The organism is Paenibacillus sp. GCM10027626 (genome assembly GCF_042676285.1).
Classification (GTDB): Bacteria; Bacillota; Bacilli; order Paenibacillales; family Paenibacillaceae; genus Paenibacillus_Z.
This window is the reverse complement of sequence record NZ_JBHTHC010000012.1, coordinates 1-57671: the sequence shown is the minus strand read 5'-3', so window position 1 is coordinate 57671 and position 57671 is coordinate 1. Positions and strand designations below refer to the sequence as shown.

The window sequence follows — 57671 nt, the reverse complement described above, 5'->3', positions numbered from 1 at the left end:
ATATCCGAAGAAGGGCCTGTTCACTACGATATTTTGGTGTGGTGGGCGCTGCCTTATACTTTAGCGGGGACGATATTGCTGCTGTTGCGCAAGCGGGGAAGCACCCCGATGCAGCGCCGCTCCAATTTCATTGTGATTGCCGCGGTGCTGCCGGCCGTGCTCATTGCCACTACGATGAATCATGTGATGCCATTATTTGGTCTGTTTGGATTGTGGCGTTATAATGTATGGCCAATCACATTCGCCTTTATAATATTTGTGATTGCGCTGTTTAATTATGGATTTCTTGGTGTCCGTTTGTTTATTGAGCGTCAACGTATGGATTACTCGCTGCGTGCGATTACAAGCGGGACGGCCATGCTGAATCATGCGATCAAAAACGATATCGGCAAGATAAAGCTTTTTAGCGACAAGATCGAGCAAGAAGCCGTTGGAGAGCATGGCAGTGAGCTTAAGCAGGATGTGCAGGTCATTTCGGAGGCTGCCAGGCGGATAGAGGCGATGATCCGCAGCGTCCATGATCGGACGCAGGAGCTGCCGCTGCAGCGAGCCCCGGTTCGGCTGGCCGAGCTTGTCCGCGCCCAGGTGGCGCTCTTTGAACGCAGCACTGCCGGCGACGTCCGGATCATCGCCGCGTATGACGAGCAAAGTGAAGCATTGATCGACGAAGTGCAAACCGCGGAGGCGATTCGCAATGTGCTTCATAATGCATGGGAGGCCATGACAGCAGCGATGAAGCATAAGGAAACCAGTGTAGTGGTGAAAAGCGGGAAAAGGGGAAGCTATGTCGAAATAAAGGATAACGGAGCAGGAATCGAGAAGCGCCACTTGCGAAAGGTGACAGAGCCCTTCTTTACGACAAAGAGCGGCAAAGAGATGAATTTTGGGCTAGGTCTGGCCTACTGCTATCAGCTAATGCGAAGGCAGGGCGGGGAGCTGCGCATCCAGAGCGAGCCCGGGCAGGGCACGACGGTGACCTTTTATTTTCCTGCTGTAAAGGCGAAAGGAAGGATATGATGGACGGCGATGCAATTAAGGTCATCATCGTAGAGGATGATGCGGAATGGCGCCGCGGCTTGAAGGCTTATTTAAATCGGGAAGCCGATATTTGTGTCGCGGCGGAGACGGATCGGCCGGACGAGGCGTTGGCGCTCATAGAAAAGGTAGATCCCGACGTCGTTTTGCTTGATATTATGCTGGCTGATGAGCCGGGCGGGCTGAAGCTGACGGCAGAACTGCCGGCATTGACCGGCGCCAAAATTGTGATGTTAACCTCGATGGAGGACCGCGAGTTTGTGGTCGAAGCGTTTCGTGCCGGTGCGGCTAATTATATTGTAAAATCGGATTTTGCGGCAATTCCGGAGGCCGTGCGCACCGCGGCGGCCGAACGGTCGCAGATTGACGGCTCGGCGGCGCGTTTGATGCTGGAGGAATTCCGGCGGCTGAAGGCGGTAGAGCGCGAATATGAGAAGGATAAGTTTAAGCGTATGGTTACGCCGTCAGAGGTGAAGCTGCTGGAGATGATTCACGAGGGCTACAGCCAGAGCGAGATTGCCGAGAAATCTTTTTTGTCTCTGCGGACGGTCAAAAATCATGTCAGCAATATTTTGCGCAAGCTGGGCGGCAAAAGCAGTAAGGAAGCGGCGAAGCAAGCGAAGGACATGGGCTTGTTTTAAGCAGTTATATGCGCTGCCTATAAAAATCATAGCTTTTATATCTTTTACTTGCGGGCGCAAATATGGTAAAACTGATAATAGTGAGAATTATAATCAACATAGTTTGATGATAACAGAAGGAGTGTCGCAACGTAATGTCAGAAGTGAAAAAGATTGCCGTCATCGCAGGCGATGGTATCGGCCCAGAGGTAGTAGGAGAAGCGCTGAAAGTATTGAAGAAAACCGAAGAATTGTTCGGTTATCAATTCGAAATCGAGCATGGCCTGTTCGGCGGGATCGCAATTGATGAGAAGGGCACTCCGCTGCCGCAAGAAACGCTGGATATTTGTAAAAAAGCCGATGCTGTGCTGCTTGGCGCTGTAGGCGGTCCAAAATGGGATAACAACCCGAAAGAACTGCGCCCGGAAACCGGTCTGCTCGGCATTCGTAAAGCGCTTGGTTTGTTCTCAAACATTCGTCCGGCTAACGTATTCGATTGCTTGAAGGAAGCGTCGACGCTGAAACCGGAAGTGCTTGAAGGAACAGATCTTATTGTTGTGCGCGAATTGACTGGCGGCATCTATTTTGGCGAGAAATTCCGCCGCGAAGGTGCTAGCGGTCAGGAAGCTGTCGATACTTGCGTATACAACGTAACCGAAGTTGAGCGCATTGTGCGTCAAGCGTTCGAAATTGCGCGCACACGCCGCAAAAAGCTGGCTTCCGTCGACAAAGCAAACGTTCTGGAAACTTCTCGTCTGTGGCGTGAAGTCGTTAATCGGATTGCTCCGGAATATCCGGATGTTGAGCTGGAGCATGTGCTCGTAGATAACTGCGCAATGCAATTGCTGCGCCGTCCGTCGAGCTTCGACGTTATCGTAACGGAAAATATGTTTGGCGATATTTTGAGCGATGAAGCCGCGATGCTGACAGGTTCTATCGGCATGCTGTCCTCCGCATCGCTTGGTGAAGGAAGCTTCGGCTTGTATGAGCCGGTACACGGCTCAGCGCCTGACATTGCCGGTCAAGGCATCTCTAACCCGATCGCAACGATTTTGTCGGTTGCACTGATGTTCCGCCTGACATTCGGCTATCATGAAGCAGCTCAATTAATCGAGGATGCAGTGAAAAACGTTCTGGATGCAGGACACCGCACTGGCGATATCGCTGTCGACAAGAGCAAAGCGATTGGTACAGTCGAGATGGGCGATCTGATCATTGCAGCTATGAAAAAATAATCAGATCTTATTTATAATTATTCTTAAAAAGAAATAATTTTAATCTTGACTTTATTCTAAATAGATGTTAGGATGTAAAGCGTAGTCACAATACGTGACATTAGCTTACAAATATACGCGAAAGCGTCAAGGAGGTACTTTCAATATGGCAGAACGTTTGGTAGGTCGTCCAGCACCAGCATTTAACATGGAAACAGCAACTGGTAACGGTCAAGATTTCGGCACTGCAGCTCTTTCGGATTACAAAGGCAAGTGGCTTGTATTTTTCTTCTACCCGCTTGACTTTACATTTGTTTGCCCGACTGAAATTACTGCGCTTAGCGAAGCAGCTGAAGAATTCCGCAAGCTGAACACAGAAATTCTTGGCGTCAGCGTAGACAGCAAACATAGCCACCGCGCATGGATCAACACTCCGGTGAACGATAATGGCCTTGGCAAATTGAACTTCCCGCTTGCAGCAGACATTACTAAAAATGTCGCTCGCGACTACGGCGTCCTGATCGAAGAAGAAGGTATCGCATTGCGCGGCCTGTTCATCATCGATCCGGAAGGCGAAATTAAATATCAAGTGGTTAACCATAACGATGTTGGCCGCAGCGTAGAAGAAACATTGCGTGTCCTGCAGGCGCTGCAATCCGGCGGTCTGTGCCCAATCAACTGGAAACCAGGGGACAAGCATCTGCAAGCAAAATAAGAAACATATAATGAACCGGCACCCTGATAAGGGCTGCCGGTTTTTTGCGTTGTTTTAAGCCTGCTGAAGCCGTGCAGTGCTGATTCACGCGTTGAAGAACATTGCTGGTGGATAATTCCAGCAGGAATTTGAGTATGTTATCGCGAATAAAGTAGGTATCATATACTTTTTTTTATAAGCGCCAGATGGATGGCTCAGGCCGTGCCGACGAAAGCCGATACCGTTTTCATCATTAAGTCTGCTCGAGAATAAGCAGAAGCCTAGTGCTGGGTGCACGAAATTCATCGCCAGACTGTTATATGAACTTACGCCCTGACCGGGCTAGGAGGGTGACGGACATGAGTTTTTGCTGTGGAGCCAGTATGATCGGTACGAATGGTACGTTGAGGCATTACCGGACACATATTCATAATGTTCCGATCTTGTTTTGTCCAGTGTGCCAGCGGGTAGAGATTCATCATGTCATTGAGAACGAATATGAAATCTTGGCGGAATATGCGAATGGCGATGGCGCGGCGGAAGTCGATTTTTTGGAATATGTCGGTCAGGACGATTCGACATTGTTTGAGAATTGTGTTAATAATGAAAAGGAAGACCCGGTGGAGATCGTCACCAGCCAGATTGATATGGCGCTTGATTTGCTGCAATTTGCCAAACAGATCGGTGATATTTCCTGGGAGGAAGAGCTGAAACGACGGTTGGGCGTTCTCGGCAAGAGACATATAAAGCTTAGGCAGCGCAGAACTTCAGAAGGATACTGTCAATGATGGTATAATTGGGTGTACAGTGTAGGGCCGCCAGGGCGTTCTGTCCTGGCGGCCTTCTTGATTAGTAATTTACGTCCCTGGACCTACCCGCAATGGAAGTCAGGAAGACGAAAAATATAGATGAGAGGTGGAGCGGTTGCTGCTTGTACTGTTTAAGCGCATGTTCGGTAAGAACGATCCGGAAGCGGCTCAAAGGGATTCGCCGGAAGAAATCGTTGCGCGAATACGTGAAGGAACAGCCTCGCGGGATGCATTTATCGCCGCGTACCAGCCATACATCGTTAAGGTAACGAGCCGCTTTTGCAAACGATACGTTGATCCGACATGTGACGACGAGTTTAGTATTGCATTAAGTGCATTTGACGAAGCGATCGAACAATATGCCTGCGATGCTGGCAAATCGTTTCTCGGTTTCGCAGAGACGGTGATCAGGCGGAGGCTGATTGACTATGTGCGCAAAGAGCAGCGTCATGCTTGCAGTGTGCCTTACAGCGTGTTCGAGACAATTGACGACGAAGAGCTGCCGGTCAATCCGGTTGAGACGAAAGAGGCGATTTCACGCTATAGTCTGCATTTGGAGGCGGAGACCAGAAGGTTGGAAATTGAAGAATATAACGAGATTTTGACTAGTTATGGCATAACGTTCGCCGAGCTGCCTGAGTTTTCGCCAAAGCATGCCGATAGCAGGCTTTTGCTTGCTTCCATTAGCTGTACATTTGCCACGACAGGTACGATGTATGAAAGCTTTGAAGCGTCCAAAAAATTGCCTGTCAAGGAATTATGCCAAAGGTCCGGAGTATCGCGCAAAACGATCGAACGGAATCGAAAGTATATTATTGCACTCGCCGTCTTGTATCATGGGGATTTTCCGTATTTGAAAACTTATTTGGAGCCATTGCTGCAGCAGAGAGACGATCAAGTGAAAGGAGTGAGAGCGTGAACCGCGGGGTTGTCGTAGAGATAAAAAAACGTCATCAAATTGTGCTAACACCGACTGGCGAGTTTAAACGTGTTCCTTTGAAGACGTCGGCAGCGATTGGCGAAGAAATCCGCTTTGACTCTGCTGCGCGGATTGCGAGATCTCCCTTCCGGATTCGCTGGGGAATCGGGGCTGCTGCAATATTGCTGCTGCTGTTGTTTATTCCTGTTTTTGTACATATGACGGATAGACAAGCTGCAGTCGCTGCTTATTTGACGATGGATATTAATCCAAGCTTGGAAATTGGCGTAGATCACAAAGAAAGGGTCATTGAGCTGCAGGCGCTTAATAAGTCGGCTTCGGATGTGATTGCCGGTATAAAGTTTGAGGGACAGCCGCTTGAGCAAGTTGCCGAGACGATTATGGATCGGGTCAATGAGGGACTTTATTTTAAAAATGGCGGCGGAGATGTTTTTATTACGAGTGTGCTTGTTGGAGACAACAGCGACACCGATTTCGAGCGGATATTGACAAGCCAGGTTACCGAGGCAATCAACAAGGCGCTAACCAAACTGGATACAGCTGTTGCTAGCAATGTAGAGGTTAATACGATGTCCGTTCCGCAGGAAGTCCGGGATGAGGCCATAGAAGTAGGGCTTTCTACAGGGAAAATGGCCTTTTACCTTGTTGCCAGAAGTTTAGGCCACGAGATTGGCATTCAGGAGCTGCAGCAGGGATCAATTCATAAGGCGGCCCAGTCCTGGGGCGGTGTCAGCACGATTTTGAATGAAGAAGAGCTGTTTGGCCAAAAGCAGCAGCAGGATAAAAGAAAAGACCAGAAGGCCAGATTGAAAACTTTGCTGGAAGAGGCAAAAAATAACGACCGCAAAGAACTGCCTGAAGCATCTGTCAATGAGAAAAAAGAGACAAAAGCCGAGCAGTCATCAAAAACGGAATCGCCGAAGCAGGATGGGAGCGGGAAGAACCCGGCTGCATCAAAACCGGCGCAGCAGACGGAAAGCAAATCGCAGCAGCAGGCAGCAAAGCCTGCAAAGCAGACGACAAGCAAGCCGCAAGCAGCGAAGCCGGTGAAGCAGACGGAGAAGAAGCCGCAGCCGCATAAATCAGAGCATAAGCACAAAGAAAAAGATAAAGAAAAAGATAAAGAAGAGCACAAAGAAAAAGAAAAAGAGAAGTACAAGGAAAAAGATAAGGAAAAAAAGAACAAAGAGAAGGAAAAGAAGGTGAGAGAAAAGGAAAAGAAGCGACAGAAGCAGATGAAGGAGAAGGAAAAGGAGAAAAAGGAGAAAAAAGTCGAGAAGGGTGAGAAGCCGGGAAAGAGACATAAAAAAATGTCGAAAGGAGAGAAGGAATACGCGAAATGGAGAGGAGCCCATCAAAAGGAATGCGATAAAAAAATAAATATATAGTCGCATCCTGTAGTTATAAATAGAGCGTTTAACCGCATGCCTGCAACAATGACCAAAGTTGTGTTTATGCGGTTTTTTGTTATCTCTGCATGATTCGACAAGATCTCCTGTTGACAAAAATTAGGAGCAATTACTATTATGGATGTAAGCGTATCCTTGTCCGGAGAGAGGTTTTAGAAAATTATTTCGGAGTGGAGGCGGGTAAATCATGGAGATTTTTCATATCCAAGAGACATCTGATGCTATTGCTGCACGTCAAAGAGGAAGAGAAGCTGCAAGAGCGATCGGACTTGGTCTTGTAGATCAAACGTATATCGCGTACATGATTTCAGAGCTGGCACTCACATTGATTCAGTTGCCTGACAAAGGACATATGGTCATACGTATTATTCAAAAGAGCAAAGGGGAATCGAAATTAGGTATTGAAGTCAGGGCATTTGATCATTGCAAAGGAAGATTGCGGGAGCCCGCCTTTTTGAAGAAGCTGGCTGATGAATTGTATGTTTCAAATGAGGATCCACGAGGAATGGTCACTATATTTCGCAAGTGGCTGCCGGTACCGGCACGATTCAATACGCCGATCTATGCCGCAGGAGAGGAGTAGGAGATGCAAGCGATTCGAAGGCGCTATTTTCCGGCGCTTGCTGCTTACATACGGAGTGGAGGCGAAGCTTCGCTCTATGAGGCGACGGAAATTGGCAAATTGATTCAGGGTGTTCATCCGGAAGATATTATCGCGATTCATGAAGAATCGATGGAGCTGTTGGTCGCTAATGTCGAGTCTGAGGAAGCGCTCAAGCTGTACAGCCGCTCATTTATTTTTTTAATCGAATTGATGGTAGCCTTTCGTTTTCGGGAACTGCCGGAGCAGACGCCCGAAGAACGATTCAGCGAAATGCGGGATATGCTGCTCAATTCACATCGTTCCTTCCGCATGGTGAAAAATAAATATGAAAATGTGCTTCAGCATATGGACAGCGGCATAGCCATTTTCGATAGTGACGGTATTTTATCTTTTCTTAATCTGCAAATGGCCAGGCTGTTCGATATACCGCGGAAAACGCTCATTGGCTGCAGCCTGCAAGAATTGTTGACGCATTCCCAGCTGCGGACAGGAACGAAGCGCATTCTTTTAAGACTTTATAAAGAAATGTTTTTAAGAAGAAGCCGTTATATGGAGTTCCAAGAAAACGGGAAGCATCTGCTTGTCACGGTGACCTATGGTGACCAGCTTGACGGAGATTACTTGTTCAGTGTGAAGGATGTATCGGAATACAAACAAATAGAGCAGACCGCCTATCAGAATGATAAGCTTGTCATGCTCGGTAAGATTGCCGCCGCGATTGCCCATGAAATCCGTAATCCACTTACTTCAATTCGAGGATTTATCCAACTACTCCGCCCGCATTTGTTGCATCTTGGCAAAGAAGAATACGCCCGCATAATTTTAGCCGAAATTGATCGTGCTAACGACATCATTTATGAATTTTTAAATTCGTCCAAGCCTTCGGCCCCAATGAAGAAGACGGTGCCAGTAACCTCATTGCTGAAGGAAGTTACTTTGTTGTACGAAAGCGAAGCGCTGCTTAAGAGCTGTCAGCTGAATAGTGAGCATCATGATGAATGGTTAACGATTTCGATTGATGTGAAGCAGATTAAGCAAGTTATTTTAAACGTTATCCGCAATGCGATGGACGCTATTGAGGAGCATCGTACGGAAAAACAGGGGCGCATAGATGTGACCTCCCGGCGTGACGGCGGATTTGCTGAAATTGCCATTCGCGATAATGGCAATGGGATGGATGATACAACGAAAGCGAAGCTGTTTGATCCGTTCTATACGACGAAGGCTTCCGGGACGGGGCTTGGATTATCGGTCAGCTATCGGATTGTCCGCAATCATGGCGGGACTATTCGTGTGTCCAGCAAGCTGGGAGAAGGGACGGAGTTCAAGATTTATTTGCCATTGACAGAGTAAAGGATTAGAATCGGGTTATGCCGAATGTTCAGATGGCCGATGCTCTCGAGCGGGGTTGGATGGCCATCATGATGCGGCTAACCTGTTTTTATTTGAGTCGGTTGAATATCACGAGGAGAGGGGCGCATTCAATGAGCGGAGTAATGTTTACATATGCTGCTAACGGCGTCGCGGGGAAGGATGCCGAAGCGGTAATTGCTTTAGTGAGCAAAGCGCAGCTGCAGCAAGAGCAATCTGAGGAAGCGTGGATTCATCCTCAATTGGATGAGGCGCTTCGCGCCAGATTTGCCAAGCAGCTTTTTAAAGCGGAGGATAATGAAGTGTATGTTATGCCTACGCTGGGTTTAATAGCGTCTGAGCATGTTATTTTCGTCGGGATCAATGCGTGGACAGCAGGCAGCCTGCGGGATGCAGCTACAGCTGCCGCAAAAGCGGCCAAGCGGGTCAAGGCTGGATCGGCAGCGCTGCGGTTGCCGGCCGGGCTGTGCGAGGACCGCCCGGATTGTTCGGTGGAGCAGACGGCGCAAGCTTTGACGGAAGGCTTCTCACTAGGCTTATATAAACGTAAGACGGAGAAAACCAAGTCTTCGGCGGAAGAAGCTAATGTCCAGTCCGTGTTTTATGAAGCGGGTAATGATGCGCAAGCTGCGAGCGGTCAATGGGAAGCGGGCATTAAGCGCGGATCGGTCTTTGCCGATTCGGTGGTGTTCGCCCGCAATCTGGTGAATTTGCCGGGCAATCGCCTGACACCGGAATTGCTTGCTTTGGAAGCGGAAGCATTGGCGACTGCATATGGCATAGATATTGAAGTGATCGACGAATGGACGGCGGCAGAGCAGGGGATGGGCGGCCTGCTCGGCGTAGGACAAGGCAGTGCAAATCCGCCCCGGATGATCGTGTTTCATTATGAAGGCGATCCGGGCAGCCAGGAAGTATGGGGCATGATCGGCAAAGGCATCACCTTTGATACCGGCGGTATATCGCTCAAGCCCGGTGCCGGTATGGAGACGATGATCTGCGATATGGGCGGCGCTGCTTCCATTCTGGGGATGATGCGCATCGTAGGCGAACTGAAGCCGAAGGTCAATATTGTCGCTGTCATCCCATCCGCGGAAAATATGCCGTCTGACCGCGCCTACAAGCCTGGCGATGTATTGAACATGATGAACGGCATGACCGTTGAGGTGGTCAATACGGATGCGGAAGGACGGCTAGTGCTTGCTGACGGCCTGACAACGGCAATCCGCCGCGGCGCAACCAAGCTTGTAGATGTTGCAACGCTTACAGGGGCCGTAGGCGTGGCGCTCGGCAATCTGGCTACTGGCGCGGTTACAAATAACGAAGCGCTGCTGGAAGAGATTATGACGGCTTCAGAGCGTGCCGGAGAGCGAATCTGGCAGCTTCCTGCTTATCCGGAATACCGCAAGCAGCTGGACAGCGATGCGGCCGATTTGAAAAATGCGGGCGGCCGTCAGGCCGGCACGATTACCGGCGGGCTCTTTATTGGAGCATTCGCCGAAGAACGGCCATGGGTGCATCTTGATATTGCCGCCACTGCCTGGCTGGACAGCGAGCGTTCCTGGGAGCCTAAGGGCGGTACAGGAGTAATGGTGCGCACGCTGGGCGAGCTGCTGCTGAAAGCATAAAACGAAAGCCGCTGCTGAGAAAATGAACTCAGCAGCGGCTTTTTTAAAAATATTGTTGCTAAAAAACATCTGCTCAAATGAACGTTTTACAGACTCCTAAGTACCATGGTAGCATACAGACAAAAACTTGCTTCTATCCCATGCGGATTCAGCGGCATGAGGCTAACGGAAGTCACGGCCGCTATTTTCGAAAATTCGATTGATCTGAAATTGTAACGGAACTGTGCGCCGTTATTTGCTGATCAATAGCACGATTTCGCAAGAAAAAGTCCAATTAAGGTCGCTCCAATCCGTTAGATTTCAAAAAGAGGTTCTATTAGCGAAATAGCGTCGGTAGCTTCCGTTAGATCAAACAACTCTGCAGCTTGCCCCTTCGGGACTAGAACTTGAACGCACCGAACGAGCTGGTAAATATGGCCCACAACAGCATCTATGCGGATAAACGTGCCGAACTGCTGGCCAAGCTTAGCGGATGGGTGGAGCGGACCGGCGATTCTTTTGTGCTGCCTGTACAATAAAAAAAGGCAACCTAAGTGGAGTGATACTTAGGTTGCCTTTTTTTTCGGGCTGTCGAAGGCAGGCGGACATATGATCCGTTATTTTGTCCAAAACAGGCTCATTCGAAGGTTTCGCGGACAGACGATCGGTTATTTGCGAATTTTACCGGGTTTTCGCAGCGATTTGAGCGAGCCTGCCATTTTAGCTGTTTTGTTGACAGATAACGGATCTACGCTACGGTCCGCTTCGACCCGCCCAGTAGCCGATGCTGCCAAAATCGTTTGCTCACAGCCGGTTACAACCACTCCGCACACTCGTCGGCGAGCGTTTGCATTTCCTCATACAGCAGGCCGGCGTGGTAGCCGTCGCATACAGCATGATGGAGCAGCAGTGATAGCGGAAGCTGGATGCGGCCGCCTTGGCTGGCATATTTGCCGTACGTGAAGATCGGCGTCAAATAACTGCCGTCAGAATAAATATTCAGATTAAAGCTGGTGAAGTTCACCCACGGTATACATGAAATCGGGAATGTATTCGGCGGTTCATCAGGCTTTGCCAGCAGCTGCTTGATCCCGCCATACTGCTCCAGGTCAATAATGAAATCGTGATAAAACTGCGAGAAGGAAGGGCTGTAAGCCGTCCAAATGCTCGAAAAGCTGCGATCATCCGCATGAAACGTCGTAAAGCTGGGCGACATGGCATCCCAATATCCCAATTGGCCATTAGGATCGAAGCAAGTGCGAAATTCGCGATGACGATTGACGATTGTCGCCAGCATATAAATAAGAGCGGGATAAAGCTTCTGCTTGCGCTGGCCCAGCTCATTTTTCAATAAAGTAATATCGACCGTAGCAGTCATACTGAATGTGCATCTTGCTTGCTGCAAGTAATGCTCGAAATACGGCTTTCTGTCCCAATGTTCCAAATCGATTCGCGTGAAGTTCATTCTATATATGCCTCCTAAAATGATGAATGATCGTTTCAGGAGGCTGAATCAACTGCTTTTACCATCATTGAACACTCGTTTCTGTTGTTGGATTTTATGTTCATTATAGCAGAAAAGGGCTATAGCGGATACGCATATTCAACTTATGCATAGCACAACTGTTATATAACAATAATAAAATATAAAAACAGTATTGTAACAGAAATAATTCTGATATATAATGCTAACAATATAAATAAACTGTTATATAACAAAAGGAGAGGTAAAACATGTCCGATATGGAACGCGAGCGGAATGGACTGGAGGAACAACGGCAAGTGTGCTTTCAATGCGGTGAAAGTTTAGGGCTGCCAAAAGGAGAGGGGCATACAAGCAGTTCAACGATATTGTGCAGCGATTGCGAGGCGGCAAGCGAGAAGCCGATTTCTCATCATTATTTGAACGAATATTATTACCGCTTTGCTGATTAACTGTGCAGTACAATTTCTATTTGTCCGCAGCTGTTATATAATAGATAAGCAAATCTAAACAATAGCTGCTGCGAAAGAGGTAGAGGTGCAGGTGGAGTCTCCGGAATTTGCGACAAAGCATGAGCAAATTATTCAATATATTAAAGGGCTTGCTGTCGGTACGCGCATTTCCGTTCGTAAAATTGCCCAAACGCTTGATGTTAGCGAAGGGACTGCTTACCGTGCGATCAAGGATGCCGAGAATCGCGGTGTCGTCAGCACGAAGGAGCGGACCGGGACGGTTCGGGTGGAGCAGCAGGAGCGCCGGCATATCGACAAGCTGACGTTTGCCGAAATTGTTCATATGGTTGACGGCGAAGTGCTTGGCGGGGCGGCCGGGCTCGATAAGTCGCTCAGCAAGTTTGTGATTGGCGCAATGCAGTTGGAAGCGATGATTCGATATATTGAGCCAGGCAATTTGCTAATTGTAGGCAACAGAGAGAAGGCTCACCGGACTGCCCTTACTTTAGGGGCCGGCGTGCTGATTACGGGCGGGTTTGATACGACAGCTGATGTCAAGGAACTTGCGGATGAACTCAGCTTGCCGATTATTAGGAGCGGCTATGATACGTTTACTGTGGCCGCGCTCATTAACCGCGCCATCTATGATCGGCTGATTAAAAAGCAAATTGTGCTCGTAGAGGATGTCATTGATCCGGATGCGACGCCGATCTGCATGCATGTCGAAGATACGGTGCAGGATGTACTGCTGCGGATTGATGAGACGCATCATAATCGTTTTCCGGTCATTGATGATAAAGGGAAGCCCGTCGGTATGATTACGGCCAAGGAAATGATCGGGGTTTCGGTGGAGCAGACGATTGACGCCATCATGACGCGCAAGCCGTTGACTGTGACGATGCGGACATCGGTTGCGACTGCCGGACATATGATGGTGTGGGATGCGATAGAGCTGCTGCCGGTAGTGGATCAGGAGGGAAAGATTGCCGGTGTCATCAGCCGCAAGGACGTCCTGAAGGCGATGCAAAATATTCAACTGCAGCCGCAGAGCGGAGCGACAATTGAGGACCAGATTTGGTCTGCCTTTGAGGAAGTGCGCACCGGCGAGGGGCAGCTGCACTTCCGGGGCACCATTGCGGCTCATATGAGCAATCAGGTCGGCAATTTGTCGGAAGGAATTTTGGCCAGCATTATTAACCGTTCTGTGACGCGCACAATGAAGGACCAGCGCAAAGGCGATCTGCATATCGACAGCTCATCTGTTTATTATCTGGGCGCTGTGGAGATCGAAGACCAAATCGAGCTGATCCCTACTATTATTGAAGCGAGCAGAAGATTTTGCAAAGTTGAAGTTGAGGTCCGCTCAGGCGGCAGGAGGGTCGCCCAGGCGATGATTACGGCCAGACTGTTTGATCAGGCAACCACATAATCAACATAAATACCCTGCAGCTCTTTCAAAAAGAGGGCTGCAGGGTATTTGCTGTTCGCACCTGAGCTATATGTCCCGATGTCCCGCCTATTGCAGTGCCTTGCGGAGCTGCTCGGTCAAGAGCGGAACGACCTCGAACAGATCGCCGACGATGCCGTAGTCGGCAATTTTGAAGATCGGCGCCTCCGGGTCCTTGTTGATGGCAACGATGATCCTTGAGCCGCTCATCCCTGCTACATGCTGGATCGCGCCGCTAATGCCGCAGGCGATATAGATTTCCGGTGTGACGACTTTGCCGGTTTGCCCGATTTGCAGCGCATAATCGCAGTAACCGGCGTCGCATGCGCCGCGCGAAGCGCCCACCGCACCGCCCAGCACCTCCGCCAGCTCTTCCAGCGGCTTGAAGCCGTCCGCGCTTTTCACCCCGCGGCCGCCGGAGACGATAATTTTCGCTTCGGACAAATCGGCTTGCCCCGATAATTTATGAACGACTTCCTTAATAACCGTCTTTAGATCGGCAGCGGCGGCTCCCGCCGCCGGAATAATGCGGGGCGGCTGTTCGCCTGCCTCTGCTGCAGGCTGCGCGGCCGGAATATTGTTAGGCCGGACGGTGACAACCCAGGGGCTGGCAACAAATTTTTTTTGTTCAATGATTTTTCCGGCATAGATCGGGCGGGTGCAGACGATGGATTGATCTGTTGTGTCGCGGGCTATGGCGGTCACATCCGATATTTGACCGGCGCCCAGCCTGGAGGCAATGACAGGAGCCAGATCGCGCCCTATGGCAGTATGACCGAGCAGCACCGCATCAGGACGAATTTGCTCTAGCAGCGGTGTTAAAGCTGCCGCATAAGCCTCCGGATTGTAGCAGTGAAACTGTTCATCGTCAACGACATGGATCGCAGATAAAGGATAGCGCGATAAAGCCGCGACGAGCGGATCGAGCTTGCTGCCGATGAGGACAGCCTCAACGCTGTCGCTGTCTCCGGCAATCGTTATGGCGGCATTAAGAGCTTCGAGTGAAACCTGGCGGATGGCACCGCTCCGCTGCTCAGCTACAATTAGCAATCGTTTACTCATTGGCGCACCTCCTGCTTTAGTTTTGCTGCGCGCGCAGCAGCTCCGCAAGCTCGGCCACTTGCGCGGATAGTTGTCCCTGCAAAAGGCGGCCTGCTGCGCGGGCGGGAGGCATTGCAAGGCCGACACGGCACGTTTTGGCCTGAAGCTGCTCGGCGGATAGCTGCAGATTATCCGGAGTGATGACATGCAGCGGTTTTTTCTTTGCTTTCATAATGCCGGGCAATGAAGGATAGCGCGGCTCATTCAAGCCTTGCTGGGCGGTGAAGACAGCGGGCAGCTGCACTTCGATCCGCTCCAGATCGCCTTCGGCATCGCGTTCTGCGATCGCGGAGGAGGCGCCGGTCAGTTCCAGCTTCGTGATCGCGCTGACGTGAGGAAGCTGCAGCAGCTCGGCTACGCGCACAGCGATTTGGCCGGCGCCGTTGTCGACGGAGAAGTTGCCGCCGAGGATAAGGTCGGCCTGCTGACCGGCCAAGTAAGCGGCCAGCGCCTGGGCGACAACATGCTCGTCGCCGGGAAGCTGTTCGCCGTCAATCAATACGGCCTCGTCCCCTCCCATGGCAAGCGCTGTGCGAAGCGCTTCGGCGGCGCGCGGAGGGCCGGCGGAGATGACGATAATATGGGCGCCAAGCTGCTCTTTGATCCGGATTGCTTCCTCCACTGCATATTCGTCATAAGGATTAATGACAAACTTCACGCCGTCCTCCACAATTTCCCCGTTCTGCAGCAGCACCTTTTCTTCCGTATCGAAGGTCTGTTTTAGAAGAACTGCGATTTTCATAGCCGATGCTCCTCTCTGACAATATCAGTAATCCAATGAATGATTGCTTCATCCGATTCATACATCTATCTTATGAACGGATTCTGCGATTCATAACGCGGGAGGGACAGGAGCAGCTTAAGCGGGGGGAGGGGGAAGCATGCTTTGGACATATGTGAATGCAGGAATGTTTCTGCTCGTTGTCCTGTGTGCGGCCGGCTTGTTCGGGCAAGTCGTCTACCGGCGCTACAAGTATGTGCAGCTTGGACAGCCCGAGGCCGTGCTGCCGGAGTGGGCGGCGCGCGTGCGAGAGCTCGCAAGACATGTCCTGCAGCATCGAAAGCTGCTGCAGGACCGGAAAAGCGGCCTTATGCATCTGGTCATTTTTTACGGCTTTATTGTGCTGCAATTTGGAGCGATTGATCTTATTGTGACCGGGCTGGCGAATGGAAAAGAGGTATTGTTTTCGCAATTTCCGCTATTTACATTGCTGCAGGAGGCTACGGTCGCGGTTGTTTTGCTGGCGACAGGATATGCGGCTTACCGGCGGTATTGGGAACGTCTGGCCAGACTGAACAAAGGATGGAAACCAAGCATCGTTCTGTATTTTATCGCCGCTTTGATGCTGACCGTGCTGCTGTCCCTGGCTTTTCACCGGCTTTGGCAGGAAGAAGCGGCAGCGTTGTCGGCTCCGCTCTCATCCTTGATCGCGTCATGTTTCAGCGGTATTCCCGCAAAGGCGGCCGGTGCATTATTTTATGTCTGCTGGTGGGCGCATTTGCTCATCCTGCTTGCGTTTTTGGTCTACATCCCCCAATCGAAGCATTTTCATCTCCTCACTGCGCCGCTTAATCTGTTTCTGGCCCGAAAAGTGCCGCTTGGCAGGCTTACAGCACTCGACCTGGAGGATGAAGAGGCCGAAACGTTCGGCGCCGGGCAGATCGAACATTTTTCCCGCAAGCAAATGCTGGATTTGTACGCTTGTGTAGAATGCGGCCGCTGTACCAATGTATGTCCGGCGTCGAACACGGGCAAGGCTTTGTCGCCCATGCATTTGATCGTCAAGCTGCGCGATCATTTGACGGAGAAGGGGGCGGCCGTCACTTCACGCTCGCCCTGGGTTCCGGCCGCTCTGTTTGCGGCGCAGGCCGGGAGGGCGCATGCCATGCCGAGCCAAGGCGGCCTGCCGAATTGGCACCAGCGCTTTTCCAAGCAGCTTACGGACATCGCGCCGACGATGGCTTGGCAAAAATCGCAATGGCAGCTGTCGGGTAAGTCGCCGCTAGATATAGAGCTGATTGGCGATGTGATGACAGAGGATGAGCTTTGGTCCTGTACGACCTGCCGCAACTGCGAGGATCAATGCCCGGTCGGCAATGAGCATGTGGACAAAATTATCGATATGCGCCGTCATCTTGTGCTGATGCGCGGCGAGCTGCCGGCCGAAGGACAGCGGGCGCTGCAAAATATTGAACGGCAGAGCAATCCGTGGGGGATGAGCCGGCAGGACCGGGCGGCCTGGACAGCGGAGCTTGAGGGAGTAACGGCGCCGACAGTGAAGGAAAACCCGCAGTTTGAGTGGCTGTTCTTCGTCGGGTCGATGGGCTCTTACGATCTGCGTGCGCGCAGAGTGACAAAAGCGCTTGTGCGGCTGCTGCATGAGGCAGGGGTAAGCTTTGCGATTTTGGGCAATGAGGAGCGCAACTCGGGCGACACTCCGCGCCGGATGGGCAACGAGCTGTTGTTCCAGCAGCTGTGCGCCGACAATATTGCGCTTTTTCGCAAATATGGTGTAAAGCGGATTGTGACAGCCTGCCCGCATACATTCCATTCGCTCAGCAAGGAATATCCGGCCTTCGGCATGGAAGGCATTGAGGTTGTGCATCATACCCAACTGCTTGAGGAGCTTGTACAGGCCGGAAGGCTCAAGGCTGTCCATCCCGTGGAGGAGCGTATTGTGTATCATGATTCCTGCTACTTGGGCCGCTACAACGGCGTCTACGATGCCCCGCGCAATGTGCTGAAGGCGATGCCGGGGGCGCAGCTGGTCGAGATGGAGCGCTCGCGCGAGAACGGGATGTGCTGCGGCGCCGGGGGCGGCATGATGTGGCTGGAGGAGAAGGCCGGGGCCAGGGTCAATCTTGCGCGTACGGAACAGGCGCTGGCGCAGCGGCCGACGGTAATCGGCAGCGCCTGCCCGTATTGCCTGACGATGATGGACGACGGGACAAAACAGCTGAATGCGGCTGAAGCCGTGCAGGTATGCGATGTTGCAGAGCTGCTGGAGCGGGCTGTATTCGGCGGCCCGGCATGACATACATTCCATTGATTGAAGGAGGAGAGGCGGCAATGACAGCATCAGCGCCAGCAGCAATTACGAAAGCGGCGGTTATCGGTTCAGGCGTCATGGGCGCTGCGATTGCAGCGCATTTGGCCAATGCCGGAATTGCAACACTTCTGCTAGATATTGTTCCGCAGGATGCGGCAGCAAACGGAGAGACGGGCGCCGGCCCGGCGGCGAGAAGCCGTCTGGCCATCCAAGCCAAGGAAAGATTGCTGCGTACTTCGCCGGCGCCATTATATGACGAGCGCCTGATTGGCCGGATCACAGCCGGCAATGTGGAGGACGATATCGGGCGTTTGGCCGAAGCGGACTGGATTATTGAAGCTGTGACCGAAGATTTGGCAATCAAGCACCAAGTGCTGGCGCTGATTGAGAAGCACCGGCGTGCGGAGGCTGTTGTCAGCTCCAATACGTCGGGCATCTCCATTCAGTCGATGGCCGGGGAGCGTACGGAAGCTTTTCGCCGCCATTTTCTCGGCATTCATTTTTTTAATCCGCCGCGGTATATGAAGCTGGTGGAAATGATTCCGGGCCGGGATACGGCGCCGGAGGTTGTGCAGCGGATGAAGCAGTTTTGCGAGCGCAGGCTGGGAAAAGGTGTCGTTATCGCCAAGGATACGCCCAATTTTATTGCGAACCGGATCGGGACCTTTGGCCTGCTCGCGACATTGCAGGTAATGGAGGAGCAGGGCTGTACAGTGGAAGAGATCGATGCGGTGACGGGGCCGGCGCTCGGACGGCCGAAAAGCGCAACGTTCCGCACGCTGGATCTCGTAGGGCTGGATACGTTTGTCCATGTTGTGCGCAATGTAAGCGAGCCGGCGTTTGAGCCGTCCAAGGCACTGCTTGCCATGGTAGCAAGCGGCTGGATCGGGGAAAAGGCGGGGCAGGGCTTCTATAAAAAAATAAAAGGCGAGCGCGGCAGTGAAATTTTGGCGTTGAATCTGCAGACGATGACGTACAGCAAGGCCCAGAAGCCGGCGTCGGCGTCGCTTACGGCGGCGAAAAGCGCCAAAGGCTCCAGAGCGAAGGTGAAGGCGCTGATCGGGGCCGGCGACCGATATTCGGATTTGGCATGGCAGCTGATCAAGCGGACGGTCGTCTACGCTGCTGAAAAAGTAGATGAAATTGCCGGTTCGATTGAGGAAGTCGACGCGGCGATGCGCTGGGGCTTCAATTGGGAGCTTGGTCCCTTTGAATTATGGGATGCGATTGGCCTCGCCCAGTCGGTCAAACGAATGGAGGCAGAGGGGCAGCGGGTGCCGGAATGGGTTGCGGCATGGATTTCCGCAGGCAACAGCTCTTTCTACAAACAGGAGGAGGGCAGGCGCTTTTACGTCTATGAAGGGCGGTACAAAGCGGCTCAAAGCGATCCGCAGCTTATCTCTCTGCCTGCGCTCAAGGAACAGAAGCGGATCGTCCGCTCCAACAGCGGAGCCAGTCTGATCGATATCGGGGACGGGGTGGCCTGTCTGGAGTTTCATTCGCCAAACAATGCGATTGGCGCCGATATCTTGGCGATGATCGAGCAAAGCACGGAGGAAGTGCGCCGCCATTATGATGCGCTCGTGATCGCCAATAACGGCAAGCATTTTTGCGTGGGCGCCAATTTGCTGCTGCTGCTGGCCGAGGCGCAGGATGAGGAATGGGATGAAGTGGACGGCATCATTCGCCTGTTCCAAAATACGATGCTGCGGCTCAAATATTTTGAGAAGCCGGTCGTGGCGGCTCCCCATCAGATGACGCTTGGCGGCGGAGTCGAGGTGTGCATGCCGGCTGACCTGGTCTGCGCTTCGGCAGAAACCTACTATGGTTTAGTGGAAGCGGGGGTCGGACTTATTCCGGCAGGGGGAGGCTGCAAAGAAATTGTGATGCGGATGAGCCAGGAGCATCCGCATGCCGAGACGGATTTGCAGCCGCAGCTGAACCGGATGTTTCAGCAGGTAGGCATGGCCAAAGTGTCGGGAAGCGCCCATGAGGCAAAGAGGCTCGGATATTTGCGGGAGCGCGACCGCATCATCGTCAATGCCGACTATCGCATCTATGAGGCTAAGCAGGCGGCGCTGCATCTCGTGCATCACGGTTATGAGCCACAGCGTTCCGAGCCGATCCGCGTGGTTGGCGCCGCGGGGAAAGCGGTGCTCAAGCTTGGCGCGCTGCATATGCATCAGAGCGGCTATATTAGCGACCACGACTTGCTTATTGCGGGCAAGCTCGCTCATGTCATGGCCGGCGGCGATGTGCCGGCCGGCACGATGGTGACAGAGCAATATATGCTTGATCTGGAACGTGAGGCCTTTCTCAGCTTGTGCGGAGAGGTGAAAACACAGCAGCGGATGCAGCATATGCTTGCGACCGGCAAGCCGCTGCGCAATTGATACGCGGGGAGGGAGCGGCTCATGAGAGAAGCGGTAATTGTGTCGGCAGTGCGTACCCCGGTCGCTAAAGCGAATAAAGGCAGCTTTATTCATACGCGGGCGGAGGATTTGGGAAAAGCGGCGTTGCAAGCGGTCATGGCTAGAGTGCCGGCTGTCGCATACGGGGAAATAGACGATATTATTTTAGGCTGCGCGATGCCGGAGGGAGAGCAGGGATTGAATGTGGCGCGCATCATCTCGCTCTATGCCGGCTTTCCTTCATCGGTGCCGGCGATGACCGTGAACCGGTTTTGCGCTTCCGGCCTGCAATCGATCGCCTTTGCTGCCGAACGGATTATGACCGGCGGAGCGGAGGCGGTCATCGCTGGCGGCGTGGAAAGCATGAGCCATGTGCCGATGGCCGGCTTCAAGCCGGCTCCGCATCCGCAGTTGGTCGAAACGATGCCGCAAATTTATATGGCTATGGGACATACGGCAGAAAATATAGCCGAACGTTTCCAAATTTCGCGCGAGGAGCAGGACCGGTTTGCCATGGCCAGCCATCGCAAGGCAGCCGCAGCTATGCGGGAGGGGAAATTCGATGATGAACTGACTAAGGTGGCGACATCGCTCAAAGGCATGAATGAAGCGGGAGAGCTGTGGGAGAAGCCGCTGCTGGCGGAGCGCGATGAGGGGGTGCGGGCGGATACGACGATGGAGGCGCTGGCGAAATTAAAGCCGTCCTTTAAAGCCGGAGGTACAGTGACGGCAGGCAATGCTTCGCAGATGAGCGACGGCGCGGCGGCGGTGCTGCTTATGAGCCGGGAGCGGGCGGAGCAGCTGGGCCTTAAGCCCCTGGCTGCTTTTCGCTCGTATGCGCTCGCCGGCGTTGATCCGGAAATTATGGGGGCAGGGCCGGTCGAGGCGATTCCGCGGGCGCTCCGCCAGGCGGGCATTAGCGCCCAGGATGTCAAGCTCTATGAAATTAATGAAGCATTCGCTTCGCAATGCTTGCATATCATTCGGGAGCTCGGTCTTGATGAGCAAAAGGTGAATGTAAATGGCGGCGCGATTGCGCTTGGCCATCCGCTTGGCTGTACAGGAACGAAGCTGACTGTCAGCCTGCTGCACGAGCTGCGCCGCAGGGGCGGCGGCAATGGGGTTGTATCGATGTGCATCGGCGGCGGAATGGGAGCGGCCGGACTGTTTGAGGTGTATGCTCCGCATACGGATCAGAAAGGGGGAAGTGTATGAAAGCCCGGATAATTGGCGGCAGCTTTGTATTAGGCGAGCTGGATTGCAACGATGTCCTGACACCGGAGGATTTGACGGAAGAGCAGCGGATGATTGCGTTTGCGACAGAGGAATTTGTCAATCAGGAGGTTCGCCCCCATGACGAGCAGCTGGAGAAGCTTGATTATGAACTGACGGTCAAATTGATGCGCAAGGCCGGCGAGCTTGGGCTGCTTGGCGCAGACGTACCCGAAGCGTTCGGCGGGCTTGGGCTGGATAAGGTGAGCTCAACCTTGATCGGTGAAAAGCTGGCAGGCGCCTCTTCGTTCGCGCTGTCGATCGGCGCCCATGTAGGGATCGGAACGCTGCCGATCGTCTATTTTGGCACAGTGGAGCAGAAACGGCGCTATTTGCCGGAGCTGGCGAGCGGGAACAAAATTGCCGCTTACTGCCTGACGGAGCCGGCTTCCGGCTCGGATGCGCTTGGGGCAAAAGCGACCGCACGGCTGTCGGAGGACGGCAGACATTACGTGCTGAACGGCACGAAGCAATTTATTACGAATGCGGGGTTTGCCGATCTGTTTATCGTCTATGCGAAGGTAGACGGCGAGCGCTTCAGCACATTTATTGTGGAGCGCGCGATGGCTGGGGTGAGCGTCGGTCCGGAGGAGAAAAAGATGGGCATTAAAGGCTCCTCCACCCGGCCGCTTATTCTTGAAGATGTGCAGGTGCCGAAGGAGAATCTGCTGTGGGAGGAAGGCAAGGGGCATCTGATCGCCTTCAATATTTTAAACATCGGCCGCTACAAGCTTGCCGCCGGCTGTCTTGGCGGTGCAAAGGAAGCGATCGCGATCAGCGCCAAATATGCGAAAGAGCGGACGCAGTTCGGCAAGCCGATTGCCGATTTTCCGCTGATCGGAAAGAAGCTGGCGGAAATGAACATACGCACGTATGTGCTGGAAAGTATGGTTTACCGTACAGCCGGGCTGATTGACAGCGCCCTGCAGGAGATTGACTACAGCAGCCCCGAGGCAGGCGTCCAGTCTGCGAAGGCGATCGCCGAATATGCGCTGGAATGCTCGATCAACAAAGTTTTCGGGTCGGAGACGCTTGATTTTGTCGCCGATGAAGGCGTGCAGCTGCATGGCGGGTATGGCTATATTCAAGAATATAAAATAGAACGAATCTATCGCGATTCGCGAATTAACCGCATTTTCGAAGGAACGAATGAAATTAATCGCCTGCTTATTCCAGGCACATTGCTGAAGCGGGCGCTCAAGGGCGAGCTGCCGCTGCTGGAAAAGGCGCAGGCATTGCAGGAAGAACTGCTGCAAATTGTACCTGGCCGGCAGTTTGACGGGACGCTGGAGGAAGAACGGCATCTGATACAAATGGCGAAAAAGATCTTTCTGATGGCCGGCGGGAGCGCTGTTCAAAAGTATCAGCTCAAGCTGGAGCAGGAGCAGGAGGTGCTGGCAGCGCTGGCTGATATGATGATCCAAATTTATGCGATGGAAAGCGCCCTGCTGCGGACGAACAAGCAAATCGCCAGCCGCGGCGAGGAGAAGGCGGCTCAGGCGATTGCGATGACGCAGGTATTTGTACACGAGACATTTGCGGTCATTGAGGGCTTGGCCCGGGAGGCGCTGTCAGCTATGGAAGCCGGCGATACGCTGCGCACACAGCTGTCGGTTTTGAAAAAACTGACGCGCAGATCGCCGCTGAATACAGTGCACGCCAAGCGGGGAATTGCCGCGCGTGTATTGGCCGCGGAAGCCTTTTGCCGCTAAGGAGGTATGAGGATGGCGGCGCATAATTGGTTGGAGGAGCTGGAGCGCCTGGCCCGCCAGGCAGAAAATAGCTATTGGGGCTTTTTGGGCTGCAAGCTGGTTCATGCCGGAGAGGATGAAGTGATCGTTGCGCTGGATATTAAGCCGCATCATTTGAATTTGCTCGGGATTTTGCATGGCGGCGTTCATGCCGCTTTATTGGATTCAGCAATGGGGCTTGCAGCTATGACTGCGCGGCGCAATGCGAATCTGGTCACATCCGCCATGCATATTCATTATACTGCCCCGGTTACCGCGCAAAGGGTGACGGCTACAGCGAAGGTGCTGCATCAATCCGGCCGTACCGTAACGACCGAAGGGCGGCTATGGTCGGGCGAAGCCGGGAGCGGAGCTGACGATGGGGTGCTGTGCGCGATAACGACGGCATCATACCGGGTTGCAGCGCCGTAGTCGAATACATGCAGGAGGTAGGATTATGGCTGTAAAGCCGCCAATATTAAGACAAGGCGCGACGATAGGGGTTGTTACACTCGGCAGCCCGCTGAGTCCCAGTACTATTAATGCAAGAGTGGATACGCTCCGGGCACTCGGATTTGAAGTTGTGCTGGGACAATATGTCTATGCAGCCGACGGTTTTTTGGCAGGCACAGATCAGCAGCGTGCCGAGGATTTTATGGCGATGATCGAAAACCCCCAGGTGGATATGATTCTCCCCTCGCGCGGAGGTGTAGGCGTAGCCGGCATTTTGCCATATCTGGACTACGCCTCCATAGCCCGCAATCCGAAAATTGTTACAGGCTACAGCGATATTACCGTCTTGCTGAACGTATTGTATCTGTACAGCGATCTGGTTACCTTTCACAGCCTGCTGCTGATGAACTTTAATGTAAGGGAGCCGGCTTACAATTTTAATCAGTTTTTTGCCGCGACTTCCAGCGGGGCGCCGACCCGGCAAATTTTGAATCCGCCGGATATGACCTTGATCGGCAGAGTGCCGGGCAATGTGACCGGGCCGATCGTCGGCGGCAATTTGACCTCATTCATGGATACGCTGGGCACTCCTTATGAGATAAATACGGCCGGAAAAATATTGTTGATTGAAGATACCCATGAACCGGTCAACAAAATCTACCGCCTTCTGAATCAATTAAAGCTGGCGGGCAAATTTGCTGATTGCATCGGCATCGTCATGGGCGAATGCACCGGCTGTCAGCTAGCTTACGGGAAGTCCTATGAGGACTTGATCGAGCAATTTATAGTACCGCTCGGCAAGCCGCTGCTGACGAATCTGGCTTCCGGCCATGGCAGGTACAAAGCGGCGATCCCGATTGGCGCAATTGTAAATCTCGATGCTACAAATGCGACACTAACGGTGATGGAAAGCGAAGTGAGCGTTTAGAAGGCGCGGCTCCCCCGGACGGGTTGCACGGCTGTCGATTTTCTGCGGGAGGGCGATTTTTGCCGCAGAAGCGGGCAACTGTGAGCCATGCGGACATACGATCCGTTATTCTACCGAAAACGAGCCCATTCGGAGCTCCAGCGGACATACGATCCGTTATTCGTGGATTTTACCGGGTTATTGGGGCAATTTGAGGCATATAACGGATCTACAGTCCGCGAACCAGTCGTTTGGGCACATTTGTTCACAGATAACGGATCTACGGTCCGCTACGGTCCGCTTCGCCCGTGCTTACACATGTCCACAATTAATCACGGCCTCCTATGGTGCGTTCGCCTGAGTCGGAGGTTGTAAGCGTACAAGCCGTTTTTTCTTAGGAAGGGATGTGATAGAATAGACCCCAGTTAGCAAGCGCTTGCAAAGGGGGATAGCGATGAGCTTTCGTTTAGTAATGGGAGGGCAAAGCCTCGCGATCGATCATGTGACAACGGATTTGCGTACAGGAAGACAGGGCGTTCTCACCCCGCTGCATCAGCACCCAGTCTTTCATTTGATGTATATCACTTCCGGCCTCGGAACATTTACTGTCAATGAATGTACAAGCGAGGCAGCTCCAGGGCTGCTCTATATTATTAGCCCGAACGAGAGACATCAATTTTGCGGCAATGAAAGCAATCCCCTTACGAATGTAGAGTGCACGTTTCTATTGCGGGATGAACTGGGCGAGCCGGCGGTTGTCAATTTTTTTAACTGGATAGAGGCAAAGCGGGGGCGGAGCGTGCCGCGGGCGGTACGAACGGAGCCGCTGCTTGTCCCCGCTCATTTGCGCCCTTTTCTTATGGAAGGCTTCCAACGGCTGCTTGACCCTGCGGGTCGTTATGTGACTGGCGAGCATCTTGCCCTGATGGTTGCCGATTTAATGCTGAGGGTCGAAGAAACGGTGTGGCAGTGTATACAGGGGCAGGAGGATGACGATTCTGCGGGAGGGGCCGAGGAGGTGGCGCGGCTCAAGCAATATATGAAAACGCATATCGGGGACAACATTAAGCTGGAAGATCTGGCTCAGCTCGTACATTGGACGCCGAATTACTTGTGCCGGGTGTTCAAAATGCATACCAGCGAGGCCCCGATCGCCTATTTGCAGCGACTGCGGATGACGGAGGCCGAGAAGCTGCTGCTGTACACGGATTTTCCTGTATTCACCATTTCACAAATGCTGGGGTACGAGGACCCGTCCTATTTTGCCCGTCTCTTCCGCCGCAGCTATGGACGGGCCCCTTCGGCATATCGGATAAGATAGTCCGTATGAAGGGCTGTTTTCTACCTTCTTCAGGAAGCTGGCTTGCTGTTAAGATGAAAGTGCATTTACATAGCAGTTACCTGGGAGGCTGGTCACAATGAGACTGACGATGGATCAAGTGATACGTTATCAGACAGAAGGGTGCTTGATCGTGGATGAGGTGCTCAGCGCGGCGGATTTGCAGCCGGTGATTGAGGAGCTGAATGAAGTTATCGACCAGCGCGCGCGCCAAATGTTGGCGGAAGGGAGGCTGAAGGAGCTTCACGAGACTGAGCCGTTTGAGCGAAGATTGGCCTTGCTGCAGGAGCAATGCCCTGATATTGGCAAAGGTATGGATATTGCTGATTATTTGGGGGATGCCATATTCGCGCTGCTGGGCCACGATAAGCTGCTCGATGTGGTGGAATGTCTGCTTGGCAGTGAAATTAGCTGCAATCCGATTCAGCATGTGCGCGCTAAGCTTCCTTGGAAGTCCAAGACAGGCGATCCGCAGCCAAGCTATTTCGAAAATGTGCCGTGGCATCAGGATTGTGCGGTGACGACGGAGGATTCCGAGGCGTCGGAAATTATTACGTTCTGGATGCCGCTCGTCGACGCAAGGGCAGAGACGGGCTGTATGGAGATCATGCCGGAAGTATTCAAGCGGGGCTATATGACGCATCAAGCTTCGGGCGGCACGACGATCGTACCGGAGCAGCTGCCGGATGTGCAGCCGGTGCTGGCGGAATGCCGCAAAGGCAGTCTTGTGATTATGAATAAATATACACCGCACCGCGGAATATCGAATGTGTCGGACATTATTCGCTGGTCGATTGACCTGCGCTATCATAAAACGGGCGCCAACTCCGGACGTTCTTATCAGCCGTCGTTCGTCGTCCGCAGCGCCAAAAATCCGGACTTGGTATTGCGCAACAGCAGCGAATGGCGGAAGCTGTGGCAGGAATCGCGCAATGCGCCGCAGCCGTCAAAGGTTCATCGCGTATAAACGGATTCCAGAGGAGCTGTCTCCAGCATCAATTCATGACATTGATCGCTGGGACAGCTCTTTAATTAATCTTTAAGCTTCGTACAGGGGAGGTAACTTGAAAAGTGTATGAAAATCATGTAAAGTTTTTTATAGAACGAACGTTCAGTTAGGATGAGGGGCGAAAATATGGACATAAAAGGATGGTTAAATAACCAGACTGTGCGGCGGTTTGCTATTTTGGTCTTGTTTTGTCTGTTGTTATACAGCGCAAAAAGTATGATGAACCTGGTGCTTTTGACCTTCATCTTTACATTTTTGATGGGCAGAATTCATGAAATCACTCACCGTCAGTTGAACCGGTTTCTGCACATTTCTCCGAAAGTCATACTTCCTTTTTTGTATTTATTGCTGATTTTCATTATGGTGTTCGGCATTTTAAAGCTGTTTCCGGTAGTCAGGGACCAAATTATTCAATTAATCAAGTTCATCGTATCCGCGTACGATCAGCCGAAGGATAATGAATATTCCTCTTATATTGTCAGCATTTTGAATTCGCTGGATTTGAAAAGCTATATCAAGCCCAGCATCGATCTTGTTATGCGCCTGAGCAATATTGGTCTGAATCTGTTTCTGGCCGTCATACTAAGTCTGTTCTTTCTGCTGGAAAAGACGAAGGTAACGCGGTTTTCGGAGCAATTCCGGACAAGCAAAATATCGTGGTTTACGAACGAAATCGAGTATTTTGGCAAAAAATTCGTCCAGACCTTCGGCAAAGTGATTGAAACGCAGCTGATGATCGCTTTAATCAACTGCATTTTGACGACACTGGGCTTATGGATTATGGGCTTTCCGCAAATTATCGGTTTGGCGCTTATTATTTTCGTGCTTGGCCTTATTCCGGTTGCCGGAGCCTTTATCTCGTTAATTCCGCTTTGTCTGATTGGGCTTAACATCGGTGGATTGCCATATGTGATCTACGTCATTATTATGATCGCGGTCATCCATGCGATTGAGGCATACTTCCTGAATCCGAAGCTGATGTCCTCTAAAATCCATCTGCCGATCTTTTTCACCTTTTTGATCTTGCTTTTCTCCGAACATTATCTGGGTGTATGGGGACTTATTATCGGGATCCCGATTGTCATCTTTTTGCTTGATATTCTCGGGGTCCAGACACAGGTTGACCCTGATCGTTCTAATAAGTCTTAGGTCGTCTACCTTTATCACGCGATGACGGAGTTGAAGCCGGTGAACAAAAGACAATTGCAGAGCGAACAAACGAAACGCCGCATTGCTGAACTGACCAGGCCGTTATTTGTCCAAAAGGGCTTTGCCGGCACTTCAATTGAGGATATTGTGGCGGCGACGGGCAGCAGCAAAGGCAATATTTATTATCACTTTGAAAATAAAGAAGGGCTGTTTCTCTATTTATTCGATGAATGGGACCGGGAATGGGAGGAGCAGTGGGAAATTCAGGAACGGCAGTACGGTTCGACAGCAGATAAAATGTATGGCTTCGTCCACCATTTGATCGAGAACGAATTGAATCATCCGCTCATTCAGGCGGCGGACGAATTTTTTGGCCAGGAATGGGTGCGCAGCGATATTCAGGAGCGAATATTGCAAATGATCGAGAAGCGGGTGCGTTTCAATCAGGGGCTGCTGCAGCAGGGGATGGATCAAGGCGAATTTAAGCCAGACGATGCCGGGCTGCTGGGCATCATTTTTGAAAGCTTGCTTATTGGCCTGAGCGAAATGTCGCGCAAATGCAGTCTTGAGGACACCATCCGCTTGTATAGTAAATCGATCTCGGTTTTTCTGCACGGCATTATGGTAAAAACGCAATAAGGGTCATCGTTAATACCCGGGATTGGAGTGGCACCGAGAATGAATCAAATTGAAGAAATCATTTCACAATACGGGTATTATGCGATTTTTTCATTGCTTGCGCTGGGTATAGTCGGTTTGCCGGTACCGGATGAATTTTTGTTGACCTTTGTCGGCTACTTGGTGTCTACGAAAGTGCTGCAATTTGTCGGAGCGGTCGCAGTCTCTTTCTGCGGGACAATGTCCGGGATGATGGTCAGCTACTGGCTGGGGCGCAAGGTTGGGAAGCCGTTAATATGGAAATATGGCAGATGGATTAAACTGACCCCTGCACGGATGGAAAAGGTTGAGAGCTGGTTTGACAAGTATGGGCCGTGGACCATCGTGTTCGGCTACTATATTCCGGGCATTCGCCATCTTACCTGCTACATGTCCGGAGTTAGCGGCATCAGTCTGCGCAAATATCTGCTCTTTGCCAGCGGCGGCGCGCTGATCTGGTGCGTTGCGTTCATTACGATCGGTTATTTTATCGGTTATCATGTATAAAAGGCTGCGTCAGCGCTCCCGCGCGTGAATTGACGCAGCCTTTTGTGTTGTGCATATGTGCCTTGCGCGCATCAGTCGTTGCTTACTTCACCTTGATCTCAACCGATGCGCTTGAACTGGCTTGTATACAGCTCGTAGTAGAAGCCGCGCTGCTCCAGCAGTTCCTCATGACTGCCCCGTTCGGTTATCTCTCCGCCGTTAATGACGAGAATTTGATCGGCTTCGCGAATTGTACTCAGGCGATGGGCAACGACAAAGCTGGTGCGTCCCCGCATCAGCGACTTTAACGCTTCCTGAATATGCATCTCGGTTCGTGTATCGATACTGCTCGTCGCTTCATCCAGTATGAGAATGGCGGGATTGGCGAGAATGGCTCTTGCGATTGTGAGCAGCTGGCGCTGGCCGTGGCTGAGATTGCTGCCGTCAGCTGTAAGCGGCGTATCGTACCCGAGCGGCAATTTGCGGATAAAAGCGTCGGCGTTAGCCAGCTTGGCCGCAGCTTCGATCTGCTCGTCGGTCGCGGAAAGATTACCGTATCGAATGTTCTCGCGAACGGTATCCGAGAAAAGATAAGCATCCTGCAGCACAATTCCCAGCTGCTGCCGCAGCGCTTGTTTATCCCACTTATGCAAAGGTATGCCGTCGACAGTGACCGTGCCCTGTTCAATATCATAAAATCTGGTCAGCAAATTGACGATTGTCGTTTTTCCGGCGCCGGTCGGCCCGACCAAAGCGATCGTATCGCCCGGCCTCGCATGAAGCGACACTTGCTTCAATACCGGTACGTCTTGCTTGTAGCTGAACGTCACATTGTCAAAGATGACCTCGCCTTGAACCGATTGCACGATTGACCCGTTGCCGCTGCCGTTGGTGGTGCTGGTACCATCGCTTGTGGCGGCGCGCTCAAATTCAGTCCTTTCATCCAGCACTTCGAAGACGCGCTCGGCTCCGGCAATCGCGGACTGGATCATATTGAATTGTGTCGCCAGGTCATTGATCGGCCGGCTGAATTGCCGGGAATAGTTGAGAAAACTGACGACGATGCCGATCGTAGTATAGGAGCTGATCGCCATCCACCCGCCAACGGCTGCAATTAAGGCAAAGCTGGAATTGTTAATGACATTGTTTACCGGCCCCATTAATCCAGACATAATTTGTGCACGTATCCCGACATCTCGCAGCTGCTCATTATGCACCTGAAACTCCTGCAATGTTTTTTGCTCGCGATGGAAGGCTTTCACCACTTTTATGCCGGATATATGCTCTTCGATATAGCCGTTCAACTCCCCCAGATGCCGCTGCTGTGCCGAAAATTGCTTGCGGGTCCGTTTGGCGATTTGCCCGGTTACGAACATAGTAAGCGGGATCGTGATGAGGCTGACGATTGTCAGCCACAGATTGAGCCCGAGCATGAAAGCGAGAGAACCGATGATAGTAAGCAGGCTGGTAATGAATTGCGATACGCTTTGATTGAGCGAATTGGACACATTCTCAATATCGTTTGTCGTGCGGCTCATCAACTCACCATGCGTTCGCGTGTCGAAATAGTGCAGGGGGAGCTTTTGCAGATGAGCGAAAAGATCATGCCGCAGCTCGCGGACAGTATGCTGCGACACGCCTGCCATCACATACGCCTGCAGCCAGTTGGCAACGGTGCTGAACGCATAGACCGCAAGCAGGATAAGGCAAAGCTGCACCAGCCCGCTATAATCGTGCGGGATAATATAATGGTCGATTGCCCGCCCGAGCAAATAAGGGCCTACGAGCGTGAGGCCGGTGGCGAGCGCTGTTAATAGGACGACAGCAACAAGTCCCGCCCGCTGACGGCCAAGATAGCTCCATAAGCGCAGCAAGGTGGGCCAGAGCCGCTTGGGGCGCACCTTTGGGACCATGCCGCGCGCCCCGGGGCCGCCGCCGGGCCCGCCGAAGCCAGGCGGCGCTTGCTGATGTTTCTGTTTAGGCGATCCCGTCATGAGTCAGTTCCTCCTTGCCCAGCTGTGAGTGATAAATATCCTGATAAACGGCGCAGCTCCGCATCAGCTCATCATGCTTGCCGATGCCAACGATCCGGCCCTCGTCCATGACGATTATGTTGTCCGCATCGAGTACCGAGGAGATGCGCTGAGCGATGAGGATCGTGGTGCTTCTGCCGGTCTGTTCCTTCAGCGATTGCCGGATGCGCGCTTCGGTAGCGAGATCAACCGCGCTCGTGCTGTCATCCAAAATAAGAATCGGCGCGCGTGTCAGGAGGGCGCGTGCTATCGAGATCCGCTGCTTTTGCCCGCCGGACAAATTAACGCCGCGCTGTCCGATAATGGTATCGTAGCCTTCGGGCATGCGGGATATAAATTCATCGGCCTGCGCCGCCCGCGCGGCAGCGATGACGTCTTCTTCGGATGCGTCAGGCTTTCCGAAGCGGATATTATCGCGGATCGAACCGCTGAAGAGGATCGCCTGCTGCAGCACCGTACCGACATGGGTGCGCAGATGTTCGAGCCGGATGTGCCGGATGTCAACGCCATCGATCAAAATTTTGCCCGAGGCAGGCTCGTAGAGCCTGGATATAAGGCCCACCAGCGTAGATTTTCCCGAACCGGTCGAGCCGAGGATGGCGACCGTCTGCCCCGGTTCGGCAGTAAAGGAGATATCCTTCAGTTCATAATCGCGCTGCTTCTCAGAGGATTCGGCCGATGCATGGGAATTGTAGCCAAAGGATACGCGGTCAAATTCAATCCGCCCGGCCCTAATGACGCCGGTTTTTGCCGCCTCCGAATCGGCAATTTCCGCTTCCGTCTGCAGCACTTCGCGAATCCGGTCCCCGGAAGCCTTCGCCCGCGAGACGGAAACCATCATCATGCCTACCATCAGCAGGGAAGAGAGGAGCTGCGTGACATAGTTAATGAAGGCGATCAAATCCCCGATCGCCAGCTTGCCGCTCCAGTTAAGATCAGCTCCGAACCAAAGAACGGCGACAATGCTGGCATTCATAATAAACATCATGATTGGCATATTGATGGCGACAATGCGCGCGGCTTTCACGGCGATGCCGGTAAAATCGGCATTGGCCCTGGCGAAGCGGCTGTTTTCGAAGACGGAGCGGACAAACGCTTTGACGACCCGAATGCCGGACAAATTCTCCTGCAGGACGGTGTTGACTTGATCCAGCTTGTTCTGCACTTGGGAAAACAGCGGAAACGAAGTGCGGATCAAATAGGACTGCGTCGCGAATAAGAGCGGTACGGCGATGACGAGAATGATTCCGAGCCGCGGGCTAATAATGAATGCCATGATGCAGCTGCCGATTGCCAGGAAGGGGGCGCGCACGAGGACGCGAAGAGTCATTTGCACCAGGGTCTGCATCTGTACAACATCATTGGTCAGTCTGGTAACGAGCGAGCCGGCATGGAAGCGGTCAAGATGGCGGAAGGAGAGCGATTGCACTTTGGCAAACAAATCTCTGCGCAAATCGGCGCCAAAATGCTGCGAGGCGATACTGGAGTAAACGGTACAGCCTACGCCGCCGATCAGTCCGATAATGGCAACGCCCAGCATCAGCAGACCAGTGTCACGGATGTAGCTGGTATCTTTGTTCATCACCCCTTCATTGACAATGTTCGCCATCAGCAGCGGCTGCAGCAGATCCATCGCCACCTCAAGCAGCATAAGCAGCGGCGCGAGCAATACAGGCAGCCAGTACGGCTTTAAATAGTCAGTCCAGCGTATCTTCCGCATGCTGCGGCAACACCTCCTTTTCATGCACATTATGGTACATATGGAGAAGAAGACGGCGCAGCAGACGCTTCTCTTCCTCGGTTATGCCTCTGAGCGCATTGGTCTCGCTGGCATGCAAGGCCGCGCGGACTTCTTCGACCGCCGCGCGGCCCTTGTCGGTAAGAAAGACGCGCGAGACGCGGTTATCTTTCGGATCGGGCCGCCGCTGCACATGCCCGTTCTTCACCATTCGGTTGAGCATCACCGTAACGGTGGCGGGCTTGACACGAATTTTAGCGGCCAGCTCGCTTTGGCTGATGCCGTCGTTGCGGGAAAGCTCAAACAGGACCGGAGGCTGCCCAGGATGGACAGCCTGATCCTTGAGTGAAAGATGTGAATTGTAATGATGCTGACGCATAAGACGAGCCATCAGGCCCATTAATGGAAATTCCGGGTCGGTTGGTTGCAAGGCCAGTCGCCTCCATTTTGGATTGTAATTTAATTAGTCGGCTAAATATAAAGTAAAAGGATTATAACAAATTGTCAAGATATGCGGGTCGAATAGGGTTTGGCGGAGGCTTTCCCCACAACTAACTGGATTTTATGCAGGTAGAATACCCGGAACAGACGATTTTTGCGGTCTAACTGGAAATCATCCAATTAGTTCGGGCCAAATCGAGTCTATCCTTCTCTATCTCCCATTCTAACTGTAGGTTTTCCGTCTAGTCCGACTATCTAACGAACAAAACAAAAAACGAACTGTAGAAAATCCATTTAGTCGCCAATATGAATTAATCCCCGCTCAAGGTCCGTTGCACCCAAGATCCCGAAGAACCGCCACAGCCGTCGATGCTTAAGTCTTAAATGGCTATATCCTTTTGGGAATTGTCATGGTAAAATATTACACAGAAAATTGCGCTGGAGAGGGAATATAGCATTTTCTGCAGGAAGCTGCAAGATTGAAAGCGTGAAGCAACGCTGGAATCAGCAATTCCAAATGGCATGGCAAATTAAGATGGAGCAGGATTGGGGTGTTTGGCGACGATGACGGAACGGAAGATTGCAGCAGATTGCCATTATGTTGACTATGCGGAGAAGGTTTGGGAACAAATTGAAGGAACGCCGCTTGTAGATGTGGTCGATGGCGGCGCTGTCCGGGAAGCAACCAGCTTCAAGACATGCTGGGACGATGAAAATTTGTATGTGCGCTTCGATTGCCAGGATCATTACACGGTGGCGAATTATACGAAACGCGATGATCCGTTGTATGACGAGGATGTCGTTGAGCTGTTTATTGATGAAGAAGGCAACGGTACGCGGTATATGGAGTTTGAAATCAGCCCGGCGAATGTCATCTTCGATGCTTTAATCGAAAATCACGGCAATGGCAAAATTACAGTGAATCTAGACTGGAATGCAGATGGACTGGAAACGCAAGTACATACTGCCGGGAATGAACGCACCTATTTAATCCGGCTGCCGCTTAGCCATTTCCGGCAAAAGCCTGAGCATGGCACGGAGTGGCGGGTTAATTTTTACCGGATCGATGCCCAGCCGGACGGAACACGGGAGTTTCAGGCGTGGTCGCCGACAGGAGCCGTCGATTATCATATTCCGTCCCGTTTTGGCACACTGCGTTTTGTTCGCAGCTGATTGATCAATGCAGCATTATACGGGGAGAAGGAGTGTTAATCTGATGGAAGCGACTAGTGTGAAGCTGACAGCCGAGCATGTGTTTACCGGCGGCATTGAAGGGCCGGCCTGCGACCGCAAGGGCAATTTGTATGTGGTTAATTACGGCAGGCAAGGGACGATCGGCAAAGTGACGCCTGCAGGTGATGGGGAATGCTGGCTGGAGCTGCCGGCAGGGAGCACCGGCAACGGCATCCGCTTTAATCGGGCGGGAGATATGTTCATCGCCGACTATACCGGCCACAATATATTGCGAGTGGATATGGCCAGTAAAGCCATTTCAGTGTTTGCGCATGAGCCGAAGATGAATCAGCCGAATGATATTGCGATCATGCGCGACGGTACGATCTTTGCCAGTGATCCGAACTGGGACGAGAGCACAGGGAATTTGTGGATGATCGATTCTGCTGGTGTCGTCAAGCTGCTGGAGCAGGATATGGGGACGACGAACGGCGTCGAAGTCGGGCCGCGCGAGGATGTGCTTTATGTCAATGAATCGGCGCAGCGGCGGATTTGGGCATATGATCTGAATGCGCGCAAAGAACTATCCAATAAGCGGCTGCTGATTGAATTTGACGATTTTTCACTGGACGGGATGCGCTGCGATATGGCAGGCAATCTCTATGTCACCAGACATGGCAAAGGTGTCGTGGCAAAGCTTTCGCCGGCGGGAGAGCTGCTGGCGGAGATCCGGCTTGACGGAACGGATTGCACGAATCTGTGCTTTGGCGGGCCTGACGGCAAGCAATGTTACGTCACAGTGGCAGATAAAGGTGCGGTGCAGACGTTTCGCGTCGATACGCCGGGTCGCTGCTGGGGAATGTGGATGGATTGAAATGTAGACAAAAGCCTTTTGCCGGCCCCAGCGGTCAGGCAGAAGGCTTTTGTCTAATAGCGATGAGCTGAACGGCGGGGCTTGCGCGGACCGCAGATCCGTTATCTGTGAACAAAACAGCTAATTGGTGTGCTTGCGGACCGTGGTTCCGTTATTTGCCTCAAAACGGCACGGAAACCCGGAAAAATCGGCAAATAACGGATCGTGTGTCCGGAAAACTCTGAATGAGCCGGGTTTTGACAAAATAAAGGATCGTATGTCCGCGAAACCTCCGAATGAGCCAGTTTTCGTACAAATAACGGAATCCTGTGTCCCGCATGCCTCCCAATCATTACTCCTTGACCGCCCCCGCGCTTAACCCGTTCTCTACTTTCTCCTGAAAAAGGAGATAGACGATGACGGTCGGCACGATGGTGATCATAATACTGGCGAAGGTCGGTCCCATTTGCACTGCACCGTACTGGCCAACGAAGGAGAAGAGCGCCATCGAGATGTTATACATATTCTTATCGGAGATAAGCAGAACGTTCCAGATCAGGTCATTGTAGATGCTGAAGAAAGCGAGAATGCCTGCGGTCGATACAGCCGGCATCGTCAGCGGCAGCAAGATGCGGAACAGCAGCGTCCTCGGCTTGCAGCCGTCGATTACAGCGGATTCGTCGATTTCCTTGCTGATGCCCCGCATGAAGCCTGTCATCAGAAAGATCGCAAAGGGCAGCTCGATCACTGCGTACAGGACAATAAGCGCGAAATAATTGTTGAAGCCGTTGACCGTCCCGATCATCCGTGAAATTGGAATCATGAGGGAAAAAACGGGAATCATCAGACCGGTAATAAAATAAACATAGACGATTTCCCGGAATTTGAATGAAATGCGCGATAGCACGAATGAAGCCATCAGTGCCAGCAATAAAGCGAGCAGTGTGCCGGCAGCAGCATAGAAGAACGAATTGAGTACTGCCCAGAGCATGTTGCCGTCGACGATAGCCTGCTTGTAATTGGACCATAGCCAGCCGGCGGGTAGCGAGAATACCGCATCGCCGTATATTTCCGTGTTATCTTTTAAAGAATTTTGGAACGAGAACAGCAGCGGATACAGAAATACGGCAGAACAAAACGCTGCGAAAATATAAACCGGAATGCGAAAAGGGGATTTGGTCATGACTGGATTCACCTGCCTTCTCTAATTTAGCGGCCGTCTTTGGAGCTCATCAGCTTGTTGAGCAGGATGGTGAGCAAGAAGCCGGTTACAATAATAAAGGTGCCGATGCTGTTGCCCATGCCGAAATTGTTATATTTGAACGATTCGTTATACAGCATGGTGGTTGGGACATCCGTCGCGCCGTTCGGTCCGCCGCCGGTCATGACGAAGATTTGCCCGAATACCCGGAGTGATTGGGTGACGGCCAGCACCGAGAAGATTTTGAACGTTTCTTTCATAAGCGGAACGGTAATGTAGAGGATCTTTTTCCAGCCTACGGCCCCGTCAAGCGCGGCAGCTTCGTATATTTCATCAGAAATCGAGACAATGCCGCTGGCAAAAATAATCATGTTCAAGCCGGAGTATATCCAGGCGTTGACGACGACGACGACGTAAATCGCGATCGCTGGTTGACCGAGCCAGTCCTGCTGCAGCACGCCGAGTCCGAACAACTCGAGCAGCTTGTTGACGAAGCCGCCTTCGCCCTTGAGCAGAAATTGCCACATCAAGCCGACGGAAGTAAGCGGAAGAATGGCGGGCATGAAGTAAGCGACCTTGAAAAAGCGGCGTCCGCGCATTTTGCTTGTAATGATCAAGGCAAGTGAAAAGCCGATCGGCAAAATCAGGACAAATGAAGCGGCGATAAAAACGCCAACGTTTTTAAGCGAGCGGTAAAATTCCGGCTTGTGGAACATTTCGGTATAATTGCTCCAGCCAACATATTCCAGCGGGACGCTCTTAATGCCGTTCCAGCTGAAAAAGGACATATAGGCCGTTTGAAACACCGGGACAATAAAAATGAGCGTATACAGTATGAAGACGGGCAACAGAAACAGAACGACAGTTGGATATACTTTGCGTCCGAACATTCCGGGGCCTCCTTGCTTTTTGGAATCAATGAAAAACGCCGCCCCGCCATCACTAGTCCGCGCCAGCGGGCGGGATGATGCGGGACGGACGCGTCAGCTTGCCGGGAATCGCCGCATCGGCTTCCCTTACTTGCGGTTGGACTCTACGAAGCTCTGAATATTATCGGCCGCTTTTTGCGGCGGATTGCCCGCAAACATGCCTTGAATTTCATTCCGTACTTTATCTTGCAGCTGGGCGATTGGATCGTAAGCGTACAGCTCGCCTTTGAATTCGGATGCTGTCGCTTGCGCAGCCATGAACGCTTGTGTAATCGGATCGACAGCAGTCGGGTCGACGGTCATTTTGACCGGATAGACGCCGCCTTTTGTGAATTCCAGGTAATATTTAAATGCATCTACTGAAGTAAGATATTTCGTCAGCTTGATCGCCGCTTCCAACTCCGCGCCTTTCGCTTCCTTCGATACCGAGTAGCCGCCAGCGCCGCCGAACCATACATTTTTCGTATCAGGCGAGTCGGCAAAGCCCGGGAACGGAATGACGCCGATCTTGTCCTTCAATGCGGATTCTGCGAGTTGGCTAATGCCCCAAGAGCCTTCGTACAGCATGGCGCTTTTGCCTGCAATAAAGTTGGCTGTAATGGCATTATTGTCTGTCGTTACGAGGTTGTTGCCCAGAATGCCGGCATCCTGCCAATCTTTCATCAGCTGCAGCAGAGAAACCATATCCGCGTCGTTCCATTTGGCTTGGCCGGATACGAGCGCTTCAGTTTTGGCTTGGCCGAACTTGGTTAAGGATAGATTGGTCAGCATGTGGCCGCCACGGAAGTTTTCCTTGTCGGCAATCGCCATCGGTGTAATGCCGATCGCTTTAAATTTCTCTGCGACCGCTTTCATTTCTTCGACAGTTGCAGGCGGAGCCATGCCGATTTTCTCGAACAGTTCTTTGTTATAATAAATTGCAATACTGTAAAATTCTGAAGGTACGCCGTAAGTGCCTTTCAAATCCTTGTACTGCCAAGTATCGAGCAGCGGGAGGAATGCGCCGGACCACTCCTTGTCCTCGTCCAGGTAAGGCTGAAGATCGAGCGCAATGTTTTTGGCATAATCTTTGAAGGCCTCGCCTCCATAGTTCGTCCAGATATGCGGCACATTGCCGGTTGCCAGGCTTGTCTTCAGCTTGTTATTGAATGCGTTCTCATCATTAAGCGACTCATCAACAACCTTAATATTCGGATTTTCTTCCATAAACTTTTTCAGCAAATTTTGAAATGCGACTGCCGCCGGGCTTGTGCCGGATGCGCGTGACAGAATCGTAATGCTTACTTTCTCGCCTTGCGGCTTGCCGTTATTCGCGCCCGTATCGGCGCCGGCGGATTCGCCCGCGTTCTTCGATGATCCGCATCCTGCAGTAAACGCTGCCAAAATTAATGCGACGGTTAATACAAGGAATGCGCTTCTCTTTTTGTGTACCATTGCCAAAGCCTCCCATGATGTGTAGTTGTGAAATCAATTATATAGACCGGCACGAAGAGGTTGAAGGGAATATCTTTACGCGATCGGTGCGATTTTTACGTTTTGGTAAAACTTCGCGAGACTTTCTTCTGCTGCGCCCGCTCTTCATGGCTCTTTTGCCATAAACCGGGAAGGCGGCAATCCGAACTGTTTTTTGAAGCATTTGCTAAAATATTGCGTATCGGTAAAGCCGATCTGTTCGGCCAGATAAGTTAAATTTTGGCAGCCCTCCTGCAGCAGCTCCTTGGCCTTGTCCATACGAATTCTTGTCAAATAGGTCACGACGGATACCCCGGTTTCTTTCGTAAAGATACGGCTTAAATAGCTGGGGTTAATATGCAGGCTTGCGGCAATCGCATTCAGATCGAGCGAAGGATCGGCATAGCTGGCATCGATAAAACGCTTCGCTTTTTCTACCAGTCTGGCCGGAGTTGAGCGTTTGTGCGTTTCGCTGGCGCCGATCGCTTTCGTATATAGGCCGGCGATCCAGGCCTCGATTTGCTCCAGCGTTTCCAGCTGCCTCACAGTGGCAGGCGGATCGAATGAATCTGCAAGCTCCGCATCGACCGACATGCCCGTTTCGGAAGCGTGCAGCTTGAGCGCGATAACAAGTTCGCTCAGCAGCAAATAAAGGTACTCAAGCGTCGTTTCTTCGCTTCTGAAGCGGGCAAAGATGGTGCCGATCGTCTCCAGCGCTCCGTCAAGACTGCCAAGGCGGAGCTGGATCAGCAAGTCTTCCCGCAATGCAGACAGTTGCGGGGCCGGCTTCGGCGCAGGCAGCTCTTGGAAACGGATGATCCGGTCGCCGCCCTGCAGTGTACGGTATGCTGCCGCTGCAAGAGCTTCCCGAAAGCTTGCTGCAATGCCGTCCCATCCCTCCTTCACTTGCCCGATGCCGATTGTAACAGTAGAAGCGCCTGCGTTTCGTATCTGCTTCATGGCAACTCTGCATGTCTGCATTATGTTGTCCAAGCGGCTGTTCATGTATGACGGATCCGCATCGGCGATTACAGTGAAGCCTTCTTCATCGGCCAGGATTTCCAATCCCGGCAAGGCGGCAAAGCAATCGCTCAAGACGGCATAGACAGAGGCTGGCTTTTCCTCAGGGGAGCCCCCGAATTGATCGGGGCTTGCCGCAAGTACAATAAAGCCGCTGCCGCTCAATGCCGGGCAGTAGAGTGCAAGCTGATCCGGATCGGGAAGAGCAGAACCGCCCGCAAGCAGCTTCCGCAGGAACTGCCTCCGCAAAATGTCGTGACTTTCCTGCAGCTGCTGCTGCATCGAGGCGTTCCTATTCCGCTCGTTTTCCTCATGGCGGATTTGCTCGGACAATGCTGTTATCGCCGCTCCCAGTTCAGCCGTATCGACCGGTTTCAGCAAATAATCGTTGGCACCGGCCTTTAATGCCGTCTTGGCGTATTCGAATGTGCCGTAGCCGGTCAGAATGATAATTTTTATAGGAGGATACAGCTCCCGGGCCTTACTGGCGAAGGCCAGACCGTCCAATATCGGCATATTAATATCCACGACGGCAAGCTGGATCTCGCGTTCGGCAAGCAGCTCCAAGGCGTCTTCTCCATTGTCGGCTTCGGCGGCGATCAAGCAGCCAAGCTCCGGCCAGTTCAGGCCATGCTTTAGCCGCTCGCGCACCAAATATTCATCGTCCACGATCATCACCCGAATCATGCTTCACCCTCCTTTAATTTCTGCATTGGCAGCGTAATGGTAATTTTCGTGCCTTCCCCCGGACTGCTTGCAATCTGGAGCCCATATTCCGGACCGAAGTACAGCTTGATCCGCTCGTTCGCGCTTTTCACGCCGAAGCTCTTCGAGTCGGGGGCTTCATAGGCCGGACGAAGCAAACGCCGAGCTGTCTCGGCTTCCATCCCTGCGCCGTTATCCGTAACTTCGAGAACGATCCGGCCGCCTTGCGGGAAGGCCTTGATGGCGATCTGTCCTTTTCCGCGTTTATGCTTCAGACCGTGATAGACGGAATTTTCGACAAGCGGCTGCAGCAGCAGCTTGACTGTGGCGCAGCTGCGGATCGCAGGATCGGCATCAATTGTATAGTTTAATTTGTCCCCGTAACGAACCTTGAGAATGTCCAAATAATGCTGCGTAATTAACAGTTCCTCGCCAATTGTGATAATCGGGCTGCCTTGGCTGAGAACGCCGCGATAGAAGCGAGCCAGTTGATTGACGACTTTAATAATATCGTCATTGCGTTTCAATTCGGCCAAACCGCAGATGCTCTCCAGCGTATTATACAGAAAGTGCGGATTGATTTGGGCCTGAATCGCCGCAAGCTCGTATTCCTTGCGCCGCTTTTCTTCTTCCACATGGCTTTGCATCAGCGACTTCGTACGGCTGACCATTCGATTGAATTCCAGCGCCAGCTCGCCGATCTCGTCGCGGAATTCCAGATCGAGCGAAACGTTGAGATCGCCTTGCTTTACCCGTTTGACTGTTTCTTTAATGCGCTGCAAAGGTCTGGTAATCGATTTTGTAATGAGCAGTGCAAGGATTACGGCAATGGCGATAAAGCCCAAGCCCACCGTGATCATGCGCTGTGTAAGCAGACTGTTGTCTTCGGTTATTTCGCTGATCGGCACAATACCGACAATTGTCCAGCCCATTCGCTCATATTTGCGGGATATGACGAGGTAATCGACGCCGTTCATCGTGAAGGTTCGGCCTCCCTGCTGCAGCATCTCCGGATAATATGGCATATCGGCAATGGAAGCGGTTAATTGTTCCTGTTTTTTGCCGGAGACAATCTGTCCTTTATCATTGATGATGAATATGTCGCCGGTATGGCCGAGACGAATATTGGCATACTGCTCGCTAATATAGCGTTCATCGATCGATAATTGCAAAATCCCAAGCGAGGCAGCGGTTTCCTGCGAATTAAACCGTTGAAACAACGAAACAATATGAGCCGATTTGGAGTCCTTTAAGTAATTGCTCTGCGCCGTTTCTTTCCACGCCAGCCCGAAGGCGGAAGCTTGGAAACGGTTGAAATATTCGCCGCTGATGTCTTCAATCTTCTGCAAGCCGCCGGAATCATATATATTGTGGTATTTATCGTACATAATGATCGCGTGGACGAACGTTTTGCCGTCGACGATGCTGCTAAGCGCGTTCTGTACCGTAATGTAACGCCGATAGTAAGCGAGCGGTGTATCTGCAGACGGCTCAGCGGCGCCGATCAGCGTTTCTTGTATAATTCGATTCTGAATAGCGATCTTCGCAAAGTTCTCCGCATTGTCGAAAATAAGGTCAAGCTTGTCCGAAACAAGAACCAGATTTTCCGAAGTGTTGTGGATCGCTTTCTGAATCAGAATACGTGATGAAACCTGATAGGTGGATATGGCGAGCGCAACAATAATAAGCGAGAGGGCCGCCGTAAAGAAAAGCATAATCCGTCTGTGTATCGATTGGGCGAATGCCCACTGAAAGAGACGCCTGAACAATGCAGCCAGCATGGGCATAACCTCCTCCGCGGCCAAATTAAATTACCTTATAGTACAAATCATATCGTAAAGCCGTTAGCCCCATTTGTCCAATGGAATAGTAAGCCTTTCAAACTCGCCTTTCAAAATTCGTCCTTGACAGGATGCCGGAAATATTTTAATATCCTAATCATGAAAACTAAAACGTTTAAGGAAAGCATGATCGCAAATGAAAAAAAAGCCGACTCTTTATGACGTAGCAAGAAAAGCGAATGTCTCGATTGCTACAGTGTCGAACGTGCTGAACAACAAAAGAGAGGCCAGCCAGAAAACGATCGATGCCGTTAATGAGGCAATCCGGGAGCTCGGATATTCGCGAAATGAATCAGCCAGAAGCTTGAAGGTAGGCACCAGTAAGCTGGTTGGAATGATCGTTCCGGACAATAACCCGTTTTTCACGGAGATACTGACCGGCATTCATGAGGAATGCCAGAAGTATGATTGGCAGGTGGTCGTTGCAACGTCGGAAGAAAGCGAGGAAAGGCAGAACGAAGTGATCGAGCTGCTGTCTGCCCAGCAAGTAAGCGGTATCATTTTGGCGCCGGTAACGAGCAAGCTGGTCATTCCCCAGCAATTTCAGAAAATGCCGATCGTCCTGATCGACCGCGAAATCGACAACGCCAATCTGCCGGTCGTGAAAGCGAACAATGTCGACGGCAGCTATCAGGCGACGGAGGCATTGATCCGCAACGGGCATAAGCGAATCGGCATTATTTTGGCTTCGCCCGGCATTAGTACGACCTTGCAAAGAAAAGAAGGCTATATGCAGGCATTAAGAAATCACGGCCTGGAAGTGAATGAACGTTTGATGCTCTATGGCGGGGATTACACGGGATCGAGCACCCAGATTAGCGGAGGATACCGGGCGGTCATGAAGATGCTGCAAGCTCCGGAGCCGCCGACCGCGATTTTTGCCACCAACCATTTATTGATGATCGGGGCTATAAAAGCTTTGAAAGAAGCGAATCTCCGCATCCCTGAAGATATTAGTTTTATCGGCTTTGACGATCATCCCTGGCAGGAAATTACGCAGCCGCCATTCTCCATTGTGGCGCAGCCGGCGATCGAGATGGGGAAACAGGCCGTACAAGCTTTGCAAAAATTCAAGGAAAAAAATATTGTAACGACTACAGTACTGCAGCTTGAACTTGTAATCCGGCAATCTTTCAGATCAATAACTTAAAAGTATTGATCTCTTTTTACCCCGATTAACTGAAACGTTTCAGGAAATATATGGGGGGATCTATAAAATCCCAAAATCATTCATTTGATTTGGTAAGTATTATCAATTATTTTTTTTGGATTTCAACTAAATCGTTTAAGCTCGGAGGGGCATAATGGTGGAAACGCAAGCATTAGTCGAATTGCGGGGGATCACGAAGTATTTTAACGGCGTGAAAGCAGTCCGTAATATAAATTTGAAGCTTCGGGGCGGAACTGTTCATGTGCTTATGGGCGAGAACGGCGCCGGCAAGTCCACGACGATGAAAATTTTAACCGGTATTTACAAGCCGGATCAGGGCTCGATTCTGATTAACGGCCAGGAGGTCCATTTTCATTCGCCGAAAGCGGCATTGGAGCATGGCATCTCCATGATTCACCAGGAGCTAAGCCCTGTACTGGAAATGTCGATTGCCGAAAATGTATTTTTGGGCAGAGAACCGGTGTACTCGGGCACCCCATTTATCAATTATGGCCGTATGTACCGGGAAACGAAAAAAATGTTTGAGGATCTGGAGCTCGATATTAATCCTAAACGCAAGATGAAGGAGTTAAGCATCTCGGAAACGCAAATGGTGGAAATCGTGAAAGCCGTTTCGTACAACTCCAACATCATTATTATGGATGAGCCGACCTCTTCACTAGCTGACAAAGAAGTCGAGCAGCTCTTTAAAATCATCCGCAAGCTGCGAAAAGACGGCAAAGGCATTATTTATATTTCGCACAAAATGGATGAAATATTCACGATCTCTGATGATATAACCGTTTTTCGCGATGGAGAATACATTTCTACCCATGCGGCCAATGAGTTGACGCAAGCGGTTCTGATCAAAAATATGGTGGGCAGAGAATTGACTGAGGTCTTTCCGCAGAGAAAGAAAGCGGTTGCCGATGAAACCGTGCTGGAAGTGAACGGCTTTACAGCAAAAGGACTTTTCCAAAATATTAGCTTTCAATTGAAGAAAGGCGAAATCCTCGGGCTGACCGGATTGATGGGAGCCGGGCGTACCGAGCTGGTCAAAGCGCTGTTTGGCATGATTCCATTCAACAGCGGTACGATCAAAGTAAATAACCAGGCGGTAGCAATTAAAGAGCCGAAAGATGCGATCAAGCAGGGAATTGCGCTTGTTACCGAGGACCGCAAGGGTGAGGGGCTGGTCCTGCCGATGTCGGTCAAAGCCAATATAACTTTGCCGACCTTGAACAAAGTCAGCTCCGGTTCTTTCGTCAAGCGCGGCGCGGAAAACAAAGTTGTAGACGAGATGATCACAACTTTGCGGATTAAAACGCACAACAAGCAGCAGTTGACGGAAACGCTCAGCGGAGGCAATCAGCAAAAGATCGTTTTGGCGAAATGGCTGTTAACGAACCCGCAAATTTTAATTTTGGATGAACCTACGCGCGGGATCGATATTGGAGCCAAGAGCGAAATTTACAAGCTAATGGATGATCTTACGCAGCAGGGATATTCCATCATTATGATCTCTTCCGAAATGCCGGAGGTTCTGGGGATGAGCGACAGAATCATCGTTTTATGCGAAGGGCGGATAACGGGAGAGCTGACGGCGGCGGAAGCAACCCAGGAAAAGATCATGCAGTTGGCTACACCGGATAAAATGGAGGCGTCATCATGAACGAGGCAATGGCACAAGAGAGAAGAAGCACGGAGAAGAGCGGCAGCGCGGGCAGGCAGCTCAAGCACTTTTTTTCAGAGTACGGAATTATTGCGGCTATGGCTGTCTTGGTCATCACTCTGACCATTTTAAGTCCTAACTTTTTATCTTCTTCGAATATGTTGAATTTGTTTAAGCAAGTTTCCATTAATGTTATTTTGGCAATGGGCATGACCTTTGTCATCTTGACCAAAGGGATTGATCTTTCCGTCGGTTCTGTGCTGGCTTTTTCCGGCATCGTCGCAGCATCGCTGGCAACCGGAGACGGAAATACGTTTTTGGCTGTGTTGGCGGGACTTGGAGCGGGCCTTGTGCTCGGGGCAATCAATGGCGTAATCGTGGCCAAAGGAAAGGTAGCGCCATTCATTGCGACACTGGGAATGATGGCGGCCGCCAGAGGTTTCACCTATATCTATAGCGACGGCAGGCCGATATCGGACCTTGCGCCCGGTTACTTGTCGATCGCTTCAGGCTCTTTTCTCGGCATTCCGATCCCGGTGTGGATCATTCTGATTGTATTTGCGCTTTGTACGGTGCTTCTGTACAACACGAAGTTCGGGCGGTACGTATTCGCCGTCGGCGGCAATGAGAATGCGGCGAAAACGTCGGGAATCGGCGTAAGCAAAACTTTGATTGCTGTCTATTGCATCAGCGGCTTACTTGCCGGCCTGGCCGGTGTCATCCTCTCCTCCCGCGTCTCGGCAGGACTTCCGCAATCCGGCGTTTCTTACGAGCTTGACGCCATTGCGGCGGTCGTCATCGGCGGCACGAGCCTTGCCGGCGGCCGGGGCCGGCTGTGGGGCACGCTCGTTGGTGCGCTGATCATCGGCATTTTGAACAACGGTTTGGATTTGCTCGGGGTTTCCTCCTATTGGCAGCAGGTTGTCAAGGGAGCCATTATAGTAATTGCCGTTTTGGTTGACCGCAAGCGAAGCTAGAAGGCTGGAAGATTAGAAGGCTGACAGGCGCAGCCGGAACGGAAATTATAAATAATCATACAAGGGGTAATGTTGAAATGAGACATTCGAAGAAAACGGTTCTAGTTTTGCTGATTGCCGCACTGATGGTTGTTTTGGCCGCTTGCGGCTCCAAAGAAAACGGAAATAGCGGCGCAGGCAACTCCGCCTCCGGAGGCAACTCCGGCGACGGCAAGTCGATCACGTTAGGATTTCAGGTTTACGGTCTGCAGGGTGAATATGCTACAAACTTGACGGACGCAATGAAAGCCAAAGCGAAAGAGCTTGGCGTGAAGCTGATCGTTATGGACGGCAACTATGATGTGAGCACCGCAATTTCGCAGCTTCGCAATTTGGAAAGCCAAAAAGTCGATGCAATCATCGTCAATCCGATCGATGAAACCGCGCTGAACGATACGGTTAATCAAATTGTAGACGGCGGCATTCCGGTGCTGGGCGTCAACGCTTTCCTGACTGCCGAAAAGCTCGTTACCTATGTTGGCTCCCCTGACGTTACAGCCGGAGAGACAGAGGCGCAGCAAATTGTCGATAAGATCGGCGGAAAAGGCAATGTTGTCATCCTGGAAGGCCCGATCGGCCAGACTGGCCAGGTCGGAAGGAAAGAAGGCATTTACAACATTTTGAAGAAAAACCCGGATATTAAAGTGCTGGCCGAAAAAACGGCAAACTGGTCCAGAGCGGAAGCGATGACCATTATGGAAAACTGGATTCAGACGCATGGAAAAGATATTACTGCCGTTATCGCTCAAAACGACGAAATGGCGATTGGCGCTTTGAATGCTTTGAATGACCGCGGCATGAACGACGTTCCGGTCGTAGGCGTCGATGGCGTTAATGATGCGCTCAAAGCAGTCAAAGACGGAAAGATGATTGCCACTGTATATCAAAACGCCAAGTCGCAAGGCGAGAAAGTCATTGAGCTGGCGATCCAGGCGGCAAAAGGCGAGCAAATCGACAAAAAATATGAAATTCCGTTCGAGCTGGTAACTTCCGAAAATGTGGATAAGTACTTGGCGCAGTAAGACTGAAAGCTTTATGAAATAGAAATAGAAACAGACACAGGGAGTGGAGAGCGTGGAAGCGACTGTAATGAATGCTGCTGTACTGACAAGTACGAAAAAAATCGAAATGCAACAAACCGCAATTCCAGTTCCAAAAGAGGATGAAGTGCTCATCCGGCTGCGCGCGGTAGGCGTGTGCGGGTCTGACGTCCATTATTACGAGCATGGAAAAATCGGCCGATATGTCGTCGAAAAGCCGATCATCCTGGGGCATGAAGCATCGGGGGAGATCGTAAAGACAGGCGCTAACGTGCCGCCGCATTTGCAGGCAGGGCAGCGGGTAGCGATCGAACCTGGAGCAACATGCGGGAAGTGCGAGTATTGCACTTCAGGCCGTTACAATCTGTGCCCGCATGTAGAATTTTTGGCTACACCGCCTTATGATGGCGTATTCTCGGAATATGCCGTTGTGCGAGCAGACTTGGTCTTTCCGATCCCGGATGATATGAGCTTTGAGACTGCGGCGCTTATTGAACCGTTCTCTGTCGGCCTTCATGCCGTAAGACGCGGAGAACTGCAAGCCGGTGAAACCGTCGTAATTATGGGAATGGGGCCGATCGGGTTGCTGACGGCTGCCAATGCCAAGCTGGCTGGAGCAAAAACCGTCATCGGCGTGGATCTCGAACAAGGCAGGCTGGATGCGGCGCTTAAATTAGGCGCTACCCATGTCGTAAACCTGCGTCAATATGACTTGCAGGAAAAGGTAGCGGAAATAACGGCCGGTCAGGGCGTCGATGTCGCCATTGAAACGGCGGGCAATCCAAAGGCAGTGCAAGGGGCGATAGCCGCTGTCAAGCGCGGCGGCCGCGTTGTAGTCGTGGGCATGTCTCCGCAAGACGAAGTGCCGGTAAATATGTCGCTCATCGTAGATAGCGAACTCGATCTGCGGGGCGTCTTCCGCTATCATGATACTTATCCTGCCGCAATCGAAATTTTATCGCGGAAAACGATCGACATCGAGCAGATCATCACAGGCAAATATGCCTTGAATGAAACGGCTGCGGCGTTTGAAAAAGCGCTCGGGGACAAGACCAACACCCTGAAGCTGATGGTTTATCCTTCTTTATAAAGTGTTCAGACCTGGCGAATGGTTCGTCAGGTCTTTGTTTACAAAACCTCCACATAACAGCATATTTCCGATAACAATTGTTATCTACAATAGCCGTAATCACAATAACTAAAGGAGTGGTTACGGCTTGAAATCGTTATGGAATGGAAAGCGCTGGCTGGCGCTATTGCTATCGGCTGAAATGCTGGTTGGAGCAGCAGCGGCAGGAGCACCGCTGGTACAGGCTGAGGGGATGAGCGTGCCCTATGCGGCACCCGTTGCCGGGATTCCTTATCAGGCAAATGGCCAATATGACGCAGCTGTGCCGCATGTATTTATTAACCAGGTATATGGTGCTGGTTTGAAAGAAGCGTCGGACAGCTATATTTCCCATGGCTTTATCGAGCTGTACAACCCGACAGACAGCGATGTGTCGCTTGAAGGCTGGTCGCTGCAATATGCAGACACAGGTTCAGACAATAACGGCGGGGTGACAGGGGATTGGGAAAAGCTTGATTTGAGCGGTACGATCAAAAAGCATTCTTCATATTTAATTGTAGGGAAAGCGACCGGAGCGGCTGCGCCCAAGCTGGATCTTTCGGGGAAGGGCGATCAGCAGTTCGACCGTTATATAAACAATAAAGGTTTGAAGGTCGCGCTGGTCAGCAATCAGTCGCTGCTAACCGACTCCAACCCATTCGCGGTGGAACCGAAGCCGGAAGGCTATGTCGATTTACTCGGTACGGCAGGCAATGATACTGGCAATTTGATCGATGGGTACGAGACGGATTTTCCGACCGGCAAAAGTGAAGGCAACTCCAAAAAGCTCGCACTGCGCCGCAATCTGCTGCAGGATACGGACAATAACAAGCGTGATTTCGGGCAAGTGGACTACAGTATGGCTGATGAACAAAGCTTGCTGCTTAAAGGCCCACGGAGCAGCGTCGATGGCGAGTGGGGCTTCACTCCTCCTGCGTTTGGGGTAGTGAGCGGCAGCTTGGCTGATGCGTTCGTAGGCGAGTCGTATCATGCGGCGCTTGCCGCTACAGGAGGCACACAGCCATATACGTATTCAGCAAGCGGCTTGCCGGCAGGGCTTGCTATTGATGCTTCCAGCGGCGTCATTTCAGGCATTCCAGAGGCAGGAACGGAAGGCGCTGCGACAGTGGCCGTTACAGTAACGGATAGTGCAACGCCTGCTGCTGTCGCGACGAAAGAATTGACATTGAACGTTCGTCCGGCGAAGCAGCTGGAATATGCCGATCAACTGGCGATTACGAAGGTCGGACAGTATGTGATCGGGACGACGAACGAGGATGGCGGCGTTGCGGAAATCGTCAAGTTTAATAAGGACAATGGCAAAATGTATGTTGTGAACGGGTCGGGCGATCCGCCGAGCCTTGATATCGTGCCTTTGGCGACGAACGGAACGGTATCCAAGGAAAAATCGGTAGCCGTCAAAACGCTTTCCGAGACGGACGGCTTCCAGTTCGGGGACTTGACCAGTGTCGACATCAATACGGTTACGAAGCGGATAGCCGTGGCGGTACAGCATGCCGATCCGGTGCAAAACGGCCGCATCCTGCTGCTCGACTATGACGGCAATTTGCTGAAAAGCTATGAAGCAGGCGTGCAGCCGGATATGATTCTGTTTACTTCAGACGGCCGTTATCTTATGACTGCCGACGAAGGTGAGTTTCGCTCAGGCACCATCGATCCGAAAGGGACGGTAACCATCGTAGATACGACGACTGACGAGGTTACTCATGTGGAATTCGACAACCCTGCTGTCATCGATGATCTTGTTCATATTCGCGGCGCGGTTGATCCGGCGACAGGGCTTATCTCTGGCAAAGGCACAAAGGAAGAGGCTGTGACCGATTTGGAGCCGGAATTTATTGTGCTGTCGGCTGATGAGAGCAAAGCTTATGTAGCTTTGCAAGAAAACAACGCAATTGCCATGATTGACATCGCTTCAAAGTCGGTGCTTTCTGTAAAAGGACTAGGCTACAAAGATTTGAGCGATCCGCGCAATGCGCTCGATCTGGTGAAGGATGGCGTCATCAAGCTGGAAAATGTCCCGTTCTATGGCATGTATATGCCGGACGGCATCGCTTCCCGCAAAATTAACGGCACACAGTATCTGTTCACAGCCAATGAAGGCGACGCAACGGATTGGCCGGGCAGAAAAAATGTGACGACGGTCAAGAAGCTCAAGAGCAGCTTGAATCCGGCCTCGAAAGCGGCGCAGTTTTTGCAGAATACCACTGTATATGATGGTGTTGAAGTGGTCAGCGATATGGGCAATGACGATGTCTATATGTTTGGCGGCCGCTCCTTCTCGATCTGGAATGCGGATACGATGGAGCAGGTATACGATAGCGCCAGTGATTTCGAGCAAATTACAGCTGAGCGCCTGCCGCAATATTTTAATGCAAGTCATACGAATACGACGCTCGACAGCAGAAGCCCGAAGAAGGGACCTGAGCCGGAATATGTTGCACTCGGCGAGGTTGGCAGCAAAGTGTTCGCTTTTACCGGACTTGAGCGGATTGGCGGCGTGATGACTTATGATGTCACAGACCCTGAGCATCCAACGTTCATCAACTATACGAATACCCGCGATTTTACCAAAGGGCTGGAGACGGATACCGGACCGGAAGGGCTGGAATTTATTGCGGCGTCAGACAATCCGACAGGCCGTCCGCTGCTGCTCGTGGCCAATGAAGTCGGCGGAACCGTCATCGCTTTGCAATTGCAAGTGACCAAGGTGACGCTCGACAAGCAAAACGTATCGCTGCGTGTAGGCGGGCAAGGCGTGAAGCTGCATGCGTCGGTCGATGCGGCCAATCCTGCGGGGGGCGCCTTGACCTGGAGCTCCTCCGACCCGGCTGTTGCCAAGGTCGATCAGGGCGGATTCGTAACAGCGGCGGCGGAAGGCAAGGCGACGATTCGGGCGCTTAGCGCCGATGGCCTTGGCATGGCGGAAGCGACCGTAACGGTGTCGGCAGCAGGCGCTGAGGACGGATCATGGCAACTGACTGTCATGCATACCAACGATACCCACGCTCATCTCGCCGATGCAGCAAGACGCGCGACGCTGGTGAAGCAAGTGCGCAATGAAACGGACAATAACCTGCTGCTCGATGCCGGCGATGTGTTCTCGGGCGATTTGTACTTTACCAAATGGTTCGGACAGGCCGATCTGGCCATGATGAATGAAATGGGCTATGATGCGATGACGTTTGGCAATCATGAGTTCGATCAGGGAACGAAGCCGCTGGCAGAGTTTGTGCGCGGCGCCAAATTCCCAATCGTGAGCGCCAACATCGATTTCAGCAAAGACGACAATATGAAAGCACTGCTAAAAGCGCCGCAGTTGATCGACACTGCCGCCCCGAAATCGACGGCTAATGCCGGTGTGTACCCTTATGTCGTGCTTGACGTGAACGGGCATCAGGTGGGTGTGTTCGGGCTTACGACTGAAGATACAGCGGAGACATCAAGTCCGGGGAAAAATGTAGCCTTCAACGAGGCTGCGGCTGCGGCGGAGAAGACGGTTGCCGAGCTGAAGAATGCCGGCATCGACGTTATTATCGCATTATCGCATTTGGGCTACGGACGTGACAAAGAGCTGGCGGGGAAGGTAAAAGGCATTGACCTGATTGTCGGCGGCCATACGCACACGCAATTGAATGCGCCCGAGGTCGTCGATCATGACGGCGAGCCTACCGTGATCGTACAGGCGAATGAATGGGGCAAGTTTCTCGGCCGCGTCGACTTGACGATTGATGAGCATGGGGTAGTTCAGACAGAAGGCGATCAGTTGCAAGGCTCGCTGCTTCCGGTGAATGCGACAGTCGCCGAGGATGAAGCGGCAAGACAACTGCTTGCTCCGTATAATGCCGAGCTGGAAGAGCTGAAAAAGCAAGTGGTCGGCAAGACTGCGGTCGTTTTGAATGGAGAACGCAAGGACGTACGCTCCCGCGAAACGAATTTGGGCAATTTCATCGCAGACGGAATGCTCGCTTGGGGGAAAGAGAAAAAAGGAGCCGATATTGCGCTCATGAATGGCGGCGGCATCCGGGCTTCGATTGACGAAGGCGAAATTACGATGGGCGAGCTGCGGACAGTTATGCCATTTGGCAACACGTTGTTCGTGCTCGACGTAACGGGAGAGGCGCTGAAGGAAGGGCTGGAAAACGGCGTCAGCGGCGCGAAGCTGACTGACCTGCCGGGTAAGTTCCCGCAAGTGGCCGGTATGCGCTTCAAGTGGGATCCGAATGCAGCCGCCGGAAACAAAGTATATGATGTGGAGATTCGCAAAGGCTCGGCCTATGTGCCGCTCGATTTGCAGGCGACGTATCGTCTGGCGACGAACAGTTTTGTAGCAAACGGCGGCGACGGCTACGCTTCGTTTGCCAAGGCGATTGAAGCGGGGGCTTATCACGAAGATCTCGGCGACCCGGATTATGAAATTTTTATCGCGCATATGAAGTCACTTGGCGGCACGATCGAACCGAAGGTTGAAGGGCGAATCGTGGAGCAGGCTAAGGCTGAAACCGGCGGCAATAACGGTGGCGGCAGCGGCTGGATTCCGCCTGTCACTGTGAAGCCCGAAGAAAAGCCTGCACCGCAGCCGGAGACCGGACGGATTGAACTGAGCGGCGATGCATTGCAAGTGGCTGTGGAAAAAGATGCTGCCGGCCAAACGATCAACCTGGTGACCGTGAAGCCGGATGCATTGCAACAAGCGTTGACGAAGGCTGCTGCGGCTGGTAAGCCGGAAATCTTTATCCGCGCTGCAGAATTGCAGGACGGGACGATGTTCCAGCTGCCTGCTGGCGTACTTGCACCTGTCAGCGGCAAAGGAAGCAAGCTGATAATTACAGTGGACACAGCGCTTGGCAGCTATAGCCTTCCATTGCATGTGCTGGAGAAACAATCGTTAACGGACGGTGCACATGTTCAAATCTCGATTAAACCTGCCGCTGATGAGCTGCTGCAGGAGCTGCAAGCAAGGGCAAAGGCGATGGGGGCAACGTTAGCGAGCGATAAGGCGATTGTTTTTGAGGTAGCGATTGTGTCTGGCGGAAAAGAACAGGCGCTCGAAAATTTTGGCCGTACCTATGTTGGCCGAATGATCTATTTGGCTTCCTCAGCTAAACCGGGGCTAGCAACTGCGGTCTTATATGATCAAGCGGACAAATCATTCCGCTTCGTTCCGGGGACTGGCGCGACTTTGAACGGAAAGCCGGCCATCGAGATGAAGCGTCCGGGCAATAGCGTCTATACGGCGCTCTATTATACGAAGGCTTTTGAAGATTTGAACGGACATTGGGCGAAGTCGGAGGTGGAGCTGTTGGCCTCCAAACTGATCGTGAACGGCGTTAATGAGCGGCAATTTGCGCCGGGCCGGGAGATGACCCGAGCGGAGTTTGCGGCATTGCTGGTGCGCGGGCTCGGTTTGAATCCTGACCGGGGCGGAGCGGCGGCATTTGCCGATGTCGCTTCGAACAGCTGGTATGAAGGCGCGATCGGAGCGGCGCTCAAAGCGGGCATCATAACGGGCGTCAAAGCGGATCAATTTGCACCGAACGCTGTCATTACACGGGCAGAAATGGCGGTTATGGCCGTCCGGGCACTGGAATTTGCCACGCAAGGCGGGCAAGCGCGCGTGAACCAGACCGGCGGCAAGTTTGCCGATCAGGCTGCGATTCCGCAGTGGGCGGCCGCGCAAGCTGCGCTGCTTGCCGACAGAGGCATTATGCAGGGCAACGGCAAAGGGCAGTTCGCTCCGGCAGAGCTCGCTACTCGCGCGCAAGCGGCGGCGGTTGTGCTGCGGACGCTGCAGGAACTGCAGTTTGTAGGTAAATAATAAGCATAGCACTGCCATGGCTGACCCGATCCAGTATGAATTGTACTGGATCGGGTCAGTATCATGAGCAGTGCTTTTGGCGTGCTCAGCTGCGCAGCTTCGTCCAAGCCGTACGACGATAGATGGGGTGAGGTGAGGCGAAATATTGCACGTTATACGGCCTGTTGATTATCCAAAAAAAGTAATATATAGAGCTCAACCTTAAAAGCTGATCTCGACTTCCTTTACCCCAAAACTAACTGGATTTTATGTAGGTAAATACGTCAGAACAGACCCGATTTTGCAGTCTAACGGGAAATCATACAGCTAGTTTGGGCCAATTCGAGTCTATCCATCTCTAACTCCCATTCTAACTGTAGTTTTTCCATCTAGGTTCGGCTATCTAACGAACAAAACAAAAAACGAACTGTAGAAAATCCATTTAGTCGGCCGATATGAATAATTTCTTTTATCTTTCACAACCCGTATTGTGGTAAATCAACAGCCTTGCACGTTATGCAACAAATGGGCAGTCAAAGGCGGAGGATCAGCCACCTCATTAGTGGGTGTCCTTCAATGCTTGGTATGATTTTTCTGCGAGACTTTTTTGTTGGTCTATTGACATAAAGAGAGGAGCGGCGTAATATACTTATCATTAAATGCTTAGTATACAGGTAGGAATTAAAGGAGATGGGCGTTATGGAAAACAATTTGGTTCATGCGTTTGAGACGAACTGGATTAGTTTGCTTATATCCATTGTTGTCATTGGCTTACTGTTTTGGCTTGCACGCAAGCGGGTCAGCTTCGGTTATCGGGTGCTGCTTGCGCTGGGTATCGGACTGCTCACCGGCATTGTGCTGAATGCAGCAAAAGTGGATGCCACTAGTATTAGCACGATTGGTTCAATTTATGTCAATTTGATCAAAATGCTTGTTATTCCGCTGGTGGCCGTGCTCATCATTTCAAGCATTACGTCGATCTCGAGCCTCGGCCAGCTGCGCAAGATCGGCGTTAAGACGATTGCGCTTTTTTTGGCGACTACAGGAGTTGCCGCTTTGATCGGATTGCTTGTGGCATTAGCCATTAATCCGGGCGCAGGAATTGAACAGACGCCGCCGGAAGGATTTGCAGCGCGGGAAATCCCGACTTTTTCACAAGTTATTCTAGACCTGGTGCCTGTCAACCCGATTAGCGATATGGCAAACGGCAAAGTAGTGCCTGTATTGATTTTCTCCATCTTCATTGCGATTGCAATCGTTCATGTAGGAGGGAAAAAGCCGGAGGCCGTTGAGCCCGTCAAACGCCTGATCGATTCATTTACGCAAGTGATGCATCAGGTTACCAAGTACGTCATTCGCCTGACGCCATACGGCGTCTATGCGCTGATTGGCGCTATGGCCGCCAAGTATGGCTGGGAAACGCTAAAACCGCTCATAGCACTTATCATCGCCACTTATGTTGCCTTGGCGCTTCATTTTATTATTACGTTCTTCGGACTGGTTACATTCGTGGCAAAAATAAACCCGGTCAAGTTTTTGCGCAAAGCTTATCCGACGATTGCCGTAGCGTTCACGACACGGAGCAGTTATGCCACGCTGCCGGTCAATTTGGAAGTCATTACGAAACGGCTGAAAGTTTCACCCCGTATTGCAAGCTTCGTCGCTCCGCTCGGCGCTACAATGAACATGAATGGCTGCGGCGGGGTGTGGCCGGCGGTAGTCGCTATTTTCGTCGCCCGGGTGTACGGCATCGATCTTGGCATTTCGGATTATATCCTGCTCGTCCTCGTCAGCATGATTTCCTCCATCGGCGTTGCCGGTGTGCCGGGGCCTGCATCGATTTCAACGACGGTTGTTCTGACCGCGCTCGGCTTGCCGCTTGAAGGGCTCGGATTGGTGCTGGCGATCGATGCGATCGTTGATATGGGACGCACCGCAGTTAATGCGACAGGAACGACTGTCAGCGCCCTGCTCGTGGCACAATCAGAAGGAGAGTTTGACCGCGAAGCCTTTGACAAGGAAGAAGACGATCAACTGGAACTGAATGCTGTTTAATAGAGTAAATGGAATAAGACCCGTCCTGTAATTTGCAGAACGGGTCTTTCTCATTTCATTCGTGGTATTATGAGCTCAATTGAATACGTAGTATGAAATGAATATAATTGAAGTAATAAGCGGCTATGCAAGGAGTGAGCAAGATGTTAATTAAGCCATCGGCGAGTATCCGGCAAAACTATAACGAAATTGCCGATCTCTGCAAAACTTCAGGGGAACCGGTTTATCTGACCAAGAACGGCGAAGGAGATCTTGTAGTGATGGACATCGAGGCTTTCTCTCGCCGCGAGAAGAAGTTGAAGTTGCGGGAAGAACTGCTAGCTGTTCAAGAGGATCGGATGGCGGGGCGCGCCGGAGTAACACCGGATGAATTGGATCATTACTTGGAAAGCATTATTGAGCAAATTGATTGCTCTGATGGCGACAGTAGTTTTCCGAATCGCCTGAAATTTAAGAAGACTACAGGACCGTCATCCGCCAAGTACTGATTATAATCCCTTCTCTGGCAAAATAGTTTGCATCACTTGTGAGAATATGGTAAATATTTCCACTAAACCCCTCGAATCGATTTGTTTGTCGGATTACAAACATTTTATCGACTCGGCGGTCTTTTTTTACCAGAATTTATAATATGGGCTAACGAACCAGAAACACGTTATTGGCCGAAAAATCGGCTTGCTCCGCGTGTAACGAACCAGAGACACGTTATTGATGGAAAAAAGGCGGGGAAGCGGCCGATTTTCGGTGAATAACGATCGTTAGATCTAAGCTTGCCCCATAACACCGGTAAAAAATTACAGAAAAAAGCGATAGGATTGAAAGACGGTTCGGAAAGCCTGCAAGCCTTTCCAGATCACTTTCGCGCCGGGTTCTCCGTCACTTTTGCGTCCCAAAAATCCACCAAGCTTGGCCAGAGCGAGAACAGCCTCATGCAAGGTTGGCGGCTGAGCAGGAAGCGTGTTCGTTTTATAGGCAATCCGGTAGAGCACTTGCCATTCTTCCTCACTCATCACTTCGGTGCAGGAGGCCTCTGGCTGCTGTCGCGCCAGGTACGTCAACTGCTGGATTTGCACGGCAATAATCGAGTAAAACAGGATGAGTTTTTTCAGCCGGTCGGCATGCTTCTCTTGCAGCTTCTCGACTTCGCAGCCACTTTTCAAGATGTAGTGGAACCGTT

The 57671-nt window shown here is 51.8% G+C and carries 47 protein-coding genes (1 of these 47 running past the window's edge); 34 read left to right on the top strand and 13 right to left on the bottom strand.

Annotated features, from left to right (window positions below):
- The 11 genes from ACFQ0N_RS22175 to ACFQ0N_RS22125 form a co-directional block, all read left to right on the top strand.
- Positions 1 to 1017: the 3' portion of a sensor histidine kinase gene (locus tag ACFQ0N_RS22175; RefSeq protein WP_379330301.1), read on the top strand. The gene continues 357 nt to the left of window position 1, outside the view; only the last 1017 of its 1374 coding nucleotides appear in the window; its start codon lies beyond the left edge, outside the window; it ends in the stop codon at positions 1015 to 1017.
- Positions 1014 to 1676 (top strand): response regulator, encoded by a 663-nt coding sequence (locus ACFQ0N_RS22170; protein WP_379330299.1) that lies wholly within the window; start codon positions 1014 to 1016, stop codon positions 1674 to 1676. The genes ACFQ0N_RS22175 and ACFQ0N_RS22170 overlap by 4 nt, the downstream gene beginning before the upstream one ends.
- Before the next feature lie 134 nt (positions 1677 to 1810).
- The gene (leuB, locus tag ACFQ0N_RS22165; protein WP_379330297.1) at positions 1811 to 2890 is read left to right on the top strand and encodes a 3-isopropylmalate dehydrogenase; all 1080 of its coding nucleotides are present in this window, start codon (positions 1811 to 1813) and stop codon (positions 2888 to 2890) included.
- Positions 2891 to 3035: 145 nt separating this feature from the next.
- Positions 3036 to 3584 (top strand): peroxiredoxin, encoded by a 549-nt coding sequence (locus ACFQ0N_RS22160; RefSeq protein ID WP_379330295.1) that lies wholly within the window; start codon positions 3036 to 3038, stop codon positions 3582 to 3584.
- Between the two features lie 338 nt (positions 3585 to 3922).
- On the top strand, positions 3923 to 4351 hold the full coding sequence (locus ACFQ0N_RS22155) for a hypothetical protein (protein WP_379330293.1): 429 nt from the start codon (positions 3923 to 3925) through the stop codon (positions 4349 to 4351).
- Between the two features lie 136 nt (positions 4352 to 4487).
- Positions 4488 to 5291 (top strand): RNA polymerase sigma factor SigI, encoded by an 804-nt coding sequence (gene sigI, locus ACFQ0N_RS22150; RefSeq protein ID WP_379330291.1) that lies wholly within the window; start codon positions 4488 to 4490, stop codon positions 5289 to 5291.
- A complete protein-coding gene (locus tag ACFQ0N_RS22145) occupies positions 5288 to 6700 on the top strand; it encodes an anti-sigma-I factor RsgI family protein (RefSeq protein ID WP_379330289.1) in 1413 nt (470 codons plus the stop codon). Before sigI ends, ACFQ0N_RS22145 begins: the two co-directional genes overlap by 4 nt.
- A gap of 208 nt (positions 6701 to 6908) precedes the next feature.
- A complete protein-coding gene (locus tag ACFQ0N_RS22140) occupies positions 6909 to 7304 on the top strand; it encodes an ATP-binding protein (protein WP_379330287.1) in 396 nt (131 codons plus the stop codon).
- Between the two features lie 3 nt (positions 7305 to 7307).
- Positions 7308 to 8678 (top strand): ATP-binding protein, encoded by a 1371-nt coding sequence (locus tag ACFQ0N_RS22135; protein ID WP_379330285.1) that lies wholly within the window; start codon positions 7308 to 7310, stop codon positions 8676 to 8678.
- Positions 8679 to 8809: 131 nt separating this feature from the next.
- Positions 8810 to 10324, top strand: a complete 1515-nt coding sequence (locus ACFQ0N_RS22130) for a leucyl aminopeptidase (RefSeq protein WP_379330283.1) — start codon at positions 8810 to 8812, stop codon at positions 10322 to 10324.
- Between the two features lie 386 nt (positions 10325 to 10710).
- Positions 10711 to 10842 carry a hypothetical protein gene (locus ACFQ0N_RS22125; RefSeq protein ID WP_379330281.1) on the top strand — a complete coding sequence of 44 codons (132 nt, stop codon included), beginning with the start codon at positions 10711 to 10713 and terminating at the stop codon, positions 10840 to 10842.
- A gap of 129 nt (positions 10843 to 10971) precedes the next feature.
- Here the strand turns inward: ACFQ0N_RS22125 and ACFQ0N_RS22120 are convergent, their stop codons facing one another.
- Together ACFQ0N_RS22120 and catA are read right to left on the bottom strand one after the other, a co-directional pair.
- Positions 10972 to 11127 carry a hypothetical protein gene (locus ACFQ0N_RS22120; RefSeq protein WP_379330279.1) on the bottom strand — a complete coding sequence of 52 codons (156 nt, stop codon included), beginning with the start codon at positions 11125 to 11127 and terminating at the stop codon, positions 10972 to 10974.
- Entirely contained in the window at positions 11118 to 11768 is a 651-nt protein-coding gene (catA, locus tag ACFQ0N_RS22115; protein ID WP_379330277.1) for a type A chloramphenicol O-acetyltransferase, read from the bottom strand. The genes ACFQ0N_RS22120 and catA overlap by 10 nt, the downstream gene beginning before the upstream one ends.
- A gap of 269 nt (positions 11769 to 12037) precedes the next feature.
- Here catA and ACFQ0N_RS22110 point away from each other — a divergent pair, with 269 nt between their 5' ends.
- Together ACFQ0N_RS22110 and ACFQ0N_RS22105 are read left to right on the top strand one after the other, a co-directional pair.
- Positions 12038 to 12238 (top strand): hypothetical protein, encoded by a 201-nt coding sequence (locus ACFQ0N_RS22110; RefSeq protein WP_379330275.1) that lies wholly within the window; start codon positions 12038 to 12040, stop codon positions 12236 to 12238.
- Positions 12239 to 12323: 85 nt separating this feature from the next.
- Entirely contained in the window at positions 12324 to 13667 is a 1344-nt protein-coding gene (locus ACFQ0N_RS22105; RefSeq protein WP_379330272.1) for a DRTGG domain-containing protein, read from the top strand.
- Positions 13668 to 13754: 87 nt separating this feature from the next.
- On the opposite strand, the gene ACFQ0N_RS22100 is transcribed toward ACFQ0N_RS22105, so the two are convergent.
- Together ACFQ0N_RS22100 and ACFQ0N_RS22095 are read right to left on the bottom strand one after the other, a co-directional pair.
- Entirely contained in the window at positions 13755 to 14747 is a 993-nt protein-coding gene (locus ACFQ0N_RS22100) for an electron transfer flavoprotein subunit alpha/FixB family protein (RefSeq protein WP_379330270.1), read from the bottom strand.
- Between the two features lie 16 nt (positions 14748 to 14763).
- Positions 14764 to 15528 carry an electron transfer flavoprotein subunit beta/FixA family protein gene (locus ACFQ0N_RS22095; protein ID WP_379330268.1) on the bottom strand — a complete coding sequence of 255 codons (765 nt, stop codon included), beginning with the start codon at positions 15526 to 15528 and terminating at the stop codon, positions 14764 to 14766.
- 139 nt (positions 15529 to 15667) lie between these two features.
- Here ACFQ0N_RS22095 and ACFQ0N_RS22090 point away from each other — a divergent pair, with 139 nt between their 5' ends.
- From ACFQ0N_RS22090 to ACFQ0N_RS22040, 11 genes are all read left to right on the top strand, one after another.
- Positions 15668 to 17821, top strand: a complete 2154-nt coding sequence (locus tag ACFQ0N_RS22090) for a (Fe-S)-binding protein (protein ID WP_379330266.1) — start codon at positions 15668 to 15670, stop codon at positions 17819 to 17821.
- 35 nt (positions 17822 to 17856) lie between these two features.
- A complete protein-coding gene (locus ACFQ0N_RS22085) occupies positions 17857 to 20229 on the top strand; it encodes a 3-hydroxyacyl-CoA dehydrogenase/enoyl-CoA hydratase family protein (RefSeq protein WP_379330264.1) in 2373 nt (790 codons plus the stop codon).
- Between the two features lie 21 nt (positions 20230 to 20250).
- Positions 20251 to 21462, top strand: a complete 1212-nt coding sequence (locus tag ACFQ0N_RS22080; RefSeq protein ID WP_379330262.1) for an acetyl-CoA C-acyltransferase — start codon at positions 20251 to 20253, stop codon at positions 21460 to 21462.
- Positions 21459 to 23231, top strand: a complete 1773-nt coding sequence (locus ACFQ0N_RS22075; protein ID WP_379330260.1) for an acyl-CoA dehydrogenase family protein — start codon at positions 21459 to 21461, stop codon at positions 23229 to 23231. The genes ACFQ0N_RS22080 and ACFQ0N_RS22075 overlap by 4 nt, the downstream gene beginning before the upstream one ends.
- A 12-nt stretch (positions 23232 to 23243) precedes the next feature.
- Complete coding sequence (locus ACFQ0N_RS22070; protein WP_379330257.1) at positions 23244 to 23681, top strand: PaaI family thioesterase; 438 nt, start codon at positions 23244 to 23246, stop codon at positions 23679 to 23681.
- Positions 23682 to 23706: 25 nt separating this feature from the next.
- On the top strand, positions 23707 to 24630 hold the full coding sequence (locus tag ACFQ0N_RS22065) for a S66 peptidase family protein (RefSeq protein WP_379330255.1): 924 nt from the start codon (positions 23707 to 23709) through the stop codon (positions 24628 to 24630).
- 433 nt (positions 24631 to 25063) lie between these two features.
- Entirely contained in the window at positions 25064 to 25930 is an 867-nt protein-coding gene (locus tag ACFQ0N_RS22060) for an AraC family transcriptional regulator (RefSeq protein WP_379330253.1), read from the top strand.
- 97 nt (positions 25931 to 26027) lie between these two features.
- Positions 26028 to 26915: a phytanoyl-CoA dioxygenase family protein gene (locus ACFQ0N_RS22055; RefSeq protein WP_379330251.1), complete on the top strand. Its 888-nt coding sequence runs from the start codon at positions 26028 to 26030 to the stop codon at positions 26913 to 26915.
- A 168-nt stretch (positions 26916 to 27083) separates the two neighbouring features.
- Complete coding sequence (locus ACFQ0N_RS22050; RefSeq protein WP_379330249.1) at positions 27084 to 28106, top strand: AI-2E family transporter; 1023 nt, start codon at positions 27084 to 27086, stop codon at positions 28104 to 28106.
- A gap of 39 nt (positions 28107 to 28145) precedes the next feature.
- On the top strand, positions 28146 to 28745 hold the full coding sequence (locus ACFQ0N_RS22045) for a TetR/AcrR family transcriptional regulator (protein WP_379330247.1): 600 nt from the start codon (positions 28146 to 28148) through the stop codon (positions 28743 to 28745).
- Between the two features lie 39 nt (positions 28746 to 28784).
- On the top strand, positions 28785 to 29270 hold the full coding sequence (locus tag ACFQ0N_RS22040; RefSeq protein WP_379330245.1) for a DedA family protein: 486 nt from the start codon (positions 28785 to 28787) through the stop codon (positions 29268 to 29270).
- Between the two features lie 98 nt (positions 29271 to 29368).
- On the opposite strand, the gene ACFQ0N_RS22035 is transcribed toward ACFQ0N_RS22040, so the two are convergent.
- Genes ACFQ0N_RS22035 through ACFQ0N_RS22025 form a run of 3 tightly spaced genes read right to left on the bottom strand, consistent with a single transcriptional unit; the run spans position 29369 to position 33450 of the window.
- The gene (locus ACFQ0N_RS22035) at positions 29369 to 31243 is read right to left on the bottom strand and encodes an ABC transporter ATP-binding protein (protein ID WP_379330243.1); all 1875 of its coding nucleotides are present in this window, start codon (positions 31241 to 31243) and stop codon (positions 29369 to 29371) included.
- Positions 31227 to 33002, bottom strand: coding sequence for an ABC transporter ATP-binding protein (locus ACFQ0N_RS22030; protein ID WP_379330240.1), 1776 nt, complete (start codon positions 33000 to 33002; stop codon positions 31227 to 31229). The genes ACFQ0N_RS22035 and ACFQ0N_RS22030 overlap by 17 nt, the downstream gene beginning before the upstream one ends.
- Positions 32980 to 33450 (bottom strand): MarR family winged helix-turn-helix transcriptional regulator, encoded by a 471-nt coding sequence (locus ACFQ0N_RS22025; protein ID WP_379330238.1) that lies wholly within the window; start codon positions 33448 to 33450, stop codon positions 32980 to 32982. The genes ACFQ0N_RS22030 and ACFQ0N_RS22025 overlap by 23 nt, the downstream gene beginning before the upstream one ends.
- 575 nt (positions 33451 to 34025) lie before the next feature.
- Between ACFQ0N_RS22025 and ACFQ0N_RS22020 the strand changes: the two genes are divergently transcribed.
- A complete protein-coding gene (locus ACFQ0N_RS22020; protein WP_379330236.1) occupies positions 34026 to 34634 on the top strand; it encodes a carbohydrate-binding family 9-like protein in 609 nt (202 codons plus the stop codon).
- A gap of 43 nt (positions 34635 to 34677) precedes the next feature.
- Positions 34678 to 35508: an SMP-30/gluconolactonase/LRE family protein gene (locus ACFQ0N_RS22015; RefSeq protein WP_379330234.1), complete on the top strand. Its 831-nt coding sequence runs from the start codon at positions 34678 to 34680 to the stop codon at positions 35506 to 35508.
- Between the two features lie 331 nt (positions 35509 to 35839).
- Here ACFQ0N_RS22015 and ACFQ0N_RS22010 read toward each other — a convergent pair whose 3' ends face one another.
- From ACFQ0N_RS22010 to ACFQ0N_RS21990, 5 genes are all read right to left on the bottom strand, one after another.
- Positions 35840 to 36670, bottom strand: coding sequence for a carbohydrate ABC transporter permease (locus tag ACFQ0N_RS22010; protein WP_379330232.1), 831 nt, complete (start codon positions 36668 to 36670; stop codon positions 35840 to 35842).
- Positions 36671 to 36696: 26 nt separating this feature from the next.
- Positions 36697 to 37578, bottom strand: coding sequence for a carbohydrate ABC transporter permease (locus tag ACFQ0N_RS22005; protein WP_379330230.1), 882 nt, complete (start codon positions 37576 to 37578; stop codon positions 36697 to 36699).
- Positions 37579 to 37704: 126 nt separating this feature from the next.
- Positions 37705 to 39051 (bottom strand): ABC transporter substrate-binding protein, encoded by a 1347-nt coding sequence (locus ACFQ0N_RS22000; protein WP_379330228.1) that lies wholly within the window; start codon positions 39049 to 39051, stop codon positions 37705 to 37707.
- 144 nt (positions 39052 to 39195) lie between these two features.
- A complete protein-coding gene (locus tag ACFQ0N_RS21995; protein WP_379330226.1) occupies positions 39196 to 40776 on the bottom strand; it encodes a response regulator in 1581 nt (526 codons plus the stop codon).
- A complete protein-coding gene (locus tag ACFQ0N_RS21990; RefSeq protein ID WP_379330224.1) occupies positions 40773 to 42575 on the bottom strand; it encodes a sensor histidine kinase in 1803 nt (600 codons plus the stop codon). The genes ACFQ0N_RS21995 and ACFQ0N_RS21990 overlap by 4 nt, the downstream gene beginning before the upstream one ends.
- Before the next feature lie 196 nt (positions 42576 to 42771).
- Here ACFQ0N_RS21990 and ACFQ0N_RS21985 point away from each other — a divergent pair, with 196 nt between their 5' ends.
- From ACFQ0N_RS21985 to ACFQ0N_RS21950, 8 genes are all read left to right on the top strand, one after another.
- Positions 42772 to 43785, top strand: coding sequence for a LacI family DNA-binding transcriptional regulator (locus ACFQ0N_RS21985; protein ID WP_379330222.1), 1014 nt, complete (start codon positions 42772 to 42774; stop codon positions 43783 to 43785).
- 154 nt (positions 43786 to 43939) lie between these two features.
- Complete coding sequence (locus ACFQ0N_RS21980; protein WP_379330220.1) at positions 43940 to 45457, top strand: sugar ABC transporter ATP-binding protein; 1518 nt, start codon at positions 43940 to 43942, stop codon at positions 45455 to 45457.
- Positions 45454 to 46434: an ABC transporter permease gene (locus ACFQ0N_RS21975; protein WP_379330218.1), complete on the top strand. Its 981-nt coding sequence runs from the start codon at positions 45454 to 45456 to the stop codon at positions 46432 to 46434. Before ACFQ0N_RS21980 ends, ACFQ0N_RS21975 begins: the two co-directional genes overlap by 4 nt.
- A 77-nt stretch (positions 46435 to 46511) precedes the next feature.
- Complete coding sequence (locus tag ACFQ0N_RS21970) at positions 46512 to 47495, top strand: substrate-binding domain-containing protein (protein WP_379330215.1); 984 nt, start codon at positions 46512 to 46514, stop codon at positions 47493 to 47495.
- A gap of 67 nt (positions 47496 to 47562) precedes the next feature.
- A complete protein-coding gene (locus tag ACFQ0N_RS21965) occupies positions 47563 to 48603 on the top strand; it encodes an NAD(P)-dependent alcohol dehydrogenase (RefSeq protein WP_379330611.1) in 1041 nt (346 codons plus the stop codon).
- 127 nt (positions 48604 to 48730) lie between these two features.
- Complete coding sequence (locus ACFQ0N_RS21960; protein ID WP_379330213.1) at positions 48731 to 54460, top strand: choice-of-anchor I family protein; 5730 nt, start codon at positions 48731 to 48733, stop codon at positions 54458 to 54460.
- A 678-nt stretch (positions 54461 to 55138) separates the two neighbouring features.
- The gene (locus ACFQ0N_RS21955) at positions 55139 to 56494 is read left to right on the top strand and encodes a dicarboxylate/amino acid:cation symporter (RefSeq protein WP_379330211.1); all 1356 of its coding nucleotides are present in this window, start codon (positions 55139 to 55141) and stop codon (positions 56492 to 56494) included.
- Between the two features lie 143 nt (positions 56495 to 56637).
- Positions 56638 to 56982: a type II toxin-antitoxin system Phd/YefM family antitoxin gene (locus tag ACFQ0N_RS21950; RefSeq protein WP_379330209.1), complete on the top strand. Its 345-nt coding sequence runs from the start codon at positions 56638 to 56640 to the stop codon at positions 56980 to 56982.
- Positions 56983 to 57288: 306 nt separating this feature from the next.
- Here the strand turns inward: ACFQ0N_RS21950 and ACFQ0N_RS21945 are convergent.
- Positions 57289 to 57671 (bottom strand): IS4 family transposase (locus ACFQ0N_RS21945; protein WP_379330207.1); only part of this gene is annotated, 383 nt, incomplete at its 5' end.

What these genes read in the sequence shown, in the direction of transcription:
- ACFQ0N_RS22170 (WP_379330299.1), top strand. Translation starts at nt 1,014, where the DNA reads ATGATGGACGGCGATGCAATTAAGGTCATCATCGTAGAGGATGATGCG.
- leuB (WP_379330297.1), top strand. Translation starts at nt 1,811, where the DNA reads ATGTCAGAAGTGAAAAAGATTGCCGTCATCGCAGGCGATGGTATCGGC.
- ACFQ0N_RS22160 (WP_379330295.1), top strand. Translation starts at nt 3,036, where the DNA reads ATGGCAGAACGTTTGGTAGGTCGTCCAGCACCAGCATTTAACATGGAA.
- ACFQ0N_RS22155 (WP_379330293.1), top strand. Translation starts at nt 3,923, where the DNA reads ATGAGTTTTTGCTGTGGAGCCAGTATGATCGGTACGAATGGTACGTTG.
- ACFQ0N_RS22140 (WP_379330287.1), top strand. Translation starts at nt 6,909, where the DNA reads ATGGAGATTTTTCATATCCAAGAGACATCTGATGCTATTGCTGCACGT.
- ACFQ0N_RS22135 (WP_379330285.1), top strand. Translation starts at nt 7,308, where the DNA reads ATGCAAGCGATTCGAAGGCGCTATTTTCCGGCGCTTGCTGCTTACATA.
- ACFQ0N_RS22130 (WP_379330283.1), top strand. Translation starts at nt 8,810, where the DNA reads ATGAGCGGAGTAATGTTTACATATGCTGCTAACGGCGTCGCGGGGAAG.
- catA (WP_379330277.1), bottom strand. Translation starts at nt 11,768, where the DNA reads ATGAACTTCACGCGAATCGATTTGGAACATTGGGACAGAAAGCCGTAT.
- ACFQ0N_RS22110 (WP_379330275.1), top strand. Translation starts at nt 12,038, where the DNA reads ATGTCCGATATGGAACGCGAGCGGAATGGACTGGAGGAACAACGGCAA.
- ACFQ0N_RS22100 (WP_379330270.1), bottom strand. Translation starts at nt 14,747, where the DNA reads ATGAGTAAACGATTGCTAATTGTAGCTGAGCAGCGGAGCGGTGCCATC.
- ACFQ0N_RS22095 (WP_379330268.1), bottom strand. Translation starts at nt 15,528, where the DNA reads ATGAAAATCGCAGTTCTTCTAAAACAGACCTTCGATACGGAAGAAAAG.
- ACFQ0N_RS22090 (WP_379330266.1), top strand. Translation starts at nt 15,668, where the DNA reads ATGCTTTGGACATATGTGAATGCAGGAATGTTTCTGCTCGTTGTCCTG.
- ACFQ0N_RS22085 (WP_379330264.1), top strand. Translation starts at nt 17,857, where the DNA reads ATGACAGCATCAGCGCCAGCAGCAATTACGAAAGCGGCGGTTATCGGT.
- ACFQ0N_RS22080 (WP_379330262.1), top strand. Translation starts at nt 20,251, where the DNA reads ATGAGAGAAGCGGTAATTGTGTCGGCAGTGCGTACCCCGGTCGCTAAA.
- ACFQ0N_RS22075 (WP_379330260.1), top strand. Translation starts at nt 21,459, where the DNA reads ATGAAAGCCCGGATAATTGGCGGCAGCTTTGTATTAGGCGAGCTGGAT.
- ACFQ0N_RS22070 (WP_379330257.1), top strand. Translation starts at nt 23,244, where the DNA reads ATGGCGGCGCATAATTGGTTGGAGGAGCTGGAGCGCCTGGCCCGCCAG.
- ACFQ0N_RS22065 (WP_379330255.1), top strand. Translation starts at nt 23,707, where the DNA reads ATGGCTGTAAAGCCGCCAATATTAAGACAAGGCGCGACGATAGGGGTT.
- ACFQ0N_RS22060 (WP_379330253.1), top strand. Translation starts at nt 25,064, where the DNA reads ATGAGCTTTCGTTTAGTAATGGGAGGGCAAAGCCTCGCGATCGATCAT.
- ACFQ0N_RS22055 (WP_379330251.1), top strand. Translation starts at nt 26,028, where the DNA reads ATGAGACTGACGATGGATCAAGTGATACGTTATCAGACAGAAGGGTGC.
- ACFQ0N_RS22050 (WP_379330249.1), top strand. Translation starts at nt 27,084, where the DNA reads ATGGACATAAAAGGATGGTTAAATAACCAGACTGTGCGGCGGTTTGCT.
- ACFQ0N_RS22040 (WP_379330245.1), top strand. Translation starts at nt 28,785, where the DNA reads ATGAATCAAATTGAAGAAATCATTTCACAATACGGGTATTATGCGATT.
- ACFQ0N_RS22035 (WP_379330243.1), bottom strand. Translation starts at nt 31,243, where the DNA reads ATGACGGGATCGCCTAAACAGAAACATCAGCAAGCGCCGCCTGGCTTC.
- ACFQ0N_RS22030 (WP_379330240.1), bottom strand. Translation starts at nt 33,002, where the DNA reads ATGCGGAAGATACGCTGGACTGACTATTTAAAGCCGTACTGGCTGCCT.
- ACFQ0N_RS22020 (WP_379330236.1), top strand. Translation starts at nt 34,026, where the DNA reads ATGACGGAACGGAAGATTGCAGCAGATTGCCATTATGTTGACTATGCG.
- ACFQ0N_RS22015 (WP_379330234.1), top strand. Translation starts at nt 34,678, where the DNA reads ATGGAAGCGACTAGTGTGAAGCTGACAGCCGAGCATGTGTTTACCGGC.
- ACFQ0N_RS22010 (WP_379330232.1), bottom strand. Translation starts at nt 36,670, where the DNA reads ATGACCAAATCCCCTTTTCGCATTCCGGTTTATATTTTCGCAGCGTTT.
- ACFQ0N_RS22005 (WP_379330230.1), bottom strand. Translation starts at nt 37,578, where the DNA reads ATGTTCGGACGCAAAGTATATCCAACTGTCGTTCTGTTTCTGTTGCCC.
- ACFQ0N_RS22000 (WP_379330228.1), bottom strand. Translation starts at nt 39,051, where the DNA reads ATGGTACACAAAAAGAGAAGCGCATTCCTTGTATTAACCGTCGCATTA.
- ACFQ0N_RS21995 (WP_379330226.1), bottom strand. Translation starts at nt 40,776, where the DNA reads ATGATTCGGGTGATGATCGTGGACGATGAATATTTGGTGCGCGAGCGG.
- ACFQ0N_RS21990 (WP_379330224.1), bottom strand. Translation starts at nt 42,575, where the DNA reads ATGCTGGCTGCATTGTTCAGGCGTCTCTTTCAGTGGGCATTCGCCCAA.
- ACFQ0N_RS21985 (WP_379330222.1), top strand. Translation starts at nt 42,772, where the DNA reads ATGAAAAAAAAGCCGACTCTTTATGACGTAGCAAGAAAAGCGAATGTC.
- ACFQ0N_RS21980 (WP_379330220.1), top strand. Translation starts at nt 43,940, where the DNA reads ATGGTGGAAACGCAAGCATTAGTCGAATTGCGGGGGATCACGAAGTAT.
- ACFQ0N_RS21975 (WP_379330218.1), top strand. Translation starts at nt 45,454, where the DNA reads ATGAACGAGGCAATGGCACAAGAGAGAAGAAGCACGGAGAAGAGCGGC.
- ACFQ0N_RS21970 (WP_379330215.1), top strand. Translation starts at nt 46,512, where the DNA reads ATGAGACATTCGAAGAAAACGGTTCTAGTTTTGCTGATTGCCGCACTG.
- ACFQ0N_RS21965 (WP_379330611.1), top strand. Translation starts at nt 47,563, where the DNA reads ATGAATGCTGCTGTACTGACAAGTACGAAAAAAATCGAAATGCAACAA.
- ACFQ0N_RS21955 (WP_379330211.1), top strand. Translation starts at nt 55,139, where the DNA reads ATGGAAAACAATTTGGTTCATGCGTTTGAGACGAACTGGATTAGTTTG.
- ACFQ0N_RS21950 (WP_379330209.1), top strand. Translation starts at nt 56,638, where the DNA reads ATGTTAATTAAGCCATCGGCGAGTATCCGGCAAAACTATAACGAAATT.